The organism is Tepidimonas aquatica (genome assembly GCF_007556585.1).
Lineage (GTDB): Bacteria > Pseudomonadota > Gammaproteobacteria > Burkholderiales > Burkholderiaceae_C > Tepidimonas > Tepidimonas aquatica.
Map to the genome: position 1 here is coordinate 1 of NZ_VJNA01000003.1, position 56,379 is coordinate 56,379.

49 protein-coding genes and 3 pseudogenes (1 of these 52 only partly in view) are annotated in these 56,379 nt (G+C 68.3%); 14 read left to right on the forward strand and 38 right to left on the reverse strand.

Annotated features, from left to right (window positions below):
- The 6 genes and pseudogenes from Taqua_RS13390 to rpsB form a co-directional block, all read right to left on the reverse strand.
- Positions 1 to 290: pseudogene (locus Taqua_RS13390) on the reverse strand (hypothetical protein); the annotation flags it as partial.
- A gap of 29 nt (positions 291 to 319) precedes the next feature.
- Complete coding sequence (gene uppS / locus Taqua_RS01410) at positions 320 to 1,027, reverse strand: polyprenyl diphosphate synthase (protein WP_281287757.1); 708 nt, start codon at positions 1,025 to 1,027, stop codon at positions 320 to 322.
- A 38-nt stretch (positions 1,028 to 1,065) separates the two neighbouring features.
- On the reverse strand, positions 1,066 to 1,629 hold the full coding sequence (gene frr, locus Taqua_RS01415) for a ribosome recycling factor (protein WP_132961569.1): 564 nt from the start codon (positions 1,627 to 1,629) through the stop codon (positions 1,066 to 1,068).
- 27 nt (positions 1,630 to 1,656) lie between these two features.
- The gene (pyrH, locus tag Taqua_RS01420; RefSeq protein WP_144324263.1) at positions 1,657 to 2,367 is read right to left on the reverse strand and encodes a UMP kinase; all 711 of its coding nucleotides are present in this window, start codon (positions 2,365 to 2,367) and stop codon (positions 1,657 to 1,659) included.
- A gap of 110 nt (positions 2,368 to 2,477) precedes the next feature.
- Entirely contained in the window at positions 2,478 to 3,374 is an 897-nt protein-coding gene (tsf, locus tag Taqua_RS01425) for a translation elongation factor Ts (RefSeq protein WP_144324264.1), read from the reverse strand.
- A gap of 175 nt (positions 3,375 to 3,549) precedes the next feature.
- The gene (rpsB, locus tag Taqua_RS01430) at positions 3,550 to 4,290 is read right to left on the reverse strand and encodes a 30S ribosomal protein S2 (protein WP_144324265.1); all 741 of its coding nucleotides are present in this window, start codon (positions 4,288 to 4,290) and stop codon (positions 3,550 to 3,552) included.
- A 172-nt stretch (positions 4,291 to 4,462) separates the two neighbouring features.
- On the opposite strand from rpsB, the gene Taqua_RS01435 reads away from it, so the two are divergent.
- Positions 4,463 to 6,001 (forward strand): NAD(P)H-hydrate epimerase, encoded by a 1,539-nt coding sequence (locus Taqua_RS01435; protein WP_144324266.1) that lies wholly within the window; start codon positions 4,463 to 4,465, stop codon positions 5,999 to 6,001.
- Positions 6,002 to 6,025: 24 nt separating this feature from the next.
- A complete protein-coding gene (locus tag Taqua_RS01440) occupies positions 6,026 to 7,681 on the forward strand; it encodes an acyl-CoA synthetase (RefSeq protein ID WP_144324267.1) in 1,656 nt (551 codons plus the stop codon).
- Here Taqua_RS01440 and Taqua_RS01445 read toward each other — a convergent pair.
- Together Taqua_RS01445 and Taqua_RS01450 are read right to left on the reverse strand one after the other, a co-directional pair.
- Positions 7,593 to 8,225 carry a thermonuclease family protein gene (locus Taqua_RS01445; protein WP_144324268.1) on the reverse strand — a complete coding sequence of 211 codons (633 nt, stop codon included), beginning with the start codon at positions 8,223 to 8,225 and terminating at the stop codon, positions 7,593 to 7,595. The two genes, Taqua_RS01440 and Taqua_RS01445, sit on opposite strands and share 89 nt — an antisense overlap.
- A complete protein-coding gene (locus Taqua_RS01450) occupies positions 8,222 to 9,070 on the reverse strand; it encodes an IclR family transcriptional regulator domain-containing protein (RefSeq protein ID WP_144324269.1) in 849 nt (282 codons plus the stop codon). The genes Taqua_RS01445 and Taqua_RS01450 overlap by 4 nt, the downstream gene beginning before the upstream one ends.
- Before the next feature lie 197 nt (positions 9,071 to 9,267).
- Here Taqua_RS01450 and pobA point away from each other — a divergent pair, with 197 nt between their 5' ends.
- Positions 9,268 to 10,458 (forward strand): 4-hydroxybenzoate 3-monooxygenase, encoded by a 1,191-nt coding sequence (gene pobA / locus Taqua_RS01455; protein WP_144324270.1) that lies wholly within the window; start codon positions 9,268 to 9,270, stop codon positions 10,456 to 10,458.
- Here pobA and Taqua_RS01460 read toward each other — a convergent pair.
- The 3 genes from Taqua_RS01460 to Taqua_RS01470 all read right to left on the reverse strand — a co-directional run bounded on the left by Taqua_RS01460 (position 10,419) and on the right by Taqua_RS01470 (position 14,438).
- Positions 10,419 to 12,743, reverse strand: a complete 2,325-nt coding sequence (locus Taqua_RS01460; RefSeq protein WP_144324271.1) for a YgiQ family radical SAM protein — start codon at positions 12,741 to 12,743, stop codon at positions 10,419 to 10,421. The two genes, pobA and Taqua_RS01460, sit on opposite strands and share 40 nt — an antisense overlap.
- 155 nt (positions 12,744 to 12,898) lie before the next feature.
- Positions 12,899 to 13,387, reverse strand: coding sequence for a MaoC family dehydratase (locus Taqua_RS01465; RefSeq protein WP_144324272.1), 489 nt, complete (start codon positions 13,385 to 13,387; stop codon positions 12,899 to 12,901).
- A gap of 94 nt (positions 13,388 to 13,481) precedes the next feature.
- Positions 13,482 to 14,438 carry an alpha/beta hydrolase gene (locus Taqua_RS01470; protein WP_246094570.1) on the reverse strand — a complete coding sequence of 319 codons (957 nt, stop codon included), beginning with the start codon at positions 14,436 to 14,438 and terminating at the stop codon, positions 13,482 to 13,484.
- 130 nt (positions 14,439 to 14,568) lie between these two features.
- Between Taqua_RS01470 and Taqua_RS01475 the strand changes: the two genes are divergently transcribed.
- Positions 14,569 to 15,708, forward strand: coding sequence for an iron-containing alcohol dehydrogenase (locus Taqua_RS01475; RefSeq protein ID WP_144324273.1), 1,140 nt, complete (start codon positions 14,569 to 14,571; stop codon positions 15,706 to 15,708).
- A gap of 28 nt (positions 15,709 to 15,736) precedes the next feature.
- On the opposite strand, the gene Taqua_RS01480 is transcribed toward Taqua_RS01475, so the two are convergent.
- From Taqua_RS01480 to Taqua_RS01500, 4 genes are all read right to left on the reverse strand, one after another.
- Positions 15,737 to 16,822: a patatin-like phospholipase family protein gene (locus Taqua_RS01480; protein ID WP_144324274.1), complete on the reverse strand. Its 1,086-nt coding sequence runs from the start codon at positions 16,820 to 16,822 to the stop codon at positions 15,737 to 15,739.
- Entirely contained in the window at positions 16,822 to 17,628 is an 807-nt protein-coding gene (locus Taqua_RS01485) for an HDOD domain-containing protein (RefSeq protein ID WP_144324275.1), read from the reverse strand. Before Taqua_RS01485 ends, Taqua_RS01480 begins: the two co-directional genes overlap by 1 nt.
- Positions 17,629 to 17,637: 9 nt before the next feature.
- The gene (locus Taqua_RS01490) at positions 17,638 to 18,465 is read right to left on the reverse strand and encodes an HDOD domain-containing protein (RefSeq protein WP_144324276.1); all 828 of its coding nucleotides are present in this window, start codon (positions 18,463 to 18,465) and stop codon (positions 17,638 to 17,640) included.
- A 382-nt stretch (positions 18,466 to 18,847) separates the two neighbouring features.
- Complete coding sequence (locus Taqua_RS01500) at positions 18,848 to 21,187, reverse strand: Tex family protein (protein ID WP_144324277.1); 2,340 nt, start codon at positions 21,185 to 21,187, stop codon at positions 18,848 to 18,850.
- A 101-nt stretch (positions 21,188 to 21,288) separates the two neighbouring features.
- Between Taqua_RS01500 and Taqua_RS13395 the strand changes: the two are divergent.
- Positions 21,289 to 21,786 (forward strand): annotated as a pseudogene (locus Taqua_RS13395) (chemotaxis protein CheW); the annotation flags it as partial.
- A 95-nt stretch (positions 21,787 to 21,881) separates the two neighbouring features.
- Here Taqua_RS13395 and Taqua_RS01505 read toward each other — a convergent pair.
- The 13 genes from Taqua_RS01505 to Taqua_RS01565 form a co-directional block, all read right to left on the reverse strand.
- Positions 21,882 to 22,820 carry an SDR family oxidoreductase gene (locus tag Taqua_RS01505; protein WP_144324278.1) on the reverse strand — a complete coding sequence of 313 codons (939 nt, stop codon included), beginning with the start codon at positions 22,818 to 22,820 and terminating at the stop codon, positions 21,882 to 21,884.
- Positions 22,821 to 22,836: 16 nt separating this feature from the next.
- Complete coding sequence (locus Taqua_RS01510) at positions 22,837 to 23,859, reverse strand: NADP-dependent oxidoreductase (RefSeq protein ID WP_144324279.1); 1,023 nt, start codon at positions 23,857 to 23,859, stop codon at positions 22,837 to 22,839.
- Between the two features lie 12 nt (positions 23,860 to 23,871).
- Positions 23,872 to 24,360, reverse strand: coding sequence for a PaaI family thioesterase (locus Taqua_RS01515; RefSeq protein ID WP_246094571.1), 489 nt, complete (start codon positions 24,358 to 24,360; stop codon positions 23,872 to 23,874).
- Complete coding sequence (locus tag Taqua_RS01520) at positions 24,341 to 25,132, reverse strand: SDR family oxidoreductase (protein WP_132961592.1); 792 nt, start codon at positions 25,130 to 25,132, stop codon at positions 24,341 to 24,343. The genes Taqua_RS01515 and Taqua_RS01520 overlap by 20 nt, the downstream gene beginning before the upstream one ends.
- A 26-nt stretch (positions 25,133 to 25,158) precedes the next feature.
- Entirely contained in the window at positions 25,159 to 27,003 is a 1,845-nt protein-coding gene (locus Taqua_RS01525) for an acyl-CoA dehydrogenase (protein WP_144324281.1), read from the reverse strand.
- A 1-nt stretch (position 27,004) separates the two neighbouring features.
- Complete coding sequence (locus Taqua_RS01530) at positions 27,005 to 28,180, reverse strand: acetyl-CoA C-acyltransferase (protein WP_144324282.1); 1,176 nt, start codon at positions 28,178 to 28,180, stop codon at positions 27,005 to 27,007.
- Between the two features lie 37 nt (positions 28,181 to 28,217).
- Positions 28,218 to 30,335: a 3-hydroxyacyl-CoA dehydrogenase NAD-binding domain-containing protein gene (locus Taqua_RS01535; RefSeq protein WP_144324283.1), complete on the reverse strand. Its 2,118-nt coding sequence runs from the start codon at positions 30,333 to 30,335 to the stop codon at positions 28,218 to 28,220.
- Between the two features lie 121 nt (positions 30,336 to 30,456).
- Positions 30,457 to 31,155, reverse strand: coding sequence for an ABC transporter ATP-binding protein (locus tag Taqua_RS01540; RefSeq protein ID WP_144324284.1), 699 nt, complete (start codon positions 31,153 to 31,155; stop codon positions 30,457 to 30,459).
- 25 nt (positions 31,156 to 31,180) lie between these two features.
- On the reverse strand, positions 31,181 to 31,987 hold the full coding sequence (locus Taqua_RS01545) for an ABC transporter ATP-binding protein (RefSeq protein WP_144324285.1): 807 nt from the start codon (positions 31,985 to 31,987) through the stop codon (positions 31,181 to 31,183).
- Entirely contained in the window at positions 31,984 to 33,279 is a 1,296-nt protein-coding gene (locus Taqua_RS01550; protein WP_144324286.1) for a branched-chain amino acid ABC transporter permease, read from the reverse strand. Before Taqua_RS01550 ends, Taqua_RS01545 begins: the two co-directional genes overlap by 4 nt.
- Before the next feature lie 25 nt (positions 33,280 to 33,304).
- On the reverse strand, positions 33,305 to 34,321 hold the full coding sequence (locus tag Taqua_RS01555) for a branched-chain amino acid ABC transporter permease (protein ID WP_144324287.1): 1,017 nt from the start codon (positions 34,319 to 34,321) through the stop codon (positions 33,305 to 33,307).
- A 144-nt stretch (positions 34,322 to 34,465) separates the two neighbouring features.
- A complete protein-coding gene (locus tag Taqua_RS01560) occupies positions 34,466 to 35,767 on the reverse strand; it encodes a branched-chain amino acid ABC transporter substrate-binding protein (protein ID WP_246094572.1) in 1,302 nt (433 codons plus the stop codon).
- Positions 35,768 to 35,906: 139 nt separating this feature from the next.
- Positions 35,907 to 37,544 (reverse strand): 3-(methylthio)propionyl-CoA ligase, encoded by a 1,638-nt coding sequence (locus Taqua_RS01565; protein WP_144324288.1) that lies wholly within the window; start codon positions 37,542 to 37,544, stop codon positions 35,907 to 35,909.
- A gap of 261 nt (positions 37,545 to 37,805) precedes the next feature.
- On the opposite strand from Taqua_RS01565, the pseudogene Taqua_RS01570 reads away from it, so the two are divergent.
- From Taqua_RS01570 to Taqua_RS01585, 4 genes and pseudogenes are all read left to right on the forward strand, one after another.
- Positions 37,806 to 38,336: pseudogene (locus tag Taqua_RS01570) on the forward strand (Crp/Fnr family transcriptional regulator); the annotation flags it as partial.
- 117 nt (positions 38,337 to 38,453) lie between these two features.
- Complete coding sequence (locus Taqua_RS01575) at positions 38,454 to 38,987, forward strand: septation protein A (protein ID WP_144324344.1); 534 nt, start codon at positions 38,454 to 38,456, stop codon at positions 38,985 to 38,987.
- A complete protein-coding gene (locus Taqua_RS01580) occupies positions 38,984 to 39,286 on the forward strand; it encodes a BolA family protein (protein WP_144324289.1) in 303 nt (100 codons plus the stop codon). Before Taqua_RS01575 ends, Taqua_RS01580 begins: the two co-directional genes overlap by 4 nt.
- 27 nt (positions 39,287 to 39,313) lie before the next feature.
- The gene (locus Taqua_RS01585) at positions 39,314 to 40,090 is read left to right on the forward strand and encodes a peptidylprolyl isomerase (RefSeq protein ID WP_144324291.1); all 777 of its coding nucleotides are present in this window, start codon (positions 39,314 to 39,316) and stop codon (positions 40,088 to 40,090) included.
- 6 nt (positions 40,091 to 40,096) lie between these two features.
- Here the strand turns inward: Taqua_RS01585 and Taqua_RS01590 are convergent, their stop codons facing one another.
- Positions 40,097 to 41,056: a lysylphosphatidylglycerol synthase transmembrane domain-containing protein gene (locus Taqua_RS01590; protein WP_144324292.1), complete on the reverse strand. Its 960-nt coding sequence runs from the start codon at positions 41,054 to 41,056 to the stop codon at positions 40,097 to 40,099.
- On the reverse strand, positions 41,047 to 42,066 hold the full coding sequence (locus tag Taqua_RS01595) for a glycosyltransferase family 2 protein (protein WP_246094573.1): 1,020 nt from the start codon (positions 42,064 to 42,066) through the stop codon (positions 41,047 to 41,049). Before Taqua_RS01595 ends, Taqua_RS01590 begins: the two co-directional genes overlap by 10 nt.
- A gap of 125 nt (positions 42,067 to 42,191) precedes the next feature.
- On the opposite strand from Taqua_RS01595, the gene Taqua_RS01600 reads away from it, so the two are divergent.
- Both Taqua_RS01600 and Taqua_RS01605 read left to right on the forward strand, forming a co-directional pair.
- Entirely contained in the window at positions 42,192 to 43,418 is a 1,227-nt protein-coding gene (locus Taqua_RS01600; RefSeq protein WP_144324293.1) for a nucleotide sugar dehydrogenase, read from the forward strand.
- Positions 43,418 to 44,443 (forward strand): NAD-dependent epimerase/dehydratase family protein, encoded by a 1,026-nt coding sequence (locus Taqua_RS01605; RefSeq protein WP_144324294.1) that lies wholly within the window; start codon positions 43,418 to 43,420, stop codon positions 44,441 to 44,443. The genes Taqua_RS01600 and Taqua_RS01605 overlap by 1 nt, the downstream gene beginning before the upstream one ends.
- A gap of 101 nt (positions 44,444 to 44,544) precedes the next feature.
- Here the strand turns inward: Taqua_RS01605 and clpB are convergent, their stop codons facing one another.
- From clpB to Taqua_RS01640, 7 genes are all read right to left on the reverse strand, one after another.
- Positions 44,545 to 47,148, reverse strand: coding sequence for an ATP-dependent chaperone ClpB (gene clpB, locus Taqua_RS01610; RefSeq protein WP_144324295.1), 2,604 nt, complete (start codon positions 47,146 to 47,148; stop codon positions 44,545 to 44,547).
- 123 nt (positions 47,149 to 47,271) lie between these two features.
- Complete coding sequence (locus tag Taqua_RS01615; RefSeq protein ID WP_144324296.1) at positions 47,272 to 47,769, reverse strand: molybdenum cofactor biosynthesis protein MoaE; 498 nt, start codon at positions 47,767 to 47,769, stop codon at positions 47,272 to 47,274.
- Between the two features lie 5 nt (positions 47,770 to 47,774).
- Positions 47,775 to 48,032: a molybdopterin converting factor subunit 1 gene (gene moaD / locus Taqua_RS01620; RefSeq protein WP_144324297.1), complete on the reverse strand. Its 258-nt coding sequence runs from the start codon at positions 48,030 to 48,032 to the stop codon at positions 47,775 to 47,777.
- Positions 48,033 to 48,056: 24 nt separating this feature from the next.
- Entirely contained in the window at positions 48,057 to 49,373 is a 1,317-nt protein-coding gene (locus Taqua_RS01625) for a molybdopterin molybdotransferase MoeA (RefSeq protein ID WP_144324298.1), read from the reverse strand.
- Positions 49,374 to 49,380: 7 nt separating this feature from the next.
- Complete coding sequence (gene thrC / locus Taqua_RS01630) at positions 49,381 to 50,814, reverse strand: threonine synthase (RefSeq protein WP_144324299.1); 1,434 nt, start codon at positions 50,812 to 50,814, stop codon at positions 49,381 to 49,383.
- The gene (locus Taqua_RS01635; RefSeq protein WP_144324300.1) at positions 50,814 to 52,145 is read right to left on the reverse strand and encodes a homoserine dehydrogenase; all 1,332 of its coding nucleotides are present in this window, start codon (positions 52,143 to 52,145) and stop codon (positions 50,814 to 50,816) included. Before Taqua_RS01635 ends, thrC begins: the two co-directional genes overlap by 1 nt.
- 58 nt (positions 52,146 to 52,203) lie before the next feature.
- On the reverse strand, positions 52,204 to 53,436 hold the full coding sequence (locus Taqua_RS01640) for a pyridoxal phosphate-dependent aminotransferase (RefSeq protein ID WP_425472571.1): 1,233 nt from the start codon (positions 53,434 to 53,436) through the stop codon (positions 52,204 to 52,206).
- Between the two features lie 47 nt (positions 53,437 to 53,483).
- On the opposite strand from Taqua_RS01640, the gene Taqua_RS01645 reads away from it, so the two are divergent.
- From Taqua_RS01645 to Taqua_RS01655, 3 genes are all read left to right on the forward strand, one after another.
- Complete coding sequence (locus Taqua_RS01645) at positions 53,484 to 53,864, forward strand: Mth938-like domain-containing protein (protein ID WP_144324301.1); 381 nt, start codon at positions 53,484 to 53,486, stop codon at positions 53,862 to 53,864.
- 85 nt (positions 53,865 to 53,949) lie between these two features.
- Complete coding sequence (locus tag Taqua_RS01650; protein ID WP_132961616.1) at positions 53,950 to 54,429, forward strand: peroxiredoxin; 480 nt, start codon at positions 53,950 to 53,952, stop codon at positions 54,427 to 54,429.
- 97 nt (positions 54,430 to 54,526) lie between these two features.
- On the forward strand, positions 54,527 to 56,284 hold the full coding sequence (locus tag Taqua_RS01655) for a PhoH family protein (RefSeq protein ID WP_144324302.1): 1,758 nt from the start codon (positions 54,527 to 54,529) through the stop codon (positions 56,282 to 56,284).
- 84 nt (positions 56,285 to 56,368) lie between these two features.
- Here the strand turns inward: Taqua_RS01655 and Taqua_RS01660 are convergent, their stop codons facing one another.
- A protein-coding gene (locus Taqua_RS01660; protein WP_144324303.1) for a Txe/YoeB family addiction module toxin crosses the window boundary here: on the reverse strand, positions 56,369 to 56,379 show its 3' portion. The gene runs 262 nt beyond the window's last position; 11 of the gene's 273 nt are visible here — the last part of the coding sequence; its start codon lies off the right edge, out of view; its stop codon occupies positions 56,369 to 56,371.

The following is a 56,379-nucleotide window of genomic DNA, read 5'->3' on the forward strand; positions in this document are numbered from 1 at the left end:
ACCCGCAAAGCGTGGTGCACTCGATGGTGCAGTACCGCGACCGTTCGGTGGTGGCGCAGCTGGGCACGCCCGACATGCGCGTGCCGATCGCCTACGGTCAGCGCCAGCCCGACCCCCAGCCACGCCGCTGCGCCGCCATGCACCCCACTTAGGCGCGCCCATTCCCAGCCGGCGGCCCCCATCAGCACCAGCGTCAGCATGGCAAAGGGGCCGCTGCCGCCGGGGTACAACAGCGCTGGCAGCAACACAGCCAGCAGCACGACGGCGGTGATGACCCGTTGGCGCAACACGGCAAACGTCTTTCGGTCGGCGTGATGCTCTAGGCCGCAGCCGCTTGCTCCGGCGTACGGCCAAAGCGCCGCTGGCGCTGCGCGTAGGCCGCCAGCGCGCGGTCCAGCTCGGCCTCGTCGAACGCTGGCCACAGCGTGTCGGTGAAATACAGCTCGCTGTAGGCCAGCTGCCACAGCACAAAGTTGCTGACGCGCTGCTCGCCCCCGGTGCGGATCACCAGGTCCGGGTCGGGCACATGGGCCAGCGCCAGCGCACCGGCCAAGCTGGCTTCGGTGATGGGCGCACCCTGCTGCGCCAGGCGCTGCGCGGCCTGCACGATGTCCCAGCGCCCGCCGTAGTTGAAGCACACGTTGAGGATGAGCGCCGTGTTGCCGGCGGTGGCGCACTCGGCCTCGGCGATGCCCTGCACCAACTCCGGCGCCAGCCCGCTGCGCTCACCCACCACGTGCAGCCGCACACCCGCTTGTTGCAAGCGTGGCACTTCGTCGATGAGGGCCTGCGCCAGCAGACGCAGGATGGCGTCCACCTCGTCAGGGGGGCGGGCCCAGTTTTCCGACGAAAACGCGAATACCGTCAGCACCCGCACGCCGCGCTCGGCGCACCACCCCAGCACGCGGCGCAGGGTTTCCCTGCCCGCACGGTGCCCGGCCACGCGCGGCAGCAAGCGCTGGCGCGCCCAGCGCCCGTTGCCATCCATCACGATGGCGATGTGGTGCGGCACCGACGGCGTCCCCAAACCCCGCTCCTTGGCAACCCGTGCGTGGCCCGACACGCTCAAATCGCCATGATGTCGGCCTCTTTGGCCGCCACCATCTTGTCCACCTCGGCGATCATGCGGTCGGTGAGCTTTTGGATATCGTCCTGCGCGCGGCGCTCGTCGTCTTCGGAGGCGAGCTTGTCCTTGACCAGGCGCTTGACGTGCTCGTTGGCGTCACGGCGCAGGTTGCGAATCGCCACCTTGGCGTGTTCGCCTTCGGCCTTGACGACCTTGACCAGCTCGCGACGGCGCTCTTCGGTCATCGGCGGGATCGGCACGCGGATCAGATCACCGTGCGAAGCCGGGTTGAGCCCCAGGTCGGACTCGCGGATCGCCTTTTCGATCTTGGCGCCCATGCCTTTTTCCCACGGCGCCACGCCGATGGTGCGTGCGTCCAGCAGGGTCAGGTTGGCCACTTGGCTGATCGGCACCATCGTGCCGTAGTACTCCACCTGCACCGTGTCCAGCAGCGCCGGATTGGCGCGCCCGGTGCGCACCTTGGCCAAGTTGGCACGCAGCGCTTCGAGCGACTGCTGCATCTTTTGTTCGGCGGTCTTTTTAATCTCGGGAATGCTGCTCATCGTCGTATCGGCCTTGCGTAGCTCGTGTCAGACGTGCACCAACGTGCCTTCGTCCTCACCCATGACGACGCGCTTGAGCGCGCCGGGCTTGAAAATCGAAAACACCCGCACCGGCAGGTTTTGGTCGCGGCACAGGGCAAAGGCGGTGGCATCCATGACCTGGAGCTGGCGCACCATCGCCTCGTCGAAACTGATGCGCTGGTAGCGCTGGGCGCTGGGGTCTTTTTTGGGGTCGGCGGTGTAGACGCCGTCGACCTTGGTGGCCTTCAGCACGAGCTGCGCACCGATTTCCGCGCCGCGCAGCGCCGCGGCGGTGTCGGTGGTGAAAAACGGGTTGCCGGTGCCGGCGGCGAACACCACGACCTTGCCCTCTTCCAGGTACTGCAGCGCCTTGGGGCGCACGTACGGCTCGACGACCTGGTCGATGGCGATGGCCGACATCACCCGCGCGCGCACACCGGCGCGCTCCAGCGCGTCACCCAGGGCCAGCGCGTTCATGACGGTGGCCAACATGCCCATGTAGTCCGCCGTGGCGCGGTCCATCCCGACGGCCCCCCCGGCCACACCGCGAAACAGGTTGCCGCCACCGATGACGATGGCCACCTGCACACCCAGGTGGGCGACCTCGGCCACCTCGGTCACGATGCGCTCGATGGTGCCGCGGTGAATGCCAAACGCTTCGTCGCCCATCAGGGCTTCACCAGACAATTTAAGGAGGATGCGCTGCAGTGCGGGCATGGATGCAATCCGGATGTGGGGCGATTGTACGGGGCTTGGTGCGGGTGCGGGTTGCAAAAAGGGCCGGCCTCCAACCCGAGGAGCCGGCCCTAACGGCGCAGAGGGCGCGGTCAGGCTTTTTGCGCCGCGGCCACCTGGGCAGCCACTTCGGCGGCAAAGTCGTCTTGCTTTTTCTCGATGCCTTCGCCAACCACGAACAGCGTAAACGACTGCACCGCGGTGTTGGCGCCCTTCAGGTACTGGCCCACGGTCTGCTTGCCGTCGGCGGCCTTGACGAACACCTGGTCCAGCAGCGAGACTTCCTTGAGGTACTTCTGCACCGCGCCCTCGACCATCTTGGCCACGATGTCGGCGGGCTTGCCCGATTCGGCCGCCTTTTGTTCGGCGATCGAGCGCTCCTTGGCCACGAGCTCGGCCGGCACGTCGGCGCCCGACAGCGCCACCGGCTTCATCGCGGCGATGTGCATCGCCACATCCTTGGCCGCCGTGGCGTCACCTTGGTACTGCACCAGCACGCCGATGCGCACGCCGTGCAGGTACACCGCCAGGTTGCCACCGCCGCTGTAGCGCTTGAAGCGGCGAATCGTCATGTTCTCGCCGATCTTGCCGATCAGCCCCTTGCGCACGTCTTCCACGGTGGGGCCAAAGCCTTCCATGCTCAGCGGCAGCGCGGCCAACGCGGCCACATCGGCCGGGTCGTGCTCGGCCACCAGGCGCGCCAGCGCCTGCGCAAAGCCGCCGAACAGCTCGTTTTTCGACACGAAGTCGGTTTCGCAGTTGACTTCGACCAACGCGCCGGTGCTGCCGTCCACGTGCGCCGCCACGACACCCTCGGCGGTGACGCGGCTGGCGGCTTTGCTGGCCTTGTTGCCCAGCTTGACGCGCAGGATTTCCTCGGCCTTTTCCATGTTGCCGTCGGCCTCGGTCAGGGCCTTTTTGCACTCCATCATGGGGGCGTCGGTCTTGGCGCGGAGTTCCGCGACCATGCTGGCGGTGATGGCTGCCATTGTGATGCTCCTGTTGACGGGTGGCCGCCTTGGCCACCCTCAAATCATTGACGCTGTGTTCGACAACCCGATGACACCCTGAGCGCGAACCAAGCGCGCGCCGGCGGCGTCATCGGGCCAAGATACGAAAAAGGGGCTGCTGCGCCCCATCGAAAGCGGCCTCGTGGGCGCGCCCTCAGCCCTCCTGCACCTCGACGAATTCGTCGTCGGCGCGTACGGCCTCCACCACCGCGTTGAGTGCGGCGTTGCGGCCTTCGAGCACGGCGTCGGCGATGCCGCGGGCGTAGATCGCCACGGCCTTGGCCGAGTCGTCGTTGCCGGGGATGACGTAGTCGATGCCCTCGGGCGAGTGGTTGGTGTCGACGACACCGATGACCGGAATGCCCAGTTTGTTGGCTTCGGCCACGGCGATCTTGTGGTAGCCGACATCGACCACGAACATCGCGTCGGGCAGCGCGTTCATGTCCTGGATGCCGCCGATGTCGCGCTCGAGCTTGGCCAGCTCACGCAAAAACAGCAGCTGCTCCTTTTTCGACATATTGTCCAGGCCAGCGTCGCGCTGGGCCTGCATGTCCTTCAGGCGCTTGATCGAGGTCTTGACGGTCTTGAAGTTGGTCAGCATGCCGCCCAGCCAGCGCTGCTCGACGTACGGCACGCCCGCACGCTGCGCCTCGGCTGCGATGATGTCGCGCGACTGGCGCTTGGTGCCCACCATCAGCAGGGTACCGCCGTTGGCGGTGAGTTGGCGCACAAACTTGCACGCCGCCTCGAACATCGGCACCGTCTTTTCGAGGTTGATAATGTGGATCTTGTTGCGATGGCCGAAAATGTACGGGGCCATCTTGGGGTTCCAGAAGCGCGTCTGGTGCCCGAAGTGGACACCGGCTTCCAGCATTTCGCGCATGGACACGGGCATGATATGGACTTTCCAAAGGTTGGGCCTAAAGCCGGCCGACGACCACCACCCGCGCACGGGCGGCGGCACCCGGAAGGGGCCGGCTTGCGATTGCCTTGCCACACCCACCGACCCAGAGCCGACAGGCCTTGCAGCAAAACTTTGAGATTTTAGCACGCACGACGTGTCCACCATGCAGCGTATCCTCCCTTGCCCCACGCCCAGCGCGCCCCCCCGCCCCTTGCACGACCGGCTTGCCAGCCGTCAACTCGAACAGCGTCTGGCGGCGTCGCTGCCACCCCACACGCTGATGCAGCGCGCGGGCCTGGCAGTGGCGCGCCTGGCGATGGCATGGCAGCCCCACGCCCAGCGCATCGTGGTGCTGGCCGGCGGTGGCAACAACGGTGGCGACGGGCTGGTGGCGGCCACCCGGCTGGCGCGCGACTGGCCGCAGCGCGACGTCGCGGTGTGGTGGCAGGGGGCGCCCGAGCGCCTGCCCGACGACGCCCGCTGGGCCTGGCAGCAAGCGCGCGCCGCCAACCTGACGTGGCTGCAAGCCGCGCCCGAACACCCCCCCGACCTGGTGATCGACGCGCTGTTGGGGCTGGGGCTGGACCGCCCCGTGCGCGGCACGGCGCTGGCGGCCTTGCGTTGGCTGCAAGCCTGCCCCGCCCCGACACTGTGCGTCGATCTGCCCAGCGGCCTGGATGCCAACACCGGCCACTGGTGGGCCGACGCACCGCCCCAACCCGCCGCCCAGCGCGCCACGCTGTCGTTGCTGACGCTCAAACCCGGCCTGTTCACCGGGCATGGTCGGGTGGTGGCCGGTGCGTCGATCTGGTTCGACGACCTCGGGGCCGAACCGGAACCGGGTACCGCCGCCGCGTGGCTGGTCGCGCCGGGGGGCTGGCCCGACACGGCCGCGCTGCGGGCAGACCACGCCAGCCACAAAGGCAGCCGCGGTGACGTGCTGGTGCTGGGCGGTGCCCTGCCCCACGCGCACGCGGGCATCGGCATGGGCGGCGCGGCGCTGCTGGCGGCGCGCGCGGCCCTGCGTGCTGGCGCCGGCCGCGTCTACGCCGCGCTGCTGGGCGACGCCGAGCAGGTCCCGCCGTGGGACATGGGCCAGCCCGCGTTGATGCTGCGCAGCGCCACAGCAGCGCTGGACAGCGACCTACCCGAGCGCGCCACGGTGGTGGCCGGCTGCGGCGGTGGCCCGGCAATGGCGACGCTGCTGGACGCCGTGCTGGCCCGCTGCCCGCGGCTGGTGCTGGACGCCGACGCGCTCAATGCCCTGGCGCAACGACCCGACCCCGAGCCGTTGGCCGCTCGCCAGGCGCGTGGCTGGTGGACCGTGCTGACGCCGCACCCGCTGGAAGCGGCCCGGCTGTTGCGCACCGACACCGCCACCGTGCAGCGCGACCGGCTGGCCGCCGCCCGCACCCTGGCCGAACGGTGGCACGCCGTCGTCGTGCTCAAAGGCAGCGGCAGCGTGGTGGCCGCGCCCGGCCTTACGCCGCGCATCGTGGCCAGCGGCAGCGGTTGGCTGGCCACTGCCGGCAGCGGTGACACGCTGGCCGGGTTGCTGGGCGCGCGCCTGAGCACGCTGCCTTGGCCCGCCCCGCCCGAGGACCTGCAGGCCGCGGTGGCCGACACCGTGGCCCTGCACGGCACCTTGCCCGAACACTGGCCGCACCGCTGGCCGCCCACCGCCAGCGACCTGCTGCCCTGACCACCCCCCTGCAGGAGACGACCGATGCCGATCGCCGACCACGATCTGCCGCGCTGCGCCGCCAACCATGCGCCGCTGACGCCCTTGGATTTTTTACGCCGCACCGCCGAGGTGCACCCGCAGCTGCCGGCCATCGTGCACGGCACCGGCGCGCACGCGGCGAACCAGACTTGGGGCGAGACCGCCCAACGCTGCCGCCGCATGGCCAGCGCGCTGCGGCGCGCCGGGGTGCAGCGCGGGGACGTCGTGGCCACCTTGCTGCCCAACACCCCGCCGATGGTCGAGGCCCACTTTGGCGTGCCGCTGGCGGGCGCGGTGCTCAATGCCCTCAACACCCGGCTGGAGCCGGCGTCCATCGCCTACATGCTGGACCACGGCGAAGCCCGGGTCATCCTGGTCGACCCGGAGTTCAGCGCGCTGCTGGCGCAAGCCCTGCCGCTGCGCACGCGGCGCGAGCCGCTGCTGGTGGTGCAAACCCAGGATCCATGGTTCGGCGCCCCCACCGCCACGCTGGACGCGGTGGACTACGAGGACTGGCTGCGCCAAGGTGACCCAGACTTCCCCTGGGAGGGGCCACCCGACGAGTGGGACGCGATCGCCCTCAACTACACCAGTGGCACCACCGGTCATCCCAAGGGGGTGGTTTACCACCACCGTGGCGCGGCCCTCAACGCCGTGTCCAACATCCTCGAGTGGGACATGCCCAAGCACCCCGTCTACCTGTGGACGTTGCCGATGTTCCACTGCAACGGCTGGTGCTTCCCCTGGACCTTGGCGGCGCGCGCCGGGCTCAACGTCTGCTTGCGCAAGGTGGATGCGGCCACCGTGCTGGGTTTGATGCGCGCCTGGCGCGTCACCCACTACTGCGGAGCGCCGATCGTGCACGCGATGCTGGCCAACGCCCCGGATGAGCTCAAAGCCGGCCTGCACCCGGGCATACGGGGCATGGTGGCGGCCTCGGCGCCACCGGCGGCGCTGCTGGAGGCGATGGCACGCATGGGCATCGAGCTGACGCACGTGTATGGCCTGACCGAGGTGTACGGGCCGGCCACGGTGTGCGCCCTCCAGCCCGGCTGGCGTGACCTGCCGCTGCAGGAGCAAGCCCGTTTGCACGCGCGCCAGGGCGTGCGGTACCACCTGCAACAAGACGCGCGGGTGCTGGACCCGGCCACGCTGCAGCCGGTGCCGTGGGACGGCGAAACGATCGGCGAGGTGATGTTTCGCGGCAACATCGTGATGAAGGGCTACCTGAAAAACCCCGAGGCGACCGCGCAAGCGCTGGCCGGTGGCTGGTTCCACACCGGCGACCTGGCGGTGCAACACCCGGACGGCTACATCAAGATCAAGGACCGCAGCAAGGACATCATCATCTCGGGCGGCGAGAACATCTCGTCGATCGAAATCGAAGACGTGCTGTACCGTCACCCTGCGGTGCAAGCGGCGGCGGTGGTGGCCAAACCCGACCCGCGCTGGGGCGAGACCCCGTGCGCGTTCATCGAACTCAAGCCCGGCGCGCACGCCAGCGTCGAGGACATCATCGCGCACTGCCGCGCCCATCTGGCGGGGTTCAAAATCCCGCGCGCGGTGGTGTTCACCGAATTGCCCAAGACCAGCACCGGCAAAATTCAGAAATTTGAGCTGCGGCGCCTGGCGGGGTCGGTGCAGGCGATCGACGTGTAGCGCGCCGCCACTCCCACGGGGGCAGCGCCTCATCCTGCGCCCACAAACCACGCCCTACCGCACGGGCAGCGAACTCGGCTGCGCGGTAGTGCCACCGCTCCAGCCAGGGTTGCTGGTGAGCGTGACGGGCGTCGTGCCACGCCCAGCCTTGCTGCAGCAAGGCCAGGTTGACATCCTGCACGAGCCGTTCGTCCTCGGGCGATGGCCCTCGGACCACCGCCAGCCAACGTCCGTAACGGTCCACCCCACGGTCGTCCAGACGCACCGCGCGACCCAGCACCCACGCACGCAGCGCATCGCGCGCCTGCTGGCCGGCGGGCTGGTCCAGTTCCGGGGCATCGATGCCTGCCAGGCGCACGGTGCGCAGCCGCGCATCGGGGCCGCGCACACGCAGCGTGTCGCCATCGTGCACGGCCACCACCACCCAATCGGCCTGGGCCTGCACCGCAGAAGAGCCAGCGCCGACACACCCGCCCAGGCCGCACAGCAGCGCCAGCAGCACCAGGCCGGCGACCCACACCGCACGATCCAAGACGCCCGTCATAGCAGCGGCCGCAGCTCACGCGCGGCCTCCTGCAACAGCGGCAGCAGTTCGTGCTGCACGGCCCCGGCCTGCAAGCGCTGCTGCGACAGCACGGCGTTGATCGCCGCCACCGTGCGGCCCTGCATGTCGCGCAGCGGCACCGCCACCGCGTGCACGCCCAGCTCGTGCTCCTCGCTGCACACACAGTGGTCGGCCTGGCGCACCTGCTGCAGGATGCGCCGCAGCACCGCGGGGTCGGTGACGGTGTACGGCGTCAGACGCGGCAGACCCGCCCCGGCGGTGCAACGGGCGGCCAGCCAACGCCGCAACTGCACCGCGGGCAGGGCCGCCAACAGCACCCGGCCGGTGGAGGTGACGTGCGCGGGCAGCCGCGCCCCTAAGTGCAAGCCGTAGGCCAGCCGCTGCGGTCGCGCCGGCCACGCCCCGCCCGGGGCCCCAAGCGAGCCCCCTTGCCAATCCACACTGGGCTCATGCGCCGCGGGCGGCACGCTGCGCGCCACCACGACCACCGCCTCGTCGTCCAGCACCGTCACCGAAAACGGTTCGCGCACGCGCGCGGCCAGCCGGTCCAGCACCGGCTGCACCGTGCGCGGCAAGCGCGCCGACGCCAGGTAGCGCCCCGCCAGACGCAGCACCTTGGGCGCCAGCCAGTAATCGTGCCCGTCGGTTTCCAGGTAGCCCAGGTGCGCCAGCGTCAACAGGTGGCGCCGCGCCGCCGCACGCGACAGCCCCGTGCGCTGGGCCGCCAGCGTGGCGTTGAGGCGCTGGCGCTCGGTGTCGAAGCTCTCCAGCACGGCCAGACCTTTGACCAGCCCGGCGATGGTGTCGGCGGCAGCGAGATCCATGGCGACAACGATAGCGCATCCCAGCGTCCGTGGGCAACGGCCCCACTTGGTTGCGCGATATTCGCGCACGCTGCGCGATATTCGCACAACGGACCACGGCCAGGTGCGTCCTTCGACCAGCACGGCGCCTACGATGCCGCCACCGCGCCGCGCCCCGGGCGGCGGCTCCCCTACCCACCTCACGAGGAGACATTGCCATGCGCACCCAAGTCGTCATTGTTGGCGCCGGCCCGTCGGGCCTGCTGCTGGGCCAACTGCTGCACAAAGCCGGCGTCGACAACATCATCCTGGAGCGGCAAAGCGCTGCCTACGTGTTGGGGCGCATCCGCGCCGGCGTGCTGGAGCAAGTCGCCGTGGACGTGCTGGACGAGGCCGGCGTGGGCCAGCGCATGCACCGCGAGGGGCTGGTGCACGAGGGCTTCGACCTGTTGTTCAAGGGCGAGCGCCACCGGGTGGACCTCAAGGGTTTGACCGGGGGCAAGACGGTCCTGGTGTACGGTCAAACCGAGATCACGCGCGACCTGATGGACGCGCGCCAGGCCAGCGGCCAGACCACGGTGTACGAGGCCGGCCACGTGGCCATCCACGGCTTTGACGGCGCGCGGCCGTGGGTGACCTACGAAAAGGATGGCGTCACCCACCGCATCGACGCCGACTTCATCGCCGGCTGCGACGGCTTCCACGGCGTGTGCCGCGCCAGCGTGCCGCGCAGCGCCATCACCGAGTACGAGAAGGTGTACCCGTTTGGCTGGCTCGGGTTGCTGTCCGACACGCCGCCGGTGCACGAGGAGCTGATCTACGTCAACAGCCCGCGCGGCTTTGCGCTGTGTTCGATGCGCAGCCGCACCCGCAGCCGCTACTACCTGCAGGTGCCGCTGTCCGACACCGTGGACAGTTGGAGTGACCAGGCGTTTTGGGACGAGCTGCGCCGCCGCCTGGACCCGGCCGCGGCCGAGGCGCTGGTCACCGGCCCCTCGTTCGAAAAAAGCATCGCGCCGCTGCGCAGCTTTGTCAGCGAGCCGATGCGTTTTGGGCGGCTGTTGCTGGCGGGTGATGCCGCGCACATCGTGCCGCCCACCGGTGCCAAGGGGCTCAACCTGGCCGCCACCGACGTCAAATACCTGGCCGACGCGCTCATCGAGCACTACCACGAGCGCAGCGACGCCGGCATCGACCACTACTCGCAGCGCTGCCTGCGCCGCGTGTGGCGCGCCGAGCGCTTTTCGTGGTGGTTCACGAGCCTGATGCACCGCTTCCCCGGCGAGGGTGAGATCGCGCAGAAATTCCAGGAAGCCGAGCTCGACTACCTGATACACAGCGAGGCGGGCGCACGCACGATCGCCGAAAACTACGTCGGCCTGCCGCTCGATTTTGGCTTGCGGCGTTGATGCATGGGTTGGGTCGGCTCGGCCCCCGTGACGCGCGGCGGCAGCCCCGTGTGCTGTGTCAACACACGGCCCTTGGGTGGCTGAGTCGGCTTGCCCGAACCGGCGCCGGCGCGCGCACGGGCCGCCGGCGGGGTGGAGTTGGCGCGCCGCGGCGCACGGTAGCTGCCGTCGGTCAGCGGCTGGTAAGTCGGCACCAGGTGGTGCTTGCCGTTGCCGATCAGGTCCGCGCGCCCCATGGCCTTGAGCGCCTCGCGCAGCAGCGGCCAGTTGTTGGGGTCGTGGTAGCGCAACAACGCCTTGTGCAGGCGCCGTCGGCGCTCGCCCTTGACGACATCGACGCGCTCGGTGCGCTCATCGCGGTGGATGCCCTTGAGCGGGTTGAGGCCCGTGTGGTACATGGCCGTGGCGGTGGCCATGGGGCTTGGGTAAAAGGTTTGCACCTGGTCGGCGCGAAAGCCGTTGCGCTTGAGCCACAACGCCAGGTTGAGCATGTCCTCGTCCGTCGTGCCCGGGTGGGCGGCGATGAAGTACGGGATCAGGTACTGCTCTTTGCCCGCCTCGCGTGAGTAGCGGTCGAACATCGCCTTGAAGCGGTCGTAGGTGCCGATGCCCGGCTTCATCATCTTGGACAATGGGCCGGGCTCGGTGTGCTCAGGCGCGATCTTGAGGTAGCCGCCCACGTGATGCTGCACCAGCTCGCGCACGTACTCAGGGTCACGCACGGCCAGGTCGTAGCGCAGGCCGGAGCCGATCAGGATTTTTTTGATGCCTTTGAGCGTGCGGGCGCGGCGGTACAGCCGCACCAGCGGCCCGTGGTCGGTGCGCAGGTTGGCGCAGATGTCCGGGTACACGCAACTGGGCTTGCGGCAGGCGGCCTCGATCGTGGGGCTCTTGCAGCCCAGGCGGTACATGTTGGCGGTGGGGCCGCCCAGGTCCGAAATGACGCCGGTGAAGCCCGGCACCTTGTCGCGGATCTCCTCGATCTCGCGGATGATCGAATCTTCCGAGCGGCTTTGGATGATGCGCCCTTCGTGCTCGGTGATCGAGCAAAACGTGCAGCCGCCAAAGCACCCGCGCATGATGTTGACCGAGAAGCGGATCATCTCCCACGCGGGGATCTTGGTCGGGCCGTCGTGGCGGCCACGCTCGTCCGCGTACGCCGGGTGGGGGCTGCGTGCGTAGGGCAAGCCAAACACCCAGTCCATTTCTTCGGTGCTCAGCGGCAGCGGCGGCGGGTTGACCCACACGTCCTGCGCGGCCGGCCCCTGGCCGTGGCGCTGCACCAGCGCGCGCGCGTTGTAGGGGTTGGTCTCCAGGTGCAGCACACGGTTGGCGTGCGCGTACAGCACGGGGTCGGCCTTGACCTGTTCGTAGCTGGGCAGGCGAATGACGGTGCGGCCGCGCGGCGCACGCAAGGTCGCCGCCCGCGGCACCAGGCGCACCGGTGCGGCCCCAGCGTCGCTGGCGGCGCTGGCGCAGCCGCCGTCGGCGGACTCGGCCGGCATCTGGTAGGGGTTGACGTGGGCCTCCACCCGCCCAGGTCGATCGACGTCGGTGGAATCGATTTCGACCCAGTCCGTAGCCGGGGTACGGCGCACGAAGGCGGTGCCACGCACGTCGGTGATCGATTCGACCGGCTCGCCACGCGCCAGCCGGTGCGCCACCTCCACCAGCGCGCGCTCGGCGTTGCCGTACAGCAGCAAGTCCGCCTTGGCGTCCAGCAGGATCGAGCGGCGCACCGTCTCGCTCCAGTAGTCGTAGTGCGCGATGCGGCGCAGGCTGGCCTCGATGCCGCCCAGGATGATCGGCACATCCTTGTAGGCCTCGCGGCAGCGCTGCGCATAGACGATGCTGGCGCGGTCCGGGCGCCGCCCGCCGACGCCGCCTGGGGTGTAGGCATCGTCGGAGCGGATTTTGCGATCCGCCGTGTAGCGGTTGATCATCGAGTCCATGTTGCCCGCAGTCACGCCCCAAAACAGGCGCGGCCGACCCAGCGCCTTGAACGGCTCGGCGCTGTGCCAATCGGGCTGGGCGATGATACCGACACGAAACCCCTGCGCCTCCAGCACGCGGCCGATGACCGCCATGCCAAAACTGGGGTGGTCGACGTAGGCGTCGCCGGTGACCAGGATGACGTCGCACGCATCCCACCCCAGCGCGTCCATCTCGGCGCGGCTCATCGGCAAAAACGGCGCCACGCCAAAGCGCTTGGCCCAGTACGGCTTGTAGCGCATCAGCGGCTTGGGCGCCGGCGTGACATGGGCGGGGTGCAGGGGGGCATTCATGGCGCGTCTGGTGGGGGCTCTGGGCCCGACGACGTTGGCCAGCCTCACAGGGCTGGCCAACACAGGGCTGCGCATTGTAGGCGCGGTGGCTGCGGCGCACCATCCCTGCCGCGCAATCCCCTACGCGCGCCGGGGACGCCGGCCGCGCGATGCGCTTACACGCCCCCCGGCGTGCGGCGCCGGAACATGCCCCAGCCTTCCATCTGCAGCACTTGCTCGCCGTGCTGGTTGAACATCTGCCAAACGGTGCGCACCAGGCCGACGTCGGGGCGCTTGTTCATCGGTCGTTTGTCGACGATGCTGTGCCGCAGCGTCAGCGTGTCGCCGGGGAACACCGGCTTGAGCCAGCGCAGGCTGTCCAGTCCCGGCGAACCCAGGCTCGAGGTGCGGTGCAAAAAGTTCGTCACCATCAGGCGCATGGCCAGCGCGCACGTGTGCCAGCCGCTGGCGCACAACGCCCCGAACACCGAGTGGCGCGCCGCTTCGTGGTCCAAATGAAACGGCTGCGGGTCGAACTGGCGCGCAAACGCAACGATTTCGTCTTCGGTGACGGTCAGGCTGCCCAGCTCGCGCGTGTCGCCGACGGCAAGGTCTTCCCACCACAGTTCGATGTGCGGGCTGGTCACGGGGTCGATCGCGGTCATGCCGCCATCATAAGTCGTGCAGGGCTTGTTGCACCAGGTCGGCAAAGCGCGCCTCGTCACCCAGGTGATAGGTGGGCAACGATCGACTTGCCGCCTACGCATCCATCGCCTGCCGCAGCGCACGCGCGGCGTCCTGGTGCGCACGCAACGCCTCGGGGATCGCCCGGCCCATTTTGATGAACTCGTGCGTGACGCCGTGGTAGATCTCCAGCTCCACCGGCACACCGGCCAGCCGCAAGGCGTCGGCCAGTTGCACGCCTTCGTCGACCAACGGGTCGCACTCGGCCAGGCCGATCCAGGCGGGCGCCGCGCCGTCGAAGTCGGGCGCCAGCAGCGGCGCAAAGCGCCAGTCCTCGCGCTGCGCATCGTCGATGTAGTGACGGAAAAACCACTGGATCGTTTCCGCCTCCAGCACAAAGCCGTGCGCGAAGCGGCGGTGCGAGGGCGTGTCTTGCCACGCGCTGCAGCCGGGGTAGAACAGCAGTTGCAGCGCCAGCGGCCAGCCGGCATCACGCGCCTGCAGCGCGGTCACCACCGCCAGCGTGCCGCCGGCGCTGTCGCCACCCACCGCGATGCGGCTGGCGTCCAACCCCAGCGCCCCGGCCTGCCCGCGCAGCCAGGCCAGCGCATCCAAGGCGTCGTGCACCGCGGTGGGGAAGCGGTGCTCGGGCGCCAGGCGGTAGTCCACCGAAAGCACCGCCACGCCGCTGAGGTGCGCCAAGTGGCGGCACAACGCCGCGTGCGTGCGCACGCTGCCGACGACGAACCCACCGCCGTGAAGGTACAGCAGCACCGGCGGCGCTGGCGGCGCACCGTGCGCCACCACCAGTTCGGCCGGCAGTGTGGCGCCGTCGCGGGTCGGGATGCCCACCGTCTGCACCCGCGCCATGCGCGGCGGCGGCAGGTCCAGCACGCTGGCGCCAGCCTCGTAAAAGGCCCGCGCCTGCGCCGGCGTCATGGCATGCATCGGCGGCCGCCCGGCGCGCGCCATGCGGTCGATCACGCCCCGCATCGCAGGGCTCAACAGGTGGCGAGGGTTGGGGTGGTGCATGCTGCGCCGATTGTCGTGCAAGCGGAGCGTTGCTGGCTTGCCCGGGTGTTGCCCGCCTGCCACCTTGGCGTCAGCCATGCACCGCGGCCCGTGCTAGCCTAGACTACCTTGGTGCGAGGAGACAACGACGATGGCCGAAATCCGCTACCTGACCACGATCCAGATCGAACCGGGTGCGCTGCGCCTGCTGCCCGCCGAGTGCGCGCGGGTGGGGATACGGCGGCCACTGATCGTGACCGACGCCGGGGTGCGTGGCGCTGGCTTGTTGCAGCGGGTGCTGGACACGCTGGGCGCTGGAGTGGTGCTGGCCGTGTTCGACGGCACCCCATCCAACCCCACCGAGGCCGCGGTGCGCAGCGCGGCGGCGCTGTACCGCGACGCCGGCTGCGACGGCCTGATCGCGCTGGGCGGTGGCAGCCCGATCGACTGCGCCAAGGGCGTGGCCATCGCCGTCACGCACGACGGGCCGCTCAAAACCTACGCCACCATCGAAGGCGGCTCGCCGCGCATCACCGAGCGGGTGCCGCCACTGGTCGCGATCCCCACCACCGCCGGCACCGGCAGCGAGGTGGCGCGCGGCGCCATCATCATCGTCGACGATGGGCGCAAGCTCGGCTTTCACAGCTGGCACCTGCTGCCCAAAGCGGCGATTTTGGACCCCGAGCTGACCGTCGGCCTGCCGCCGCGGTTGACCGCAGCCACCGGCATGGACGCCATCGCGCACTGCATCGAAACGTTTTTGGCGCCGGCGTTCAACCCGCCCGCCGACGGCATCGCGCTGGACGGCCTGCAGCGGGGCTGGGCGCACATCGAGCGCGCGGTGCGCGATGGCCACGACCTGCAGGCGCGGCTGCAGATGCTGAGCGCCAGCATGCAAGGGGCCATGGCGTTCCAAAAAGGCCTGGGGTGCGTGCACTCGCTCAGCCACAGCTTGGGCGGGCTCAACCCGGCCCTGCACCACGGCACGCTCAACGCCATCTTTTTGCCGGCGGTGATCGAATTCAACGCCCGGGCCGACAGCGTGCGCCACGAGCGGCGGCTACAGCGGCTGGCGCAGGCCATGGGCTTGGCCGACGCCCAGGAGGTGGCCCCGGCCATTCGCTCGATGACCGCACGGCTGGGGTTGCCCACCGGCCTGGGTGAGCTGGGGGTGACCCGCGCCATGTTCGCACGCATCATCGAAGGCGCGCTGGCCGACCACTGCCACAAGACCAACCCACGGCTGGCCACGGCCGACGACTACGAAGCCATGCTCGAAGCGTCGCTGTGACGCGCTGCCCGCGCGGGCGGCGCGGCCGTCACAGCGGCTCGACGACGCTGGGGTCTGGGCGCTGCAGCCAGGTCTCGAACTCGTCGGCCAGGCGCTGCGCCTCACGCACCGCGGTGGTCCAGGCGCGCATACGCGCCGCCAAGTCCCGGCCATAACGGGGGAAGTCGCTGCGGTCGGGCAACTTGCCATTGGGCAGCGTGCGCACCCACTGCGGGTCGGGGGCCAGCACCAGGGTGTGCGCCAGCGCGTCGGTGGCCCGGTGGCGCCACGGCAGCGCTTTGTCCAACCAGCCGGGCACCACGTGGCGCTGAAAGTGCGGGTACAGCACCAACCCCAGCTCGGGGCGCCAGCGCAGGTGCAGGTGGTAGTCGGTGATGCCGCCGTCCCAGTACGCGCCCGGCGGCGCGCCGGGGATGTCGTGCACCGCCTGCAGCACGAACGGGATCGAGCAACTGGCCTGCAGCGCCGGCATGAAATTGTCGGCGCTGAGTGTGACGGTGCGGGTGCGGTAGTCGCGCGTATCAAACGGCAGCTCGGGGGGCGCTGCGCCGGCTGCGGCGGTGGTGAATACCACCCGTTCCAGCCAGGCCTGCAGCGCACGCCGGTGCACGGCGTTGCTAACGTAGGCCGCAGCGTAGCCCAGCGGCGTGCGCCAGCGCCCCTCGCGCGCCAGCACGTGGCGCCCCCGCGCGGTGACGATGTGCACGCGCCAGTGCGGGTGCTGCAGCACCTCGTGCACACGGCCACCAAAAAACAGCTGCAGGTTGTGCGCAAACGCTGCGCTGACGTGCTGTGGCGTGGGCCGCGTGCGGCCGGGCTCGACGACGTAGTCCTGCGCAATGTAATCGCGCTGCAGCCGCTCGAACGCCGCCACGCAGTCATGCAAGCAGGCGGTGGCCATGCGCCATGCCCCAATCGAGGCCCCAACCAGATGCACGGTGCGCTGGGCCTGCGGCAACCAGTGGCCAAACAACCACCGATCCAGCGGCCCCAGGATCAATCCCTTGGGCCCACCGGCCGCGCCGGGCACGACGCCAACGTCGTGCGGGCGCAGCCCGTGCTGGCGCAGGTGCGCCCGGGCCGCCGCTCCGGCGTAGATGCGCAGCGCCCGCATCACGCCCCCTGCCCCGCCGGCACGACGTCCGGGTCGACCAGCAGGTCAGGGTCGAGCTGCAGCAGTTCGCCCACCGCGTCAGGGTAGCTGTGGATCAGCGTGTCGCGCGCGTTGTCCGTCATCCACACCCGGGCGCGCCACGCCACCATGTGCACCACCGCCGCCAGCGGATCCGGGGGCTCGTGGCGCAGCGGCTGCACGTGCTGCGCAATGGCGCGCACCAGCGTGTCCGGCAGCCGCCAGTGCGCCGCCAGCGCTGCCCCGACGTTGGCGTAGGTGTAGCCCAGCGCCTGCTGCTCGGCCAGCGGGCGCTGCAGCGACCACCATGGCACCTGGTCCTGCAGCGCCAGCATCGGCGCCGGCATCACCTGGTGCATAACCAGTGTGCCCACCCCATGCAGCAGCGCGGCAGTCAACGCCACCGCGTCATCGAGCCGCCGCGGCGCGCACACGGTACGCGCCAGGCCGGCGGCGGCCAGGCTGTAGTCCCAAAACCGCTCCAGTTCGATACCGGCCGGCGCCGGGAAGCGGCTTTGCACCGCCGCAGCCAACACCAGCGCGCGCAGCCGCGTCAGGCCCAGCACCCACACGGCGTCGCGCACGCTGTGCACCGGGCGCAGCAGCCGCAACAAGGCCGAATTGGCCTGACGCAGCACCCGCGCCGACAACGCGGGGTCTTGCTCCAACGCGTGCGCCACCTCGTTGAGGTCGACCTCCGTCTGACCGAAGGTGGCGATCAGCCGTGCCGCCACCTCCGGCACCACCGGCAGGGCTTCGGGTCGTTGCAGCAGTTCGTCCAGGCGCATCGTCGTCGCTCAATGCAAAAAAGCGGCCAACTCCCCCGCCGACGTCCACTGCTGCGGGTCTTTGTCCAGCACCGTGTCCAGGCTTAGCCCCAACAGGGTGGCCACCACGTCGGGGAAAGTCGCCCGCATCGCCTCGCGGTCCAGCCCCATTTCTTGCACCCGCGCACGCCATGCGGCCATGTGCACCACACCCGCCAGCGGCTCGTAAATATCGCCTTCGAACGGCACCAACTGGTGCTTCAGCGCGGTGACGATGGCCACGGGGAAATCCCAGCGCTGGGCGAACGCCGCGCTGACGTCGGCGTAGGTGTAGCCCAGCACCGAGCGTTCGACCTCCGCGCGGGTGAGGTCAAACGGCGACACGCGCCAGTCGATTTTGGCCACGACGTCAGGCATGCCGATGTGCATGACCAGGTCGCCCACGGCGTGCACCAACCCCGCGGTGAACGCGGAGCCGTCGGGCAGTTTGAGGCTGCGCGCCAGCGGCCGGCAGATCTTGGCGGCGTTGAGGCTGTAGCGCCAAAACTGCTCCAGGTTGACGCCGGGCACGGTTTTGAAGCTGGTGCCCAGCGCCACCGCCTGCACCAGCGTGCGCAGGTGGTTGAGCCCCAGCACCTGGATGGCTTCGTCGACCGAGTCGATTTGCCGCGTCAGCCCGAAAAAGGCCGAGTTGGCCAGCTTCAGCAGCCGTGCGGTCAGCCCGGGGTCGGTGGCGATAAGCTCACTCAGCCGGCAGGGATCGGGGTCGTCACGGTCCAGCTCGGTCAGGACCTCGGACACCACCCGCGGGATGCTGGGAATGGCTTTGGCCTGTTGCAGCAGTTCGTCCAACGTCATGGTAGGGCCGATGATAGCTTGCACGCCCCTGCCGGCTTGCGCAGGCCGTTGCCCTTGCCCAGCAAGAAGCGGCACATTGCCGCCACAAGAAACCGATCCACAAGCTCGCTGCCAAGGATTCAACGGAAGGCTTCGACTGCGGACAACCGGCACTGAATCAGTTCCTGCAACGCTACGCCCTCGTCAACCAGAAGGCCCACAGCGCCCAGACGTACGTGTGCTGCACGAGTGGCAAAGTCGTGGGCTTTTACAGTCTGGCGGTTGGCAGTGGCCTGAAGATTTTTGGCGTCATGGCGAAGCTGAGGTCCGGCCACGGGGGGCGGTGCTGTTCGTTTTTTGCCCTGTCAAGTATAGTCCGAACGCCGCTGTTGTGGTTGGATGTTCAGCGCCGCCCGGCCTGCACGCGGGCAAACGCCGCTGCCAGCGCGGTGGGGGCGGCGGCCTGGGGCCCGCGGGCGGTGTGGCGCGGCCGCTGGGCGCCCGGGCCGCTTCGCGCGCCGGTGGCGTTGGGTGCTTCGGCATCCAGGCGCAGGCTCAGCGCAATGCGGCGCCGGGCCACGTCCACCTCCAGCACCCTGACACGCACCACGTCGCCCACCTTGACGACGCTGCGCGCATCGGCCACGTACCGGTTGGCCAGTTGGCTGACGTGCACGAGCCCGTCTTGATGCACACCGATGTCGACGAAGGCGCCAAACTGCGCCACGTTGGTGACCGTGCCCTCCAACACCATGCCTGCTTTGAGGTCGGTGATGTCGTGCACCGCATCGTCAAACCGCGCGACGCGAAATTCCGGACGCGGGTCGCGGCCGGGTTTTTCCAGCTCAGCCAAGATGTCGCGCACCGTCGGCAGGCCAAAGCGCTCGTCGGTGAAGCGCTCAGGCGCCAACCCCCGCAGCACGTCGCGCCGGCCCAGCACGGCCTCGATGGGCTGCCCGGCCGCGGCCAGAATGCGCTGCACCACCGGGTAGGCTTCCGGGTGCACGCCGGTCATGTCCAGCGGCTCGTCACCGCCGCGGATGCGCAAAAAGCCCGCGCACTGCTCGAAGGTCTTGGGCCCGATGCCGGTGACTTGCAGCAACTGCTGCCGGCGGCGAAACGCCCCGTGCGCGTCGCGCCAACGCACCACGGCGCGCGCGGTGGATGGCGTCAACCCCGACACGCGGACCAGCAGCGGGGCGCTGGCGGTGTTGAGGTCCACCCCGACGGCGTTGACGCAGTCTTCCACCACGGCGTCCAGCGTGCGCGCCAGCGCCGCTTGGTCCACGTCGTGCTGGTATTGTCCAACGCCCACGCTTTTGGGGTCGATTTTGACCAACTCGGCCAGCGGGTCCTGCAGCCGGCGCGCGATGCTGACGGCACCGCGCAGGCTGACGTCCAGGTCGGGCAGCTCCTCCGCGGCCAGCTCACTGGCGCTGTAGACCGAGGCGCCGGCCTCGCTGACGACCACCTTGGTGGGCAGCGGTTGCACGCCGTGCGCGCGCAGCCGCTGCAGCAGTTCGGCGGCCAGGCGGTCGGTTTCGCGGCTGGCGGTGCCGTTGCCAATCGCGATCAGCTCGACACGGTGGCGCTGCACCAGCGCCGCAAGGGTCGCCAGCGTGCCTTCGACGTCGCGGCGCGGCTCGAACGGGTAGACGGTGGCGGTATCGACCACCTTGCCGGTGACGTCGACCACCGCCACCTTGACGCCGGTGCGGATGCCGGGGTCCAGCCCCATCGTTGGGCGCGCGCCGGCCGGGGCCGCCAGCAACAGGTCGCGCAAATTGGCACCGAACACCTGGATCGCCACCGCCTCGGCCTGCTCACGCAGGCGGGTGAACAAGTCGCGCTCGATCGACAGGCTGAGCTTCACGCGCCAGGTCCAGGCCACGCAGCGGCGCAGCCAATCGTCAGCGGCGCGGCCCTGATGCTGCCAGCCCAGCAGATGCGCCAGCCGCTGCTCGGCCAGCGACGGTTGCCCGGGCAGCGGCTCTTCGGGCTGCGCCAAGCGCACGTCCAGCACCTGCTGGGCACGCCCGCGCAGCATGGCCAGCGCCCGGTGCGACGGCACCCGCGCGATCGGCTCGTCGTACTCGAAGTAGTCGCGGAACTTGGCCACCTCGGGGTCGTCGGGGTTGGTCGTGTCGATACGGCGGCTGCGCAGCAGCCCCTCGGCCCACAGCCAAGCGCGCAACGGTTGCACGATGGCGGCATCCTCCGCCCAGCGTTCGCTCAGGATGTCGCGCACGCCGTCCAGCACCGCGGCCACGGTGGTGAAGTCGCTGCCGTCGTCGCCCACGGCGGGCTTGACGTAGGCCTGCGCAGCCGCCGCCGGGTCAAGCCTCGGGTCGGCCCACAGCGCATCGGCCAGCGGCGTCAGACCCGCCTCGCGCGCGATCTGCGCTTTGGTGCGCCGCTTGGGCTTGTACGGCAGGTACAGGTCTTCCAGCTCCTGCTTGGTGGCGGCCGCCGCCAGCGAAGCGCGCAGCGCCGGTGTTAGCTTGCCCTGCTCCTCGATGCTGCGCAGCACCGCGGCACGGCGTTCCTCCAGCTCCCGCAGGTACGCCAGCCGCTGCTGCAGCAGCCGCAGTTGGGTGTCATCCAGTCCGCCGGTGGCCTCTTTGCGGTAGCGGGCAATGAAGGGGACGGTGGCACCACCGTCCAGCAGGTCCACGGCGGTCTGCACCTGCACAGGGCGCACGCCCAGCTCGGCGGCGATGCGCTCGACGATCGTTGCTTGCATGGGATTCGCGGTCACTCGAAGAGTGCGAAAGTGTGCCACAGGCGCTTCGGCACGCCGTTTGCTACCCAGTGGGAAAACGCTATTTCCTTCGTGCTGCTTCTATGGCCCATCCCGCCCTTGCCGTTGACAACTACCTGCCTTACATGCCCGATGTGGTGCGCTGCGAAACGTCGCTGCGCGAGCTCAACGTGATGTGGCGACTGATCGAGTCGACCGCCCGCATGGTTTGCCCCACCGAAGCTCAGGCGATCCTGCCGACCATCGCCGCCACCCGCTCCGGCTTCGACCGGCTGGAAAGCGAGCTGGTGCGCAGCCTGGTAACGGAAAAGATCGACAACGTCATGTCAGCCATCGCGACACGGGCGGGCTACATCATCGACATCGTGGTGCGCAACCTGTACGAGCGCACGGCCGACGTGGGCTTCTTGGCCATCGACCGGGTGCTGTGCGAGTTCGTCGCCGGCCACGTGCGCGACGTCGACGCGGTGCGTGCACGGCTGCGGTCGTACCGGCGCAAGTACACCGTGTACGACGAGATTTTTCTGCTGGACACCGAGGGCAACGTGCTCGTGCAGACCGACCCGGCGTACGCGGTCGAGAGCCTTCGGCGGCAGCAGCCGGCGACTGATCGACCGCCTGATACGTGCCCGCGGGGGACAGGTGCTGATCGCCGTGTTGGACAACGACCGCCTGTTCACGGCGATGCACGGTTGAGGGCGTCGACGCCGTCCATGCCGCGCAGCGCCGCGCGCAGCTGCGCGCCCACCTCGGGCCGCTCGGCGAACGGGTCGGGCGGATTGGTGCCGGCGACGATGGCCTGCAGACGCTCGCGCACCCCGTCCAGCGCGTGGGGGTGGCTGTAAATGTAAAAGCGGTCGTGCTCCACGGCGTCGAGCACGGCACGCGCGACATCCGCAGCACTGACCTTGCCGCTGGCCACCGCCTTTTGGCTCATCGCCTGACCGATGAGCTGGCTGCGCGTCGGCGCGCCGCCCGCCAGCGCGGCAGGGCGGTTGCGCTCGCTGTGCGCGATGCCCGTGGGCACGAAATAGGGGCACAGCACGCTGGCGCTCACCTGGTCGGTCACCAGCCTGAGGTCCTGGTACAACGTTTCGGTCAACGCCACCACCGCGTGCTTGCTGACGTTGTACACCCCCATGTTGGGCGGCGTCAGCAAGCCGGCCATGCTGGCGGTGTTGACGATATGCCCGCGCCACGTGGGATCGGCGCGGGCGGCTTGCAGCATCATCGGCGTGAACAGGCGCACCCCGTGGATGACACCCCACAGGTTGACGCCCAGCACCCACTGCCAATCGGCGACGGTGTTTTCCCACACCAGACCGCCCGCGGCCACACCGGCGTTGTTGAACACCAGGTGGGGCGCGCCGAGGTGCGCGTGCACCTCCGCCGCCAGCGCTTCCATCTGGGCGGCGTCGGCCACGTCGACGCGGCGCGCCAGCAACGCCGGCACCTGGGGCTGCAGCTCCTGCGCCGCGCGCTGCAAAGCGTCGTCCTGCACGTCCACCAGCACCAGGCGCATGCCACGCGCCGCGCACAACCGGGCCAACTCCAGCCCAAACCCTGATCCCGCACCGGTGATGACCGCGGTGCGCCCGCTCCATGGGTCCAACATGGCGCTGCCCTCCGCCTCAATCGTCCACCAGCTTGACCAGTTGCTTGCCGAAGTTGCGCCCTTTGAGCATGCCCAAAAACGCCTCCGGCGCCGCCGCGAGTCCCTGCGCCACGCTCTCACGCGGGCGAAAACGCCCACTGCCAACGAGCTCACCCAGCTCGGCCAGCGCCTCGGGCCAGACCTCCATGTGCTCGCTGACGATGAAGCCCTCGATGCGCATGCGGTTGATGAGGATCAGCGCCGGGTTGAGCATCGGCAACGGCTGCCCGTCGTAGCCAGCGATCATGCCGCACAGCGCCACGCGCGCGAAGGCATTGGCGCGCAGCATCACGGCGTCCAGCACCGTGCCGCCGACGTTTTCGAAGTGCCCGTCGATGCCATCCGGGCAGGCGGCCTTGAGCGCGCCCGCCAGCGCGCGCAGGTCGGGGTGCTGCTTGTAGTCGATGCAGTCGTCAAAGCCCAGCTCGTCGCGCACGTAAGCGCACTTGTCCGGCCCACCGGCGATGCCAACGACGCGGCAGCCGCGCTGCTTGGCCAGCACCCCGACGGCGCTGCCCACCGCGCCTGCGGCGGCGCTGACCGTGATGGTCTGCCCAGGCTTGGGCTCGATGATCTTGACCAGACCGTACCAGGCGGTCACGCCCGGCATGCCCACCGCCCCCAGGTAGTGGCTCGGCGGAATGCGCGACACATCGACCTTGCGCAGCACGCCTGGCTGGTTGGCATCGACCACGCTGTACAACTGCCAGCCCCCCATGCCGACGACCCAGTCGCCCGGCGCGTAGCGTGGGTGGCGGCTTTCGACCACCCGGCCCACCGTGCCGCCGATCATCACCTCGTTCAGCGGCTGCGGCGCCGCGTAGCTTTTGCCTTCGTTCATGCGCCCACGCATGTAAGGGTCAAGGCTCAGGTAGTGGTGCTGCACCAACACCTGACCGTCCGACAGCGGTGGCGTGTCGCTCTCGACCAGGCGAAAGTTGTCCACCGAGGCTTGGCCCTGCGGGCGGCTGACCAGCAGGATTTGTTGGTTACGGGGCATCGTGCGATCCTTTCATGGACATGGCGCAGCGGGGGCGTTGGACACAACGTCGGGCGCCACCGCTTTGGTTTGCAGGGGTTGCACCGTGCGGTCGGCGGCGGGCAGCCGACGCACGTAGCGGAAGGTGCCACTGGCGTGCGCACACAGCCGCCCTTGGGCGTCGCGCACCTCGCCCTCGGTAAAGGCCAGCGTGGCGGTGCGGTGCAGCAGCCGCCCGCGGGCTCGCAACGGCCCCTTGGCCGCTTGCATGAAACTCGTCTTCATCTCGATCGTGACCACGCCCACATCGCGCTGCACACTGCGCGCCGCATGCGCCATGGCCACGTCCAACAGCGTCATGCTCACCCCGCCGTGCACCACGCCAAAGGAGTTGAGGTGCTGCCCGGTGGGGTCCAGCGCGATCTCCGCCACCCCCTCGTCCCAGCGACACAGGCGCAAGCCCAGCAGCTCGACGAACGGGATGTGCACGCTGAACGGCAGATCAGCCTCCGGTGACGGCACTGACGCCTCCGTCCACCGCCAGCCACTGCCCGGTGATGTGCTTGCCTGCGTCGGACGCGAACAGCACCGCGGTGCCCTTGAGGTCCTCGTCATCGCCCAAGCGGTTCAGCGGCGCGTGCGCCGCCAGCCGCTCCTGCCCCAGGGCTTCGAGCGTGCCGCGCGTCATCTTGCTAGGGAAAAAGCCCGGGCAGATGGCGTTGACGCGGATACCGTAACGCCCCCACTCCGCCGCCAGCGCACGGGTGAAGTTGATCACCGCGCCCTTGGAAGTGTTGTACGCGATGGTTTTGAGGTCGGGCGGGTTGCCCCCGAGGCCGGCGATGGAGGCCACGTTGATGATGCTGCCGCGGCGACGCGGGATCATGCTGTGCTTGCCGACGTACTGACTGAGGATGAAGTAGCCCCGGATGTTGAGGTTCATCACCTTGTCCCACGCGGCCAACGGGTGCTCTTCGGCCGGCGCGCCCCAGGCGGCGCCCGCGTTGTTGACCAGGATGTCGATGTCGCCCAGCCGTTGCAGGGTTTCACTGCCCAACCGGTGTAGGTCGTCGGGGTCGGCGCAGTCGGCCGCGATCCAACGCGCGTCGATGCCACGCGCCTGCAGCTCGGCGGTGGCCTGCTCCAGCTCATCGGCCTTGCGCGCCGCCAGCATCACTTTGGCGCCGGCTTCGCCCAAGGCTTGGGCGATCTGCAAGCCCAGCCCGCGCGAGCCGCCGGTGACCAGCGCGACGCGGCCGCGCAGGTCAAAAAGTTCGTGGATGGTTCGGGTCATGGTGTCTCCTTGCGGGGGTGGTCGTGTCAAAACGCGGCTTCAGGCATCTCGGCGCAGGTCAGGTCGCGCGTGCGCACCACCTGCAGCCAGGCCGCGATCTTGGGCAGTTCGTAGTGGAAAAAGTACCGGCAGGCTTGGCGCCGCCCGCGCTGGGCGGCGTCACCCGCGTCTGCGGCGAGCAGCGCCACGTCGAGCCAGATCCAGGCCAGCACCGTGTGGCCAAAGGCCTGCAGGTACGGCACCGCGTTGGCCAGCGCCGCCGCGGCGTCGTCGTCCGCCCACGCGGCACGGGTGGCGTCCAGCACCTCCTGCCACGCACGTTGCAGCGCGTGCGCGTGCGCCTGCAACGCAGCGTCGCCCTGCGCGCGCGACACCGTAGCGGCGATGCGCTGGCCCAGCAGTTGCAGGCCACGACCGGCCTCCATGCGCACCTTGCGCCCCAGCAGGTCCAGCGCCTGGATGCCGTGCGTACCCTCGTGGATCATGTTGAGGCGGTTGTCGCGCCAGTACTGCTCGACCGGGAAGTCGCGCGTGTAGCCGTAGCCACCGTGCACCTGAATGGCCAGGCTGTTGGCCTCCAGGCACCACTCGCTCGGCCAGCTCTTGGCGATCGGTGTCAGCACCTCCAGCAGCAGGCGGGCCTCGTCAGCTGCCGCAGGGGCGCCGGTGCGCTGCTCGTCCACCAGCCGCGCGCAGTACAGCTCCAGCGCCAGCGCCCCTTCGCAATAGGCCTTTTGCGCCAGCAGCATGCGCTTGACGTCGGCGTGCTGGATGATTGGCACCGGCGGTTGCGTGGGGTCTTTGCCAGCCGGGCCCAGCGGCCGTCCCTGCAGCCGCGTGCGCGCGTAATCCAGGCTGGCGAGGTAGCCCGCCATGCCCAGCATCGTCGCCGCCATGCCCACGCCGATGCGCGCCTCGTTCATCATGTGGAACATGCAGCGCAGGCCCTGCCCCACCGCCCCCACCCGGTAACCGATGGCCCCGGCACCCTGCCCGTCCAGCCCCGGCGGGCGCACCGGGTAGCGGCCCTCGCCAAAGTTGAGCAGCGTGTTGGTGGTGCCACGCCAGCCGCACTTGTGGTTGAGGCCGGCCAGAGCCACGTCGTTGCGCTCGCCGGTGAGCTGGCCCTCGGTGTCCACCAGCTTCTTGGGCACGATGAACAGCGAAATCCCCTGCACGCCCGGCACCAAGCGCCCATCCGGCCCGGGAATCTTGGCCAGCACCAGGTGCACGATGTTGTCGGTGAGTTCGTGCTCGCCGGCGCTGATCCACATTTTGTTGCCGCGCAGGCGGTAGCGTGGCCCGAGCGCATCGGACTCGAAGTCGGGCCCATCCGGCACGGCGCGCGTGGAGATGTCGCTCAGGCTGGAGCCGGCCTGCGGCTCGCTCAGGCACATCGTGCCGGAAAAGCGCCCGGCCAACTGCGGCAGCGCAAACGCGCGCTGCTGCGCGGGAGTGCCGTGCGCCAGCAGCAGGTTGGCGTTGCCCACTGTCAGCATGCCCGCCCCGATGCTGACCGAGGCCGCCGCGAAAAACGCGTTGCCCGCCGCTTCCACGGTGTACGGCAGTTGCATGCCGCCCAGCTCGTAATCCTGGGCTGCCGCCAGCATGCCGCTGGCGGCGTAGGCTTGCCAGGCTTCGTGCGTGGCGCGCGGCAAGACCACGCGCTCGCCGTCGAAGCGCGGCTCTTCCGTGTCCACCAGGCGGTTGAAGGGCGCGTACTTCTCGCGGGCAATGCGCTCGCAGGTGTCGAGCACCGCGTCGAACGTCTCGCGCGAGTGCTCGGCGTAGCGGGGTCGGGTGGTCAGGGTTTGCACCTGCAACCACCCGTACAACAAAAAGTCGATAGCTGCGCGCAAACCCTGGGCCATGTCACAACACCTCGAACACCCCGGCCGCGCCCATGCCGCCGCCGATGCACATCGTCACGCACACCCGCTTGGCGCCACGGCGCTTGCCCTCGATGAGGGCGTGGCCCGTCAGGCGCTGCCCGGACATGCCGTACGGGTGGCCGATGGCGATGGCGCCCCCGTTGACGTTGAGCCGCTCGGCGGGGATGCCCAGGCGGTCGCGGCAGTACAGCACCTGCACCGCAAACGCCTCGTTGAGCTCCCAAAGGTCGATATCGTCGACCGTCAGGCCCAGGCGCTGCAACACCTTCGGCACGGCAAACACCGGGCCGATGCCCATTTCGTCTGGTTCACAGCCGGCCACCGCGAACCCCAGGAAGCGCCCCAGCGGCTGCAGGCCCTTGCGCTCGGCCACCTTGTCGTCCATCACCACGCACGCGCCGGCGCCGTCGGAAAACTGGCTGGCGTTGCCCGCCGCAATCGTGCCACCGGGCAGCGCCGGTTTGATGCCCGCGATGGCTTCTTTGGTGGTGCCCTCCCGCAGGCCTTCGTCGCGCGTCACGGTTACCTCTTTCGTGATGAGGCCGCGCACCTTGTCGTACACGCCGGCCGTCACCGTGATGGGCACGATCTCATCGTCGAACTTGCCGGCCGCGGCCGCGGCACAGGCTTTTTGCTGGCTGGCCGCGCCGTACTCGTCCATGGCGTCGCGGCTGATGCCGTAGCGCTTGGCCACCTGCTCGGCGGTTTGCAGCATGCTCCAGTAAATCTCGGGCTTGCGCGCCAGCAGCGCGGGGTCGGCCATCATGTGCTTGTTCATCTCGTTTTGCACGCACGAGATGCTCTCCACCCCGCCCGCCACGTAGATCTCGCCCTCACCGCTGATGATGCGCTGCGCGGCCAGGGCGATCGTTTGCAGCCCCGACGAGCAAAAGCGGTTGACCGTCATGCCACTGACGGTGACCGGACAGCCTGCGGCCAGCGCGATTTGGCGCGCGATGTTCCAACCGGTGGCACCTTCGGGGTTGGCGCAGCCCATGATGACGTCCTCGACCTCGGCCGGATCGAGGCGCGCGCGCTCGATGGCCGCACGCACGACGTGACCGCCCAGCGTGGCGCCGTGCGTCATGTTGAACGAGCCCTTCCAGCTCTTGCCCAGCGGTGTGCGGGCGGTGGAAACGATGACAGCGTTGCTCATGTCGGTATTCCTTGTCTGCTTCGGGGGGCGGACGCCTTCAGGCGGCGGCAAAACCTTTGCCTTCGGCCACCAAGCGCTGGATCAGCGGGGCCGGCTGCCAGAACTGCGCGTCGTCGTGCGGGTTGAGCGCAAAGCGCTTCATGGCCTGCATCACGTTAAACAGCCCGTACTGCTCGGCGTAGTGCATGGGGCCACCGCGCCACACGGGGAAGCCGTAGCCGGTCAGGTACACCATGTCGATGTCGCTGGCGCGCGCGGCGATTTTTTCTTCCAGGATGTGCGCGCCTTCGTTGACCAGCGCAAACACCAGCCGCTGCACGATTTCCTCGTCGCTGATCTTGCGCGGGGTGATGCCCAGCTCCTTGCGGTACTCCTCGATCATTTGGTTGACCACCGCACTGGGAATGGCGTCACGCTTGCCGGGCGCATAGTCGTACCAGCCGGCGCCGGTCTTTTGCCCGAAGCGCCCCATTTCGCACAGCCGGTCGGCCACCTTGCTGTAGCGCATGTGCGGCTTTTCGACGTAGCGGCGCTTGCGGATGTACCAGCCGACGTCGTTGCCGGCCAGGTCGCCCATGCGGAACGGCCCCATCGCAAAGCCGAACTTTTCGATCGCCTTGTCCACCTGCTCGGGTGTGCACCCCTCTTCCAGCAAGAAGCCGGCTTGGCGGCTGTACTGTTCGATCATGCGGTTGCCGATGAAGCCGTCGCACACCCCGCTGACGACACAGGTCTTTTTGATTTTCTTGCCCAATGCCATCACGGTGGCCAGCACGTCCTTGGCGGTGGCCGCGCCGCGCACCACCTCCAGCAGCTTCATCACGTTGGCCGGGCTGAAAAAGTGCGTGCCCACCACGTCCTGCGGCCGCTTCGTGAACGAGGCGATCTTGTTGACGTCCAACGTCGAGGTGTTGGTGGCCAGAATCGCGCCGGGCTTCATCACGGCGTCGAGCCGCTCGAACACCTGACGCTTGACCTCGATGTCTTCGAACACCGCTTCGATGACCATGTCGGCGTCGCGGATGTCGTCGTAGCTGAGCGTCGTGCGCAGCAGCGCCAGGCGCTGCTCGGCCTGCTCGGGTTTGAGTTTGCCCTTCTTGACCTGCCCCTCGTACACCGAGCGGATGTGCGCCACGCCGCGGTCCAGTGCCTCTTGCTTGGTTTCCAGCAGCGTCACCGGCAGCCCGATGTTGAGGAAGTTGATCGCGATGCCGCTGCCCATCGTGCCAGCACCAATGATGGCCAGGCTGCGCACCTCGCGCAGCGGGGCGTCTTCGGGCACGTCGGCGATCTTGCCAGCCGCGCGTTCGGCCATGAACACATGGCGCAGCGCGATGCTGACCGGGTCGGTCATCAGGTTGAGGAAGGTCTGCCGCTCCTGCGCCAACCCTTCGTCAAACGGCTTGGTGGTGGCAGCTTGCACCGCGTCGATGCATTTCAACGGCGCCGGGTAGTGTTTGGCCTGGGCACCCACCATGTTGCGCGCGAACTGGAAGTACGCCTCGGCCTGCGGGTGCTTGCACGGCAGGTCGCGCACGCGCGGCAGCGGCGCCCCCTGGGCGTGGCGTTCGGCGGCCTCGCGCGCCAGGGCCAGCGCCTCGTCCAGCAGCGTGTCAGCGCTGGCGGCGATCTTGTCGAACAGCTTTTGGCCGGGCAGCTGCGCCAGCAGCTCCGCGTTGACCGGCTCGCCGCTGACGATCATGTTGAGCGCCGGCTCCACACCCAGCACCCGGGGCAGGCGCTGCGTGCCGCCCGCGCCCGGGATGAGGCCCAGCTTGACCTCTGGCAACGCGACCTTGGTGCCCGGCGCCGCGATGCGGTAGTGCGCACCCAGCGCCAGCTCCAAACCACCGCCCATGCAGACGCTGTGCACCGCAGCCACCACGGGCTTGCGGGCATGGTCCAGCGTCAGGATCAGGCTGAGCAGGTTCGGATCCTGGTACGCCTTGGGCGAGCCAAACTCCTTGATGTCGGCGCCGCCTGAAAAGGCTTTGCCCGCCCCGGTGATGACGATGGCGCGCACCGCCGCGTCGTCGTGGGCGCGGTCCAGCCCCTGGGCGATGGCCTGCCGGGTGGACAGCCCCAACCCGTTGACGGGCGGGTTGTCCAGCGTGATCACGGCCACGTCGCCGCGGACCTCGTAATGAGCGGTCATGATGCCTCCTGCACAAGCGATGACAAGCAAAACTGAACGATCGTTCGGTTTTGGATGGATTCTAGGGGGCGCCCCTGCGTTCGGCCAGCGCCGACTGTCGCGCAGTTGTCTGACGGGGGCATCAGCCCACCTCCAGCCACTCGCGGCGCACGTACGGGTTGGCGCGCAGCTCGTCGGGCGTGCCCTCGAACACGATGCTGCCGTGCCCCATCACCAGCACCCGGTCGGAAATCTCCAGCGCGATGGTGAGTTTTTGCTCGATCAGCAGCACCGAAATGCCGCGCGCCTTGAGCGCGCGCAGGTACTGCGCCACCTGCTCGACGATCTTGGGCGCCAACCCCTCCGTGGGTTCGTCGATGATGATCAGGTCAGGGTCGCCCATCAGCGAGCGGCACAGCGTGAGCATCTGCTGCTCACCGCCGGACAACACGCCGGCTTCGGTGTGTTGGCGCTCTTTGAGGCGCGGAAAGAGCGCGTACATGTCCTCGTAGCTCCAGCGCGAGCCCTTGCCGCTGCCCTTGATGCCCAGCGTCAGGTTCTGGTGCACCGTCAGCTTGGGGAAAATGTCGCGGCTTTCGGGCACGTAGCCAATGCCTCGGTGCGCCACCTCGAACGGCTTGAGCCCGGTGATGCGCTCGCCCTTGAAGCGCACGTCGCCCTCGGCATCGACCAGGCCCATGATGGCTTTGGCGGTGGTCGAGCGCCCCGAGCCGTTGCGCCCCAGCAGCGCCACGATCTCGCCCTCGCCGACGCGGAAGTGCACCCCGTGCAGCACGTGGCTTTTGCCGTAAAAGGCGTGCAAATTGTCGATCTGCAGCATCGTTGAACCTTTGCGTTGGCGCGCCTCAGTGCACCACTTCGGCGGCCTGTTGCTCGGCCAGCACGGAGCCGAGGTAGGCCTCCTGCACGCGCGCGTTGGCCTTGACCGCTTCGGGCGTGTCAAACGCGATCACCTCGCCGTACACCACCACCGCGATGCGGTCGGCCAGCCCGAACACCACCCCCATGTCGTGCTCCACCGTCAGCAGCGTTTTGCCCTCGGTGACTTCGCGGATGAAGTCGATGAAGCGGCGCGTCTCGCTCTTGCTCATGCCGGCGGTGGGCTCGTCCAGCAAAATCACCTCGGCGCCGCCGGCGATCGTGATGCCGATCTCCAGCGCACGCTGCTCGGCGTAGGTGAGGTTCATGGCCAGCGTGTCGCGTTTTTTGTGCAGCCCGATGCGGTCCAGCAACTGCTCGGCACGCTCGTTGGCGTCGTCCAGGTCGGCCAAAAATTTGAAAAACGTGTAGCGATACCCCAGGCTCCACAGCACCGCGCAGCGCAGGTTGTCGAACACGCTCAGCTTGGGGAAGATGTTGGTGATCTGAAAGCTGCGGCTCAGGCCCATGCGGTTGATCTCGAACGGCTTTTTGCCATCGATGCGGCGTCCGTTGAGCAGAATTTCGCCGCTGGTGGGAACAAAGCGGCCGCTGATCAAATTGAACAGCGTGGACTTGCCGGCCCCGTTGGGGCCGATGACCGCCACGCGCTCGCCGCGGCGCACCTGCAAATCGACACCGCGGATGATTTCGGTCTTGCCAAAGCGCTTGGTCACGCCGCGCAGCTCCAGCGCGGGCGGCTGCGCGCCCGCCGGGGTGTGAAGGGTGCTCATGCCGCCAACTCCCGCCGCTTGATTTCTTTTTCGATGTCGACCTGGATCTCGTTCCAGTGCGCGCGGAAGTGCCGCCGCGCCACCTCGAACAAGCCCGCCCCGGTCAACATCACGAACACCGAGCCAAACCAGCTCTGCGCCGAGGTCACGTCCAGCACCACACCCAGGTAGCGCAACTCGCCCCCCAGCGTCGCCCCCAGCTGCAGGTGGTACACCATCTCGACGATGGCCCCTGCCCCGGCCAGCGCCACCAGCGCCGTGCCGGCCAGCGCCAGGTAGCTGACCCACAGCTCACGCAGCCGGCCAAACGACGCCACCCGCAGGTTCATCATGATCAGGCTGGCGATGCCGCCCGGCGCATACATCACCATGAACAAAAATACGAGCCCCAAGTACAGCAGCCAGGCCTTGGTCAGCTCCGACAGCAGCACGAGCGCCAGCACCATCAACACGCCGCCGATGATGGGGCCGAAGAAAAAGGTCGCCCCACCCAGAAACGTGAACAGCAGGTAAGCGCCCGAGCGCAGCGGCCCGACGACCTCGGCCGTGACGATCTCGAACTGGATCGCGCCCAGCCCGCCCGCGATGCCGGCGAAAAATCCCGAAATCATGAACGCCAGATAGCGCACGACCTGGGTGTTGTAGCCGACGAACTCCACCCGCTCCGGGTTGTCGCGCACGGCATTCAGAATGCGCCCGAGCGGCGTGCGGGTGAAGGCGTACATGGCCGCCACGCAGACGAAGGTGTAGAGGGCGATCAGGTAGTACACCTGCACCGCTGGACCGAAGGTGATGCCCAGCACCGGGTCGCCGACCACGCGGTTGGCGCTGATGCCGGCCTCGCCACCGAAGAAGTCCGAAAACATCAGCGACAGCGCAAACACCAGCTCGCCCACGCCCAGCGTGATCATGGCAAACGCCGTGCCGGCCTTGCGTGTCGTCACCCAGCCAAACAGCGCCGCGAAGAACAGCCCTGCCAGACCCCCGACCAACGGGATCAGTGACACGGGCAGCCACAGCGTGCCTGCGGCCACCTTCAGCAACGTGTGGATCGCCACGTACGACCCCAGCCCCGAGTACACCGCGTGCCCGAAGCTGAGCATGCCCCCCTGCCCCAGCAGTATGTTGTACGACAGGCAGGCGATGATGGCGATGCCCATCTGCGCCAGCATGCTGATCGACAGGTTGCTGGTGAACACCAGCGGCGCCAGCGCCAGCAGCAGCGCGAACAGCGACCAGACGACCCAGCGCCCGACGTTGTACGGTTGAAAAGCGTAGTAAGCCTTGCTCATCTCGATGCGGCCCCGTGCGCGGTGGTCAGTGGTCGCGCGTGCCCAGCAGCCCTTTGGGCCGGAAAATCAGAATCAACACCAGCAGCAGGTACGGCAACACCGGTGCCATCTGCGACAGCGTCAGGCGCAACAAGTTTTTGCTGCGCGCGGCTTCGCTCAGCGGCAGCCCCAGGCTGGCCAGCAGCGAGCCGATCGAGTGGTCGATGGCCACGGCAAACGTCTGGATGATGCCGATCAGCAGCGACGCCACGAAGGCGCCGGGCAGCGAGCCCAGCCCACCGATCACCACCACCGCGAACACCAGCGAGCCCAGGGTCGCGGCCATGGCCGGCTCGGTCACAAAGGTGCTGCCGCCGATCACCCCTGCCAGGCCCGCCAGCGCGCAGCCAGCGCCGAACACCAGCATGAACACGCGCGGCACGTTGTGCCCCAGCGCCTCGACCATCTGCGGGTGTGTGAGCGCCGCCTGGATCACCAACCCCACCCGGGTACGGGTGATCAAGAGCCACAACGCCACCAACATGCTCACCGCCACCAGCATCATGAACGCGCGTGTGGCCGGAAACGGCGTGCACGCGGCTTGCGCGCACAGCTCGGCCGGGGCCTGGCCCCACACGAAGCCCATCGCGTCGTCCGCGTGGTGGATCAGTGTGAACGCCGGCCCCTGCAACAGCTCCGGCGGTCGAAACGGCACCGCCGTGCGCCCCCACACCAGTTGCACCAGCTCCAGGATCACGTACGACAGGCCGAACGTGATCAGCAGCTCGGGCACGTGGCCGTAGGCGTGCACCTTGCGCAGGCTGTAGCGCTCGAACAGCGCGCCGGCCAGTCCCACCAGCAGCGGCGCCATCAGCAACGCCCCCCAAAAACCCAACACGCCACTCAGCGCGTAGGCGAAATACGCCCCCAGCATGTAAAAGCTCGCGTGCGCAAAGTTGAGCACGCCCATCATCGAAAAGATCAGCGTCAAGCCGGAGCTGAGCATGAACAGCAGCAGCCCGTAACTCACACCGTTGAGCAGCGAGACGAGGACGAATTCCATGGCTTGGGATGGCAAAACGTGGTGCCCTAGGGGCTGAGCCGGCGCAACCCCGCCCGCCCACCCGCAACAGGCGGGTGGGGCGGCGGCCAACGTCGCACGGTCACACGTGCGCGCGGGCCACAGCGGCGTGACAGCCTCCAGCGGTCAGTTGGGACGCTGCATGTTGCAGCTGGTGGGCGTGCTGGACACGTAGGACGGGAATTCACGCACCAAGGCAAACGTCATGCCGGTGTTTTCCACGTTGTAGGTGAATTTGTTGTCCGTCTTTTGCCAGCGCGACAGATACAGCGGCTGCTGCAGTTGGTGGTCGGTCTTGCGCATCTCGACCTCACCGTTGAAGCTGGTGAACTTCAGGCCCTCCAGCTCCTTGGCGACCTTGACCGGATCCGTGGACTTGGCCCGAGCCATCGCCTCGCTGAGCGCACGGTAGATGTGGATCACCGAGCCCGTGTAGAAATCGGCGTTGAACCTCTTCTTGAACTCGTCTTGCCACTGCGAGTACTCGCCGCCCATGTGGTAGTGGTTGTACGAAATCTGATACACCTTGCCCGCGGCGGACTGCCCCAGCGCCGTGGGCGTGCCGGTGACACCCGCGTAGTAGGTGTAGAACTTGCCGTTGTAGCCCCCTTCGACCGCGGCCTTGACCAGCAGCGCCAGGTCCGAGCCCCAGTTGCCGGTGATCACCGCGTCGGCGCCGGAGGCCTTGATCTTGGCGATGTACGGCGCGAAGTCGCGCACCTGCGCCAGCGGGTGCAGGTCTTCGCCCACGATCTGGATGTCGGGCCGCTTGCGCGCCAGCAGTTCCTTCGCGTACTTGGCCACCTGATGGCCGTGCGAATAGTTTTGATTGAGCAGATAGACCTTCTTGACGTCGGCTTCGTCCTTTATGAAGGTGGTCAGCGCCTCCATCTTCATCGAGGTATCGGCGTCGAAGCGGAAGTGCCAGTAGTTGCACTTGCTGTTGGTGAAGTCCGGATCGACCGCCGAGTGATTCAGAACGACGACCTCTTTGCCCGGATTGCGCGCGTTGTGGCGCGCCACCGCTTCGATCAGCGCACCGGCCACCGACGAGCCATTGCCCTGTGTGATGTAGCGGATGCCCTGGTCGATGGCCGACTGCAGCGCCGTCAGGCTCTCGGCGGGACTGAGCTTGTTGTCGAACGGCACCACCTCCCACTTGACGCCGGCGGGGTTGTGCTTGTTGGGGCCGCTGAACTTCTCGGCAAAGAACTGAAAGCTCTTGACCTGGTTGGAGCCCACCGGCGCCATCAGGCCCGACAGCGGGTCGATCCAGGCGATTTTGACGGTTTGCCCGGCCAACGGCGCGGCGCCGGCCGCCTGGGCCTGCTCGCGTTTGGCCTGACGCGCGCTTTGCGCCTGCGCGGTGGCGGTCAGCGCCAGCCCCAGCATGGCCGCCACAACGATCGGTCGAATGGTCAGTTGCATGGTTGTCTCCTTCGTGGGTGGGGTTGCAGCTTCGCAGCTTACGCCGCATGTTGCGCCGCAACGATCAGGGAAAGCCCGCATACCTATCACCTTGGCGACTGTCGTGCCAGCCACAGTCGCCAGCCTTCGCCGCAGGCCGTCAGGTGCCCGGCAGCCGGTAGTCGGCCAGCATTTCGCGCAGCTTCATCTTTTGCATCTTGCCGGTGGCACCCAGCGGAATGCTGTCGACGAACACGACATCGTCGGGGATCTGCCACTTGGCCAGCTTGCCTTCGTAAAACGCCAGCAGCTCCTCGCGGGTCACCTCGGCGCCCGGCTTTTTGACCACCACGACGATCGGCCGCTCGTCCCACTTGGGGTGCTTGACCCCGATGCAGGCCGCCATCAGCACGGCCGGGTGCGCCATCGCGATGTTTTCGACATCGATCGAACTGATCCACTCGCCGCCGGACTTGATGACGTCCTTGCTTCGGTCGGTGATCTGCATGTAACCATCGGGGTCGATGGTGGCGACATCGCCGGTGGGGAACCACCCATCCACCAACGGGCTGGGCTGATCGCTGCGGTAGTAGTCCCGAATGACCCACGGGCCACGCACCAGCAAGTCGCCCTGCGTTTTGCCGTCCCACGGCAGTTCCCGGCCGTCGGCGTCGACGATTTTCATGTCGATGCCAAAGATGGCACGCCCCTGCTTGAGGCGGATTTTCATCTGCTCCTCTTCGGGCAGCTGCAGGTGCTTGTTTTTCAGCGTGCACAGCGTGCCCAGCGGACTGAGCTCGGTCATACCCCAGGCGTGCAGCACCTCCACGCCGTACTGCTCGCGAAACGCCTGGATCATCGCCGGCGGGCAGGCCGAGCCGCCGATGACGGTGCGCTGCAGGTACGGCAGCTTCAACCCGTTGGCGCCCATGTGCGCCAGCAACATCTGCCACACCGTCGGCACCCCCGCGGCCATCGTCACGCGCTCGGCGTCCAGCAGCTCGTACACCGACTTGCCGTCCAGTTGCGCCCCCGGCAACACCAGCTTACAGCCCACCGCCGCCGCCGAGTACGGAATGCCCCAGGCGTTGACGTGAAACATCGGCACCACGGGCAACACGCAGTCGCGCGCGCTCAGGCCCATCACGTCCGGTAGCGCAGCCGCGTAGGCGTGCAGGATCGTGCTTTTGTGGCTGTACAGCGCCGCCTTCGGGTGGCCAGTGGTGCCGCTGGTGTAGCACATGCTGCTGGCGGTGTCGTCGGGGAACACCGGCCACGTGTACTGCGCCGGATGGGGTTCGATCCACGCTTCGTACGACACCAGGTTGGGGATGCTGCCATCGGCGGTCAGGCGCGCCAGGTGCTCATCGTCACACAGCGCCACCCAGCGTTGCACAGTGGGGCACTTGCCGTGGATGGCCTTGACGATCGGCCAAAACGTCATGTCGAACGCCAGCACCCGATCTTCGGCGTGGCTGACGATCCAGGCGATCTGCTCGGGCAACAAGCGTGGGTTGATGGTGTGCAGCACGCGCCCGGAGCCGCTGACGCCGTAGTACATCTCGAAGTGGCGGTAGCCGTTCCAGGCCAGCGTGGCCACGCGCTCCCCCTGCTGCAGCCCCATGGCATCGAGCGCGTGCGCCAGCCGGCGGGCCCGCTGCGCCACTTCGGCGTAGGTGGTGCGATGGATGTCCCCCTCGACGCGACGCGACACGATCTCGACGTCGCCGTGGTGGCGCGCCGCGTGTTCGATCAGGTCCGCAATCAACAAAGGGCGCTCTTGCATCAATCCCAGCATGGTCTCCGACTCCTCAACAGGTGGATGGCGGGGCGCTTCGGGGTGGCCCCGTACTTCCGCTAAGCTTACGACGATGGCAAACCGTACCGGCGCTGTCAAGCTGGTGAACCCGTCCCTGCAAGGCCCCCATTTGTCGCTCACCCGACACTCCCGCACCCCGTCATGACGCTCGACCCCCGCCACCCCGTGCGCATCTTTTTGTCGCAGCAGCCGTGGTTTCACGACTTGGAGGCAACGACGCAGCACGAGCTGGTGCACGCCATGCTGCTGCAGCGCGCGGCGCGTGGCGAGCTGCTGGTGCGCCGCGGCACCGAGGTCGTGGCCTGGTGGGCCGTGCTGGCCGGCATGGCCAAGCTGCAGACCGAGGGGCCGCATGGTCGCGTGTCGGCGTTTTTGGGCGTGCCGGCAGGCGAATGGTTTGGCGAAGGCACCGTGCTCAAGGGCAGCCCGTGGCGCTACGACGTCGTGGCCGTGCGCGACACCACGCTGGTGGGCATGCCGCTGGCCTGGTTTCGGCGCCTGCACGCCACCCATTTGCCGTTCAATCACTTTTTGATCGAGCGGCTCAACGAGCGCCTGGGGCAGGCCATGACGACCATCGAAGCGGGCCGGCTGCGCACGCCGCAGGAGCGGGTGGCGCAAATTCTGCTGATGTTTTGCAGCGCCGGCGTGCCACGCATCACCCTGTCGCAGGAGGATCTGGGCCACCTGGCGGGGTTGTCACGCCAGACGATCAACCGGGTGCTCAAGCAGTTCGAAGCGCGCGGCTGGGTGACGCTCGATTTCAACCGGGTGGAGGTGTGTTGCAGCGCCTCGCTGCACGCGCTACTGCCTCAATTCGGCCGCGCTGCGCTGGACCGATGGCCACAACACCCCCACGGGTGGTGGCCCCGACGCATAATCGCCCCCATGCGTTGGTTGCTCGATTTCGCGCCGCTGGTGGCGTTCTTTGTCGCGTACCGCTGGGACGGCATTTACACCGCCACAGCGGTGTTGATGGCGGCCACCACCGTGCAAATGGCCATCATTTACGCGCTGGACCGCCGGCTGCAGGCGCTGCACAAGATCACGTTGGCGTTGATTTGGGTGTTCGGGGCGCTGACGCTGGCGCTGCACGACGAGCGCTTCATCAAATGGAAGCCCGCCGTGCTGTACGGGGCGCTGGCGCTGACGCTGGCGGCGGCCCTGTGGGGCTGGCGGCGTAACGTGCTGCAGCTGTTGCTGGGCAGCCAGCTGCCGCTGCCGTCCACCGTGTGGCACCGGCTGACGGTGGCCTGGATCGCCTACTGCGTGTTCATGGCCGTGCTCAACGGCGTCGTGGCCGCCTGGTGGTCCACCGACGCCTGGGTCGATTTCAAGCTCTGGGGCTATATCTTCCCGCTCGCCTTCATCGTCGGTCAGGGGCTGTATGTGGCCCGCCACCTCAAGGACGACACCGCATGACCCCCAGCACCCCCCGTAGCCAGCCCAGCGCCGAGCTGCTGGCTGCGCTGCTGCGCCAGCGCTTGCAGCCCCGGCAGCTCGAAGTGATCGACGAGAGCGCGGCCCACGCCGGCCACCTGGAAGCCAGCGCCAGCGGCCGTGGCACCCACTTTCGGGTGCGCATCGCCGCCGACGCGCTCGACGGGCTCAGCCGCGTGGCGGCCCATCGCCTTGTGTATGATGCGTTGCGCCCGGCGTTCGACGCCGGCGTGCATGCGCTGGCGCTGGAAATCGAGCGTTCGCCCACGCCCGCCGTGTGACCCATCCCTCTGCATTCTGACGTTCTGATGAAACATACCCTTACCCGCGCGGTGCTGGCCGTGGCGCTGGCTGGTGCCGGCGCCGTCCACGCGCAAAACCTGGCCATCGTCAACGGCAAGCCGGTGCCCAGTGCACGGCTCAAGGCCCTGGAGCAGCAAATCGCCCGTTCGGGCCGCCCGGTCGACGACCAGGTGCGCGCCCAGCTGAAAGAGGAAGCCATCCTGCGCGAAATCTTCATGCAGGAAGCCGAGCGCCGCGGCCTGCGCGCCTCGCCCGAGGTCAAGGCGCAGCTGGAGCTGGCCACGCAAACCGTGCTGATCCGCGAGCTGTTTGCCGACGAGCAGCGCCGCCACCCCATCACCGACGCCGAGCTGCGTGCCGAGTACGACCGCATCGCGCAGGCCATGGGCCAGGAATACCGCGCACGCCACATCCTGGTCGACAGCGAAGACGAAGCCAAAGCGGTGCTGGCCGAGCTGGCCAAAGGGGCCAAGTTCGAAGACCTCGCACGGCAGCGCTCCAAGGACAAAGGTTCGGGCGCCAACGGTGGCGACTTGGATTGGGCCACCCCCGACGTGTTCGTGCCTGAGTTCGGTCAGGCGATGGCGCAACTGGGCAAGGGTCAAACCACCTCCACCCCGGTCAAGACCCAGTTCGGCTGGCACATCATCCGGGTGGACGATGTGCGCAAAGCCCAGCTGCCCGACTTCGAAGCCGTCAAGCCGCAGCTGCAGCAGCAGCTGCAGCAGCAAAAGCTGGCCAAGTTCCAGGAAGAACTGCGCGCCAAAGCCAAGGTGCAGTGACCGGCCTCAGGCGCCGCTAGGCGGGCGCGGCAGGGGCAGCAGACCCAGCGGCGCCTGCAACAGCGCGTAGGCGCCAAACAGCAGCGACATACCCACCGCCTGCGCGGCGGGCACGCCCAGCCAAGCCAGCACGGCGGCGCTGGCCGCCTCGCGCGTGCCCCAGCCGCCCAGCCCCACCGGCAACGCTGCCGCCACGAAAATCGGCACCGCCGCCGGCGCCAGCCACCACCACGCCAGCGGCGCCCCCACCGCCAGCGCCGCGGCCCACAGCGCCGCCACGGTCACGGCCTGCGCCCCGACCGAAGCCAGCAACTGTTGCCGCCAGTGACGCAACGGCTCGTGCTGCGCCAGCATCGTCCACCAGCCCCACCACGGATGACGCCCACCTGAGCGCGCTGCGCCCCAGCGCAGCAACGCGCGTGGCAACCACGCCAGCACCAGCACGGCCACGCCCACCGCGGCGGCCGTAGCCCCGCGCCCGCCAGGCGCAAGCGTCAAGCGCAGCGCCGTGCCGTCCGCCAGCAGCGCCCCCACGGCACACCCTCCGCCCAGCAATGCCAGCCCCCATAGGCCGCTGATACGGTCCAGCAGCACACTGGCGCTGGCGCGCGGCCAGTCCAGCCCGGTGCGCTGCAAGGCCCAGGCGCGCCAAACATCACCCCCGACCGTGGCCCCTGGCAGCACCGCGTTGAGCGCCACGCCGCGCTGGTAGGCCACCCACGCCCACGGCCAGGCCACCTCGTGCCGCAACCAGCGCACCAACGCGCGCCACCGCCAGGCGCACGCGGTGTTGGCCAGCACGGCCAGCAGCAACCCCAGCGCAGCCCAGCCGGGGTCGGCCCCGGCAAGCGTATGCACCACATTCGACCACCCGATGGCGTGCAGCAACGCCACCAGCAACGCCAGCGACACCGCCAGGCGCAGCAGCAGCTTAACCCCACGCCCGAGTGGCGCCTTCAATCGCATGCTGGGTTCCCAGGCGCGGGCAGCGGCCGTGTGTGGTACTGCGGTCGGGCCGCCCCTTCGTGGTAGATGCGAATCAGCAACTCACCCGTCAAACCGGCCACCACGAGCTGCACCCCCATCAGCACCATCATCACACCCGCCAGCAACAGCGGCCGGTTGCCAATGTCATCCCCCATCAGCTTGACACCCAGCAGGTACGTCAGGATCAGCAGCCCCGGGGTCAGCAGCCACAGCCCGAGGCCGCCAAAGGCATGCAACGGGCGCTGGCGGTAGCGCAAGAAAAAGACGATCAGCACCAGGTCCAGGATCACGCGAAACGTACGGTCGATGCCGTACTTCGACTGACCACGCGTGCGCGGGTGGTGCCGCACCGGCACCTCGACGATGCGGGCACCGGCCTCGCGCGCCAGCGACGGAATGAAGCGGTGCAGCTCCCCGTAGAGCCGAATGCGCTCGATGATCTCGCGCCGGTAAGCCTTCAGGGCGCAGCCATAGTCGTGCAGCGGCACCCGCGTGGCCCACGAGATCAATCGGTTGGCCAGCACGGAGGGCAACTTGCGCGACAGCGCCTTGTCCTGCCGCTGGTGGCGCCAGCCAGAAATCACGTCCACCTCCGGGTCGCGCTCCAGGCGCTCGATCAGCGCCGGGATATCGTCCGGGTCGTTTTGCAAGTCCCCGTCCAGCGTGACGATGTAGCGCCCACGGGCGCGCTCAAAACCGGCTTGCAGCGCGGTGGACTGCCCGTAGTTGCGCGCCAGCACCACCGGGCGCAGCCAGGCGTGGCGCCGGGCCAGCTCCGCCAAAATAAGCGCGCTGTCGTCGGTGGAACCATCGTCGACGCAGATCAATTCGAACGACCACGGCGTCGGTCCCAGCGCCTGCTGCACACGCTCAACCAACTCGCGCAAGTTGTCGCGTTCGTGGTAAACCGGCACCACGATCGACACGTCGGGGACGCCCTGAGCAGTGCTCGGGGGCGGGTTGGCGTTGGGCATCACTTCAGAAGGCATGGTGTGCAAACCTCGTGCAAACGAAGGTCAGGCGCGAGGCCGGGGTGCGGCGGCATTGTAGTGGGCCGCTGCCGTATACTGCGCCGCGCCTGACCCCGGCGCATCGGCCGTCGCCCAGCCACCCCATGACCGCACCCAGCCTGCTTCCAACCTCACCCCGCATCACCGTCGCCGGCGCCGGCTACGTCGGCCTGGCCAATGCCTTGCTGCTGGCGCAGCACCACGATGTGACGGTGCTGGACATCAACCCCGAGCGGGTGGCCGCGCTGCGCCAGCGTCGCCCCCCGGTGCATGACGCGCTGGCGGCCCAGTGGCTGGCCGAGCGCGCCGAGCTGCGCCTGCACGCCACCACCGACGCCGCGCAGGCGCTGGCGCAGGCCGACCTCGTCATCGTCGCCACCCCGACCGACTACGACCCCACCACCAATGCCTTCGACACCAGCAGCGTCGATGCCGTCGTCGCGCAGGCGCTGCAGGTGCACCCCAGCAGCACCATCGTCATCAAGTCCACCGTACCGGTGGGCTACACCGCCGCGGCGCGCCAGCGCCACGGCACCGAGCGCATCGTCTTTTCGCCGGAGTTTTTGCGCGAGGGTCAGGCGCTGCACGACAACCTGCACCCCAGCCGCATCGTCGTGGGCGACCGCGGCGCGCGCGGCCAGTGGGTGGCTGAGCTGCTGCGCGGCGGCACGGCACGCCCCGACACCCCGGTGCTGCTGACCGAGCCCACCGAAGCCGAGGCCATCAAACTCTTCGCCAACACGTACCTGGCCATGCGCGTGGCGTTTTTCAACGAACTCGACACCTACGCCGCCACCCACGGCTTGGACACGCGCCAAATCATCGACGGCGTGTGCCTGGACCCGCGCATCGGCCCAGGCTACAACAACCCCAGCTTCGGCTACGGCGGCTACTGCCTGCCCAAAGACACCAAACAACTGCTGGCCAACTACCAGCAGGTGCCGCAAAACCTCATCGGCGCCATCGTGGCGGCCAACGCCACGCGCAAGGATTTCATCGCCGAGGACGTGCTGCGCCGCCTGCAGGCCCTGCCGCGCGGACCGCAGCCGCCTGTGGTCGGCGTGTACCGCCTGGTCATGAAGGCTGGCAGCGACAACTTCCGTGCCTCGGCCATCCAGGGGGTCATGAAGCGCCTCAAGGCCAAGGGCGTGACGATCATCGTCTACGAGCCCGCGCTGCACGCGCCGCACTTTTTCCACTCGCCGGTGTTGCACGACCTGCACGCCTTCAAGCAGCAGGCCGACCTGATCCTGGCCAACCGCCACCACCCGGACCTGGCCGACGTCGAACACAAGGTTTACACGCGCGACCTGTTCGGGGGGGACGCGTGATGCGTGTGTTCATCACCGGCAGCGCCGGCTTCATCGGCTTTCATCTGGCGCGGCTGCTGCTGCAACAAGGCCACACCGTGCACGGCTACGATGGCCTGACTGACTACTACGACGTGCGCCTCAAGCAGCGCCGCCACGCGCTGCTGCGCGAATTTCCAGCCTTTGCCGCCACCGAGGCGATGCTGGAAGATGCCGCAACCCTGCAAGCGGCGGCCCGCGCCGCGCAGCCCGACGTCATCGTGCACCTGGCCGCGCAAGCGGGCGTGCGCTACAGCCTAGAAAACCCGCGCGCCTACATCGACGCCAACCTGGTGGGCACGTTCAACCTGCTCGAAGTTGCTCGAGCGATCAAGCCACGCCACCTGCTGATGGCCTCCACCAGCAGCGTCTACGGCGCCAACCCGGAGATGCCGTTTGGCGAGCAACAAAAGACCGACTGGCCGCTGACGCTGTACGCCGCCACCAAAAAGGCCAACGAGGCGATGGGCCACGCCTACGCGCACATCCACGGCGTGCCCACCACGATGTTTCGCTTCTTCACCGTCTACGGGCCGTGGGGCCGGCCGGACATGGCGCTGTTCAAGTTCACCAAGGGCATCCTGGAGGGCACGCCGATCGACATCTACAACCACGGCGACATGTGGCGTGACTTCACCTACGTGGACGACCTCGTGCGTGCGATCCGGCTGCTGATCGACGTGGTGCCCCCGGCGCCCGAACAGCGCACGCCCGCGCGCGGCTGGCAGCCCATCGAAGGCGACACGCTAAGCCCCGCGGCGCCGTGGCGCGTGGTCAACATCGGCAACTCCGACAAGGTGCGGCTGCTGGACTTTGTCGAGGCCATCGAGGCCGAGGTTGGCAAGCCCGCCGTGCGCAACCACCTGCCGCTGCAAACCGGCGACGTGCCGGCCACCTGGGCCGAGTGCTCGCTGCTGCAACGGCTCACCGGCTACCGGCCGCAGACGCCGTTTCGGCAAGGCGTGGCGGCGTTTGTGCGCTGGTACCGCGACTACCACGGCGTGTAGGCGGCGACCCGCCCCAGCACCACAAGGCCCGCGACGGGGCCTTGCGATGGAAACGTTCGAGGCGCGCGATGGCGGGCCAGCGGCACGCCCGCCCCGCGGCGTCAGTGCACCGTGCGGCCGAAGATGAACTGGCCGGGCGCGCGCACCGGGTCGACGTCGACCGGAATCTCGCTCTTGGGCGGGAAGCGCCCCTCCAAGATCAACTTGGACAGCGGGTTTTCGATGCGCTGTTGGATGGCCCGCTTCAGCGGCCGCGCACCGAACACCGGATCGTAGCCGACCTTGGCAAGCTCTTCCAACGCCGCGTCGGTGAACGACAGCGTCAGGTCCAGCTTGGCCAACCGCTCCTGCAGCGTGCGCAGCTGGATGCGCGCGATATTCTTGATGTGCTCGTTCGACAGCGGGTGGAACACCACGGTCTCGTCGATGCGGTTGAGGAACTCGGGGCGGAAGTGCGCCTTGAGCTCCTCCCACACCGCGTCCTTGATGTCCTCCATGTCGTGCCCCTGCCCAGCCAGTTGCTGGATGCGCTGCGAGCCAATGTTGGAAGTCATCACGATGACGGTGTTCTTGAAATCCACCGTGCGGCCCTGGCCGTCGGTCAGGCGCCCATCATCGAGCACCTGCAGCAGCACGTTGAACACGTCCGGGTGGGCCTTTTCCACCTCGTCCAGCAGCACCACGCTGTAGGGCTTGCGCCGCACCGCCTCGGTCAGGTAGCCACCTTCCTCGTAGCCGACGTAGCCCGGCGGCGCGCCGATCAGGCGGCTGACCGAGTGCTTTTCCATGAACTCACTCATGTCGATGCGGATCATGTGCTGCTCGCTGTCGAACAAAAAGCCCGCCAGCGCCTTGCACAGCTCGGTTTTACCCACGCCGGTGGGCCCCAGGAACAGGAACGACCCCAGCGGCCGGTTCGGGTCCGACAACCCCGCGCGCGCGCGCCGGATGGCGTTGGACACCGCCGCGATCGCCTCGTCCTGCCCGACGACGCGCTCGTGCAGCTTGTCTTCCATTTGCAGCAGCTTTTCGCGCTCGCCCTGCATCAGCTTGGACACCGGGATGCCGGTGGCACGCGACACCACCTCGGCGATTTCCTCGGCCCCCACCTGCGTGCGCAGCAGCTTGAAGCCCTTGGCGCCATCCTTGCCGGCCTCGCGCGCCTGCGCCTCCTGCAAGCGACGCTCCAGTTCGGGCAGCCGACCGTACTGCAGCTCGGCCACTTTGTTGAAGTCGCCCTTGCGCTTGAGCTCCTCGATCTGGAAGCGGATGCGGTCGATCTCTTCCTTGATCTGCGCCGAGCCTTGCACCTGGGCTTTTTCGGCCTTCCAAATCTCTTCGAGGTCGGCGTACTCCCGCTCCAGCTTGGCGATTTCTTCCTCGATCAGCTCGAGCCGCTTGCGCGAGGCTTCGTCGGTTTCTTTGCGCACGGCCTCGCGTTCGATCTTCAGTTGGATCAGGCGGCGTTCGAGCTTGTCCATCGCCTCCGGCTTGGAGTCGATTTCCATCTTGATGCGCGCGGCGGCCTCGTCGATGAGGTCGATGGCCTTGTCCGGCAAGAAGCGGTCGGTGATGTAGCGGTGGCTCAGCTCGGCCGCGGCGACGATGGCCGGGTCGGTGATCTCGACGCCGTGGTGCAGCTCGTATTTCTCCTGCAACCCGCGCAGGATGGCGATGGTGGCTTCGACGCTGGGCTCGTCGACCAGCACCTTTTGGAAGCGCCGCTCCAGCGCCGCGTCCTTCTCGATGTATTTGCGGTATTCGTCCAGCGTGGTGGCGCCGATGCAGTGCAGCTCGCCGCGCGCCAGGGCGGGCTTGAGCATGTTGCCGGCGTCCATCGCGCCTTCGGCCTTGCCGGCGCCCACCATCGTGTGGATTTCGTCGATGAAGAGGATGATGCGCCCTTCCTCGGCGGCGATTTCCTTCAGCACCGCCTTGAGGCGCTCCTCGAACTCGCCGCGGTACTTGGCGCCGGCCAAGAGCCCCGCCATGTCCAGCGCCAGCACACGCTTGTCTTTGAGCGTCTCCGGCACCTCACCGTTGACGATGCGCTGCGCCAGCCCCTCGACGATGGCGGTCTTGCCGACGCCCGGCTCGCCGATCAGCACCGGGTTGTTCTTGCTGCGCCGCTGCAAAATCTGGATCGTGCGGCGAATTTCGTCGTCACGGCCGATGACCGGGTCGAGCTTGCCCTGCCGGGCGCGCTCGGTCAGGTCCAGCGTGTATTTTTTCAGTGCCTCGCGCTGGTTTTCGGCTTCGGGGTTGGTCACGGCTTGTCCTCCTCGCACGGCGTCGATGGCCGCCTCCAGCGCCTTGCGGTTGAGGCCCGCGGCGCGCGCGGCGTCGGCCAGCATGATCTTGCTGTCGGCCAGCGCGAGCAGAAACAGCTCGCTGGCGATGAACTGGTCGCCGCGCTTCAGGGCCTCCTTCTCGGCGGCCTGCAGCAGCGTGACCGTGTCGCGGCCAACCTGCACCTGCTCCTGGCCCTGCACCTGCGGCAGGCGCTGCACCGCGTCCTCAGCCGCTTTTTTGAGCTGCGCCACGTTGACCCCGGCGCGCTGCAGCAACGCCCGCGGCCCGTCCTGCGCCAACATGGCCGCCAGCACGTGCGCCGGCTCGATGTAAGCGTGGTCCTTGGCCAACGCCATCGATTGGGCCTCGGCCAGTGCTTCTTGGAATTGGGTGGTGAGTTTGTCGATGCGCATGGAAACAGCTCCGATGATGGACTGATTTCCACATGGGGCGCAGCGTCCCCGATTTCAAGGGCACGCGCATTGCGCTGGATCAAACGTCGTGCGCCCTCGTGCCCCACGCGCGGGCGGCGCCCCTCAGCCGGCCGCGGAACCCGCGTTGCGCGCCTCAATGCCCCAGCGCGCCAGCGCCGCGTCGTCGCTGACGCGCGCATCAACCCAGCGCGCCCCGCTGGGGGTGTGCTCTTTTTTCCAAAACGGCGCCTGCGTTTTGAGGTAATCCATCAAAAATTCGCACGCGGCAAACGCCTGCCCACGGTGTGCCGACGTGACCGCCACCAGCACGATCTGGTCTTGCGGTTGCAGCGGACCCACGCGGTGGATGACACGCACAGCGCGGATGTCGAAGCGACGCGCAGCCTCGTCGATCATGGCGTCGATGGCGCGTTCGGTCATGCCGGGGTAGTGCTCCAGTTCCATCGTCGCCACGGCGGCACCGTCGCTGACATCGCGCACCGTGCCCACGAACGCGCACACCGCCCCCACCCCGGGATCGCCCGCGCGCAGCGCGGCCACCTCGGCGCCGAGGTCGAAGTCGGCGGTTTGGATCGTGACGCTGCGCCGCAGCAAAGCCATGGCCTTCAGCCTCCGGTGACGGGGGGAAAAAACGCCACCTCGGCCCCGTCGGGCAACGTCGCTTCCTCGGTCGCCATGGCCTGGTTGAGCGCGACACGCACCGGACGGTGGCGACCCAGCGCCTCGGCCCACGCGCCCCCACGGGCGATCAGCTCGTCGCGCAGCGCCCCCAGCGTGGCGGCCGCGGTGGTGTGCGCCAGCTCGGCGGTGCCCAAAGCCTCGCGCAGGCTGGCAAACAGGCGAATGCGGATGCGTTTGTCCATGACGGCAAGGCCCGATCGTACATGCTAATCCCACCAACCATCCAGCGCACGGTACGCCACCCATTGGCCACGCGCCACGGTGGTGCCGCCGGGAATGTCGACCAGCCCGTCGGCCCACGCCACCGAGGTCAACACCGACGAGTTTTGGTTTGGAAACAAGTCGACCCCACCGTCCGCGTTGCGGCGTACGCGCACAAACTCGCGCCGTCGGTCGGGGCGCGGCCAATCGAAGTCGGCCCGCACCCACAGCGCCGGCGGCAGCTGCGCCGCCACCGCGGCCCCGGCCAGCCGCAGCAGCACGGCGCGCGCCAGCAACGCCAACGTGACCACGCTGGACACGGGGTTGCCCGGCAACCCCAGCACGTGGCAACGCCCGTGCCCGCCCAGGCGAGCGCGGTCGATCCAGCCGTGCATGAAGGGCTTGCCCGGCTTCATCGACACCTGCCACAGGTCCAACGCGCCCAGCGCCTGTACTGCGGGCTTGACGTGGTCGGCCTCCCCCACCGACACGCCGCCGGTGGTGACGATGGCATCGTGCCGCAGCGCCGCGGCGGCCAACGCTTGCTCGGTGGCCTCGCGGTCGTCAGGCAACACCGGCAACACGGTCACTTCGAAGCCCAGGCGTTGCAGCAGCGGCACCAACACGTAGCGGCTGGAGTTGTACAGCACCCCCGGCGGCAGGTCCGCCGGCGCCACGGTACCGGGCTGCACGAGTTCGTCGCCGGTGGGCGCCAGCGCCACGCGCAGGCGCGTCCACACCGGCACGCTGGCCATGCCCAACGACGCCGCCACCCCCAGATCCGCCGCGCGCAGCCGCTGCCCGGCCCGTAGCACGACCTGGCCGCGCGCCACGTCCTCGCCGCGGCGGCGCACCCACTGGCCGGGCTGCGGCGCGCGCTCTACGCGAATCCAGCCCAACGGTGCCTGGGGCGCGTCCGCCGGCGCCTCGGCAGGCTGGGCGTCCTCCTGCATGACCACCGCGTCGGCGCCGGCGGGCAGCGGCGCACCGGTGAAGATGCGTGCCACGGTACCCGGTGCCAACTCGACGCCGAAGTGCCCGGCCGCGATGCGCTGCGCCACCGGCAGCGGCCGGCCTTGTTCTATGGCGCGCGCCACGTCGGCGCAGCGCACGGCGTAGCCGTCCATCTGGCTGCTGTCGAACCCCGGCACATCGAGTTCGGCCACTACGTCCTGCGCCAAAACGCGCCCGTCGGCCTGTTCCAGTGGCACCTGCTGCACCGCCTGCACCGCGGGCGCCAGACCCTCCAACAAACGCTGCAGCGCTTCTTCGACGCTGAGCAGCGGACCACGCGAGCTTGGGGGATTGGGGCGGTCGGTCATGGCACGGTCAACCTCCTTGGCACATCGCGGCGATGTGGTCTTTGACACGCTGGGCGTCGGCCGGCATGACCAGCACGCGCTTGGGCAGCTGCTCAATCCCCTGCAGATGCGCCGGGCGCGGCGGCTCCTGCCCAATGGCCTCGACGATGGTGGCGGCGAACTTGATGGGCAGCGCGGTTTCCAGCACGATCATCGGCACGCCGGGCTGCAGGTGTTGGCGCGCCACCTTGACGCCGTCAGCCGTGTGAGGGTCGATCAGCACGCCATGGCGCTGCCACGTGGCGCGGATCGTCTCGATGCGGTTGGCGTGGGTGCTGCGGCCGCTGACAAAACCATAGCGCTGCCGCACCTGGGCAAACGCCGGGTGCTGCGACAGGTCGAAGCGCCCGTGCCGCGCCAGCGCCTCGGCAAACAGCCGGCGCGTGGCCGCCGCGTCGCGCCCGAGCAGGTCGAAGACGAAGCGCTCGAAGTTGCTGGCCTTGCTGATGTCCATCGACGGGCTGGAGGTCTCGTAGGTGTCGGCGCTGCCGCGCACGCGGTACACCCCGGTGCGGAAAAATTCATCCAGCACGTCGTTTTCGTTGGTGGCCACGACCAGCCGCTCGATCGGCAGCCCCATCATGCGCGCGATGTGGCCGGCGCAGACGTTGCCGAAGTTGCCGCTGGGCACGGCGAAGCTGACGCGCTGATCGTCACGCTCGGTGGCCTGGATCCAGCCCGCGACGTAGTACACCACCTGCGCCAGCAGCCGCGCCCAGTTGATCGAGTTGACCGTGCCGATGCGCCAGCGGCGCTTGAAGTCGAGGTCGGCGCTGACCGCCTTGACGATGTCCTGGCAGTCGTCGAACACGCCCTCGATGGCGATGTTGTGGATGTTGGGGTCTTGCAGGCCGTACATCTGCGCCTGCTGAAACGGGCTCATGCGCCCGTGCGGGCTGAGCATGAAGACCCGGATGCCGCGCTTGCCGCGCATCGCGTACTCGGCGGCGCTGCCGGTGTCGCCGCTGGTGGCACCCAGAATGTTGAGGGTTTCGCCGCGGCGCGCCAGCTCGTACTCGAACAGGTGGCCCAGCAACTGCATCGCCATGTCCTTGAACGCCAACGTCGGGCCGTTGGACAGGGCCTCCAGCCACAGGCCGTCTTCCAGGTGGCGCAGCGGCACGATCTCGCCGGTGCCAAACACCTCGGCCGTGTAGGTGCGGCGCAACAACGCGCGCAGGTCGTCGGGCGGAATGTCGTCGATGTACAGCGACAGGATCTCGAAGGCCAGCTCGGCGTAGCCCTGCTCGTGGTAGATGCGCCGCCAACGCGCCAGCGTCGCGGCGTCCACCTGCGGGTAGTGTTCGGGCAGGTACAGGCCACCGTCAGGCGCGAGACCCTCCAGCAGGATGTCGCTGAAGCGGCGCCGCGCGGGCTCGCCACGGGTCGAGAGATAGCGCATCAGGCCAGCTCCTCCTTGCGGATGCGCACGATCGGCGCCAGCACCGTCGGCAGCGCCTGCATCGCCGCCAGCACCGCGTCCATCGTGCCCTCGGCGGTGTCGTGCGTCAGGATGATCAGGTCGGTTTGCGTGCTGCCTTCGCCGCCGACCTCGTCGGCCTCGCGCTGCAGCACGGCGTCGATGCTGATGCCGGCGCGCGCCAGGATGCCGGTGACCTCGGCCAGCACCCCGGGCTGATCGGCCACGCGCAGCCGCAGGTAGTAGCCGGTGACCACCTGCGCCATCGGGACGATGGCCAGATCGCTCATCGCGTGCGGCTGGAACGCCAGGTGCGGCACGCGGTGCTGCGGGTCGGCGGTGTGCAGGCGCGTCACGTCCACGAGGTCGGCAATCACCGCGCTGGCGGTCGGCTCGCTGCCGGCGCCCTTGCCGTAGTACAGCGTCGTGCCCACGGCGTCGCCCTGCACCACCACCGCGTTCATCGCCCCTTCGACGTTGGCGATCAAGCGCTTGGCCGGCACCAGCGTCGGGTGCACGCGCAGCTCCACCCCACCGGCCACGCGCTTGGTGATGCCCAGCAGCTTGATGCGGTAGCCCAGCTGCTCGGCGTAGCGGATGTCGGCCGCCTGCAGCTTCGTGATGCCTTCGACGTAGGCTTTGTCGAACTGCACCGGGATGCCAAACGCCAGCGCGCTCATCAGCGTGGCCTTGTGCGCGGCGTCGATGCCCTCGATGTCGAACGTGGGGTCGGCCTCGGCGTAGCCAAGGCGCTGCGCCTCCTTCAGCACGACGTCGAAGTCCAGCCCCTTGTCGCGCATTTCGGACAGGATGAAGTTGGTGGTGCCGTTGATGATGCCGGCCACCCACTGGATGCGGTTGGCGGTCAACCCTTCGCGCAAGGCCTTGATGATGGGGATGCCACCGGCCACGGCCGCCTCGAACGCCACCATCACCCCCTTGGCCTGCGCGGCAGCAAAAATCTCGCTGCCGTGCACCGCCAGCAGCGCCTTGTTGGCGGTGACGACGTGCTTGCCCGCGGCGATGGCTTCCAACACCAGTTGACGGGCGATCCCGTAGCCGCCGATGAGCTCGACGACGATGTCGATGTCGGGGTTGGCGATCACCGCGCGGGCGTCGGCCACCACCTGCGCCGCATCCCCCACGATGCCGCGCGCGCGCTCGGTGTCGAGGTCGGCCACCATCGTGATGGCGATGCCACGGCCTGCGCGGCGCCGGATCTCCTCCTGGTTGCGCTGCAGCACACGAAAGACGCCGCTGCCCACGGTGCCGATGCCCAGCAGGCCCACTTGGATGGGGGGAAGTTGAGTCATGTTCGCTCTTCGGATCGTTCGTCGTAACGCGGTGGGTAAAGTCAGGGGGGCCAGCGCTTCAGTCGGTACCGTAGCGGCGCCGCAGGTGGCCGAGGAAGCGCGCAATGCGCCCGATCGCCTCGGTCAGGTCGTCCTCGTGCGGCAAAAACACCAGGCGGAAGTGGTCCGGCGTCGGGTAGTTGAAGCCCGTACCCTGCACGATCAGCACCTTTTCCTCGGCCAGCAGGTCGTAGGCGAACTGCTGGTCATCCTCGATCGGGTAAACCTTGGGGTCCAGGCGCGGAAACATGTACAGAGCGGCCTTCGGCTTGACACAGGTGACGCCCGGAATCTCGGTGAGCAGCCGGTGCGCCAGATCGCGCTGGCGGCACAGCCGACCGCCCGGGGCTACCAGATCGTTGATGCTCTGGTAGCCGCCCAGGGCCGTCTGGATCGCCAGCTGCCCCGGCGTGTTGGCGCACAGCCGCATCGAGGCCAGCATGTTCAGCCCCTCGATGTAGTCCTTGGCGCGGCGCTTGTCGCCGGAGACGATCATCCACCCCGCGCGGTAGCCGCACGAGCGGTAGTTCTTGCTCAGGCCGTTGAACGTGACGAACAGGATGTCGTCCGCCAGCGACGCGATCGAGGTGTGGACGTTGCCGTCGTAGAGCACCTTGTCGTAGATCTCGTCGGCGAAGACGATCAGCCCGTGCTTGCGCGCCAGCTCGACGATGGCCTGCAGCACCTCCACCGGGTACAGCGCGCCGGTGGGGTTGTTGGGGTTGATGACGACGATGCCCTTGGTGCGCGGCGTGATCTTGCGCGCCATGTCGTCCAGGTCCGGGATCCAGCCATTGGCCTCGTCGCACAGGTAGTGCACCGGCGTGCCGCCCGACAGCGATACGGAGGCCGTCCACAGCGGATAGTCCGGCGCCGGCACCAGGATCTCGTCGCCGGCGTTGAGCAGCGCGTTCATGCTCATGGTGATGAGCTCGCTCGCGCCGTTGCCCAAGTAGACGTCGTCCACCGTCACGCCGGCGATGCGCTTTTCCTGCGTGTAGTGCACGATGGCCTTGCGCGGCGCGAACAGCCCCTTGCTGTCGGTGTAGCCGGCCGCCTGCGGCAGGTTGCGGATCATGTCCTGCACGATCTCGTCGGGCGGCTCCAGCCCGAACACCGCCAGGTTGCCGATGTTGAGCTTGATGATCTTGTGCCCGTCTTCCTCCATCTGACGGGCTTTTTCGAGCACGGGGCCGCGGATGTCGTAGCAGACGTTGGCGAGTTTGGCGGATTTGTGGATGGTGGGCAGCATGGCGGGCATAATTTCACCACAGAATACCGCTACAGCACGCGCCGCCCATGAAGATCCAGCCCGACCGCATCGACACCCTGGCCATCCAGGCCCATGGTCCAGGCTGGCTGCACGCGGGCGGCCAGCGCTACGAGCACAGCGTCGTGATCGCCGCCAGCGGCGTGCTGCGGGCATGGGACTGTACGCGCTTCGAGGCGTTGACGGTCGAACACTTCGCGCAGCTGGCCGAGCTGGCGCCGGAAGTGGTGCTGTTTGGCAGCGGGCCGCGGCTGCGCTTTGTGCCGCCGGCGCTGCTGCGTCCGTTGATCGAACGCGGCATCGGCGTCGAGACGATGGACACGATGGCCGCGGCGCGCACCTACAACATCTTGGCCGGCGAAGGCCGCCGCGTCGTGGCGGCGTTGCTGATCGAATCGGGCCACGGTTGACCCCGCCACGCGGCGGCGCGGCCGTGGGTTGCCGCGCAGCGATGTGTTACAATCGGCACGTTTCTGTTATAAGGGGACTTGCTGCATGGCCGTCGTCGTCAACAAACCCATACCCGAATTCGAAGCCCAAGCGACCGGCGGCATCAAAGTCACCCACCAGTCCCACCTCGGCCAGATCTTGGTGCTGTATTTTTACCCCAAGGATCACACACCGGGCTGCACCACCGAGGCTATGCAGTTCCGCGACCACTACGCGGAGTTCGTCAAGGCAGGGGCTCAGGTGTTCGGGGTGTCGCGCGACAACCTCAAGTCGCACGAAGATTTCAAAGCCAAGCTGGAACTGCCGTTCGAGCTGATCGCCGACACCGAAGAAAAAATGTGCCACATGTTCGGGGTGGTCAAAAATAAAATCATGTACGGCAAAAAGGTCAAAGGCATCGAGCGCAGCACGTTTCTGATCAGCCCCGAGGGCATCCTGCTGCAAGAGTGGCGTGGCATCAAAGTGCCGGGTCACGTCGACGAGGTGCTCAAAGCCGTCAAAATGCTAAGCAAAAAGGCAGCGTGACCCCCGTATCGCCCCGCATGGCTCACGCGCCGAAGCCCGTTTGAACCCCGCACGCCGCCCCCGAGGGCGGCGTCGTCTTTTCTGGCATCATCCCACCATGCCGTTACCGCCCCCTCCACGCCGCAAAGGCGATCGCGTCCAAGCCGACGCCACCGTCCGCCGCAGCGCCACCCCTGCCGCCCCCGCCCCACAGCCTGCGCCTTCGCCGACTGTGACCGCGCCCGTGCTGGCCACATCGGCCCCGGTGCCGACGGCGGGCGCAACGCCCGCCGCACGTCGCGCGCGGCGGCCCGCTGCGGCCGACGTGGCCAGCGCGCCAACCCCGGCCCGCGCCGCGGCGCCGGCACCGGCCCCCGAGGCGGCCCCGCTCGAGGCGGCCGCAACGGCGCCCGGCGGCGCGATGGCAGCGCCACCGCAGGCCACGCCGCGCGCCGCTGCAGGCCGCGCCACGCGGCGCAACGGCGGGCCGCGCAAGCTGTTCGTGCTCGACACCAACGTGCTGATGCACGACCCCAGTTGCCTATTCCGCTTCGAAGAGCACGACATCTACTTGCCGATGATCGTGCTGGAGGAGCTGGACAACAACAAAAAAGGCATGAGCGAGGTGGCACGCAACGCGCGCCAGGCCAGCCGCACGCTCGACGCGCTGGCCGCCACCGTGCGCGGCGACATCCGCGACGGCGTGCCGCTGACGGCGCTGGGCCACCGGGAAGCCACCGGCACGTTGCTGTTTCAGACCGAGGCATTCAGCCACTCCCTGCCCGACGGCATCGCCCAGGGCAAGGCCGACAACCACATCCTGGTGGTGGTGCAGGGGCTCAAGCAACGCCACCCCGAGCGCGACGTGGTGCTGGTGTCGAAAGACATCAACATGCGCATCAAGGCGCGGGCGCTGGGCCTGGCGGCGGAGGATTACGAAAACGACAAAACCATCGACGACGTCGAGCTGCTGTACACCGGCATGCTGGCGTTGCCCACGGACTTTTGGGCGCGCCAGGGCAAAAAAGTGGAAAGCTGGCAGCAAGGCGGCCACACCTTTTACCGTATCGGCGGCCCGCTGGTGCAGCAGATGCTGTTAAACCAGTTCGTCTACCACGAGGCGCCGGGCGAGCCGCCGCTGTACGCGCGCGTGGTGGAGCTGCGCGGCAAAACCGCCGTGCTGCGCACGTTGAAGGATTACACGCACCTGAAAAACGCTGTGTGGGGCGTGACCGCGCGCAACCGCGAGCAAAACTTCGCGCTCAACCTGCTGATGGACCCGGAGATCGACTTCGTCACCTTGGCGGGCACCGCCGGCACCGGCAAAACGCTGATGGCGCTGGCCGCGGGGTTGACGCAGGTGCTGGACGAGCGCCGCTACACCGAGATCATCATGACCCGCGCCACCGTCAGCGTGGGCGAGGACATCGGCTTTTTGCCCGGCACCGAGGAAGAAAAAATGGGGCCGTGGATGGGTGCGCTGGACGACAACCTGGAGTTTTTGGCCAAGGGAGGACAAAACCCGGCTGGCGAGTGGGGACGCGCCGCGACGCAGGACCTCATCCGCAGCCGCGTCAAGATCAAGAGCATGAACTTCATGCGCGGGCGCACCTTCCTGAACAAATACGTCATCATCGACGAGGCGCAAAACCTCACGCCCAAGCAGATGAAGACGCTCATCACCCGCGCGGGGCCGGGCACCAAACTCGTGTGCATGGGCAACCTGGCGCAAATCGACACTCCCTACCTGACGGAGGGATCGTCGGGGCTGACCTACGTCGTGGACCGCTTCAAAGGCTGGCCGCACGGCGGCCACGTCACGCTGGCGCGTGGCGAACGCTCGCGCCTGGCGGACTTTGCCAGCGAGGTTCTGTGAAGTCGCGCTTGGGGACCGAAGGGCACCCTCAGGCCGATTGCGCCGCTCTTCACCGCACAACGCAGCCGCTTGTCGTGCCTACGGTCAATAGTGGT

Coding starts and splice junctions, on each gene's coding strand:
- frr (WP_132961569.1), bottom strand. CDS start 1,629: ATGAGCAGCATTCCCGAGATTAAAAAGACCGCCGAACAAAAGATGCAG.
- pyrH (WP_144324263.1), bottom strand. CDS start 2,367: ATGCCCGCACTGCAGCGCATCCTCCTTAAATTGTCTGGTGAAGCCCTG.
- tsf (WP_144324264.1), bottom strand. CDS start 3,374: ATGGCAGCCATCACCGCCAGCATGGTCGCGGAACTCCGCGCCAAGACC.
- rpsB (WP_144324265.1), bottom strand. CDS start 4,290: ATGCCCGTGTCCATGCGCGAAATGCTGGAAGCCGGTGTCCACTTCGGG.
- Taqua_RS01435 (WP_144324266.1), top strand. CDS start 4,463: ATGCAGCGTATCCTCCCTTGCCCCACGCCCAGCGCGCCCCCCCGCCCC.
- Taqua_RS01440 (WP_144324267.1), top strand. CDS start 6,026: ATGCCGATCGCCGACCACGATCTGCCGCGCTGCGCCGCCAACCATGCG.
- Taqua_RS01445 (WP_144324268.1), bottom strand. CDS start 8,225: ATGACGGGCGTCTTGGATCGTGCGGTGTGGGTCGCCGGCCTGGTGCTG.
- Taqua_RS01450 (WP_144324269.1), bottom strand. CDS start 9,070: ATGGATCTCGCTGCCGCCGACACCATCGCCGGGCTGGTCAAAGGTCTG.
- pobA (WP_144324270.1), top strand. CDS start 9,268: ATGCGCACCCAAGTCGTCATTGTTGGCGCCGGCCCGTCGGGCCTGCTG.
- Taqua_RS01460 (WP_144324271.1), bottom strand. CDS start 12,743: ATGAATGCCCCCCTGCACCCCGCCCATGTCACGCCGGCGCCCAAGCCG.
- Taqua_RS01465 (WP_144324272.1), bottom strand. CDS start 13,387: ATGACCGCGATCGACCCCGTGACCAGCCCGCACATCGAACTGTGGTGG.
- Taqua_RS01470 (WP_246094570.1), bottom strand. CDS start 14,438: ATGCACCACCCCAACCCTCGCCACCTGTTGAGCCCTGCGATGCGGGGC.
- Taqua_RS01475 (WP_144324273.1), top strand. CDS start 14,569: ATGGCCGAAATCCGCTACCTGACCACGATCCAGATCGAACCGGGTGCG.
- Taqua_RS01480 (WP_144324274.1), bottom strand. CDS start 16,822: ATGCGGGCGCTGCGCATCTACGCCGGAGCGGCGGCCCGGGCGCACCTG.
- Taqua_RS01485 (WP_144324275.1), bottom strand. CDS start 17,628: ATGCGCCTGGACGAACTGCTGCAACGACCCGAAGCCCTGCCGGTGGTG.
- Taqua_RS01490 (WP_144324276.1), bottom strand. CDS start 18,465: ATGACGTTGGACGAACTGCTGCAACAGGCCAAAGCCATTCCCAGCATC.
- Taqua_RS01500 (WP_144324277.1), bottom strand. CDS start 21,187: ATGCAAGCAACGATCGTCGAGCGCATCGCCGCCGAGCTGGGCGTGCGC.
- Taqua_RS01505 (WP_144324278.1), bottom strand. CDS start 22,820: ATGTTGGACCCATGGAGCGGGCGCACCGCGGTCATCACCGGTGCGGGA.
- Taqua_RS01510 (WP_144324279.1), bottom strand. CDS start 23,859: ATGCCCCGTAACCAACAAATCCTGCTGGTCAGCCGCCCGCAGGGCCAA.
- Taqua_RS01520 (WP_132961592.1), bottom strand. CDS start 25,132: ATGACCCGAACCATCCACGAACTTTTTGACCTGCGCGGCCGCGTCGCG.
- Taqua_RS01525 (WP_144324281.1), bottom strand. CDS start 27,003: ATGGCCCAGGGTTTGCGCGCAGCTATCGACTTTTTGTTGTACGGGTGG.
- Taqua_RS01530 (WP_144324282.1), bottom strand. CDS start 28,180: ATGAGCAACGCTGTCATCGTTTCCACCGCCCGCACACCGCTGGGCAAG.
- Taqua_RS01535 (WP_144324283.1), bottom strand. CDS start 30,335: ATGACCGCTCATTACGAGGTCCGCGGCGACGTGGCCGTGATCACGCTG.
- Taqua_RS01540 (WP_144324284.1), bottom strand. CDS start 31,155: ATGCTGCAGATCGACAATTTGCACGCCTTTTACGGCAAAAGCCACGTG.
- Taqua_RS01545 (WP_144324285.1), bottom strand. CDS start 31,987: ATGAGCACCCTTCACACCCCGGCGGGCGCGCAGCCGCCCGCGCTGGAG.
- Taqua_RS01550 (WP_144324286.1), bottom strand. CDS start 33,279: ATGAGCAAGGCTTACTACGCTTTTCAACCGTACAACGTCGGGCGCTGG.
- Taqua_RS01555 (WP_144324287.1), bottom strand. CDS start 34,321: ATGGAATTCGTCCTCGTCTCGCTGCTCAACGGTGTGAGTTACGGGCTG.
- Taqua_RS01560 (WP_246094572.1), bottom strand. CDS start 35,767: ATGCAACTGACCATTCGACCGATCGTTGTGGCGGCCATGCTGGGGCTG.
- Taqua_RS01565 (WP_144324288.1), bottom strand. CDS start 37,544: ATGCTGGGATTGATGCAAGAGCGCCCTTTGTTGATTGCGGACCTGATC.
- Taqua_RS01575 (WP_144324344.1), top strand. CDS start 38,454: ATGCGTTGGTTGCTCGATTTCGCGCCGCTGGTGGCGTTCTTTGTCGCG.
- Taqua_RS01580 (WP_144324289.1), top strand. CDS start 38,984: ATGACCCCCAGCACCCCCCGTAGCCAGCCCAGCGCCGAGCTGCTGGCT.
- Taqua_RS01585 (WP_144324291.1), top strand. CDS start 39,314: ATGAAACATACCCTTACCCGCGCGGTGCTGGCCGTGGCGCTGGCTGGT.
- Taqua_RS01590 (WP_144324292.1), bottom strand. CDS start 41,056: ATGCGATTGAAGGCGCCACTCGGGCGTGGGGTTAAGCTGCTGCTGCGC.
- Taqua_RS01595 (WP_246094573.1), bottom strand. CDS start 42,066: ATGCCTTCTGAAGTGATGCCCAACGCCAACCCGCCCCCGAGCACTGCT.
- Taqua_RS01600 (WP_144324293.1), top strand. CDS start 42,192: ATGACCGCACCCAGCCTGCTTCCAACCTCACCCCGCATCACCGTCGCC.
- Taqua_RS01605 (WP_144324294.1), top strand. CDS start 43,418: ATGCGTGTGTTCATCACCGGCAGCGCCGGCTTCATCGGCTTTCATCTG.
- clpB (WP_144324295.1), bottom strand. CDS start 47,148: ATGCGCATCGACAAACTCACCACCCAATTCCAAGAAGCACTGGCCGAG.
- Taqua_RS01615 (WP_144324296.1), bottom strand. CDS start 47,769: ATGGCTTTGCTGCGGCGCAGCGTCACGATCCAAACCGCCGACTTCGAC.
- moaD (WP_144324297.1), bottom strand. CDS start 48,032: ATGGACAAACGCATCCGCATTCGCCTGTTTGCCAGCCTGCGCGAGGCT.
- Taqua_RS01625 (WP_144324298.1), bottom strand. CDS start 49,373: ATGACCGACCGCCCCAATCCCCCAAGCTCGCGTGGTCCGCTGCTCAGC.
- thrC (WP_144324299.1), bottom strand. CDS start 50,814: ATGCGCTATCTCTCGACCCGTGGCGAGCCCGCGCGGCGCCGCTTCAGC.
- Taqua_RS01635 (WP_144324300.1), bottom strand. CDS start 52,145: ATGACTCAACTTCCCCCCATCCAAGTGGGCCTGCTGGGCATCGGCACC.
- Taqua_RS01640 (WP_425472571.1), bottom strand. CDS start 53,436: ATGCTGCCCACCATCCACAAATCCGCCAAACTCGCCAACGTCTGCTAC.
- Taqua_RS01645 (WP_144324301.1), top strand. CDS start 53,484: ATGAAGATCCAGCCCGACCGCATCGACACCCTGGCCATCCAGGCCCAT.
- Taqua_RS01650 (WP_132961616.1), top strand. CDS start 53,950: ATGGCCGTCGTCGTCAACAAACCCATACCCGAATTCGAAGCCCAAGCG.
- Taqua_RS01655 (WP_144324302.1), top strand. CDS start 54,527: ATGCCGTTACCGCCCCCTCCACGCCGCAAAGGCGATCGCGTCCAAGCC.